The sequence below is a fragment of the Elusimicrobiota bacterium genome, from assembly GCA_026388075.1.
Taxonomy (GTDB): Bacteria; Elusimicrobiota; Endomicrobiia; order Endomicrobiales; family JAPLKN01; genus JAPLKN01.
Genome location: JAPLKN010000124.1, coordinates 1 through 50,947 on the forward strand (window position 1 = coordinate 1; position 50,947 = coordinate 50,947).

At 38.9% G+C, this 50,947-nt stretch carries 46 protein-coding genes, 1 tRNA gene and 1 pseudogene; 10 read left to right on the plus strand and 38 right to left on the minus strand.

Annotation, left to right across the window (positions count from 1 at the left end):
• From NT145_06625 to NT145_06770, 30 genes and pseudogenes are all read right to left on the minus strand, one after another.
• Nucleotides 1–876: 3-phosphoshikimate 1-carboxyvinyltransferase (locus NT145_06625; protein ID MCX5782361.1), on the minus strand; the 876-nt coding region annotated here is incomplete at its 3' end.
• 101 nt (nt 877–977) lie between these two features.
• The gene (locus tag NT145_06630; GenBank protein ID MCX5782362.1) at nt 978–1,847 is read right to left on the minus strand and encodes a prephenate dehydrogenase/arogenate dehydrogenase family protein; all 870 of its coding nucleotides are present in this window, start codon (nt 1,845–1,847) and stop codon (nt 978–980) included.
• 97 nt (nt 1,848–1,944) lie between these two features.
• Entirely contained in the window at nt 1,945–2,958 is a 1,014-nt protein-coding gene (aroF, locus tag NT145_06635) for a 3-deoxy-7-phosphoheptulonate synthase (GenBank protein ID MCX5782363.1), read from the minus strand.
• Nucleotides 2,955–4,106: a histidinol-phosphate transaminase gene (gene hisC / locus NT145_06640; protein ID MCX5782364.1), complete on the minus strand. Its 1,152-nt coding sequence runs from the start codon at nt 4,104–4,106 to the stop codon at nt 2,955–2,957. Before hisC ends, aroF begins: the two co-directional genes overlap by 4 nt.
• A gap of 799 nt (nt 4,107–4,905) precedes the next feature.
• On the minus strand, nt 4,906–5,970 hold the full coding sequence (pheA, locus tag NT145_06645) for a prephenate dehydratase (protein MCX5782365.1): 1,065 nt from the start codon (nt 5,968–5,970) through the stop codon (nt 4,906–4,908).
• Nucleotides 5,967–6,692, minus strand: a complete 726-nt coding sequence (pgeF, locus tag NT145_06650) for a peptidoglycan editing factor PgeF (protein MCX5782366.1) — start codon at nt 6,690–6,692, stop codon at nt 5,967–5,969. The genes pheA and pgeF overlap by 4 nt, the downstream gene beginning before the upstream one ends.
• 81 nt (nt 6,693–6,773) lie before the next feature.
• Nucleotides 6,774–7,880 (minus strand): PilT/PilU family type 4a pilus ATPase, encoded by a 1,107-nt coding sequence (locus NT145_06655; GenBank protein MCX5782367.1) that lies wholly within the window; start codon nt 7,878–7,880, stop codon nt 6,774–6,776.
• Nucleotides 7,881–8,265: 385 nt separating this feature from the next.
• The gene (ftsZ, locus tag NT145_06660) at nt 8,266–9,333 is read right to left on the minus strand and encodes a cell division protein FtsZ (protein ID MCX5782368.1); all 1,068 of its coding nucleotides are present in this window, start codon (nt 9,331–9,333) and stop codon (nt 8,266–8,268) included.
• Nucleotides 9,334–9,335: 2 nt separating this feature from the next.
• A complete protein-coding gene (ftsA, locus tag NT145_06665; protein MCX5782369.1) occupies nt 9,336–10,568 on the minus strand; it encodes a cell division protein FtsA in 1,233 nt (410 codons plus the stop codon).
• 141 nt (nt 10,569–10,709) lie between these two features.
• Nucleotides 10,710–11,576: an FtsQ-type POTRA domain-containing protein gene (locus NT145_06670; protein ID MCX5782370.1), complete on the minus strand. Its 867-nt coding sequence runs from the start codon at nt 11,574–11,576 to the stop codon at nt 10,710–10,712.
• 48 nt (nt 11,577–11,624) lie between these two features.
• On the minus strand, nt 11,625–12,542 hold the full coding sequence (locus NT145_06675; GenBank protein ID MCX5782371.1) for a D-alanine--D-alanine ligase: 918 nt from the start codon (nt 12,540–12,542) through the stop codon (nt 11,625–11,627).
• Between the two features lie 163 nt (nt 12,543–12,705).
• Complete coding sequence (gene murB / locus NT145_06680) at nt 12,706–13,620, minus strand: UDP-N-acetylmuramate dehydrogenase (protein ID MCX5782372.1); 915 nt, start codon at nt 13,618–13,620, stop codon at nt 12,706–12,708.
• A complete protein-coding gene (murC, locus tag NT145_06685; protein MCX5782373.1) occupies nt 13,584–14,936 on the minus strand; it encodes a UDP-N-acetylmuramate--L-alanine ligase in 1,353 nt (450 codons plus the stop codon). The genes murB and murC overlap by 37 nt, the downstream gene beginning before the upstream one ends.
• A gap of 160 nt (nt 14,937–15,096) precedes the next feature.
• Complete coding sequence (locus NT145_06690) at nt 15,097–15,666, minus strand: nucleotidyl transferase AbiEii/AbiGii toxin family protein (protein MCX5782374.1); 570 nt, start codon at nt 15,664–15,666, stop codon at nt 15,097–15,099.
• The gene (locus tag NT145_06695) at nt 15,663–15,866 is read right to left on the minus strand and encodes a hypothetical protein (protein MCX5782375.1); all 204 of its coding nucleotides are present in this window, start codon (nt 15,864–15,866) and stop codon (nt 15,663–15,665) included. Before NT145_06695 ends, NT145_06690 begins: the two co-directional genes overlap by 4 nt.
• Nucleotides 15,863–16,246, minus strand: a complete 384-nt coding sequence (gene queF, locus NT145_06700; GenBank protein MCX5782376.1) for a preQ(1) synthase — start codon at nt 16,244–16,246, stop codon at nt 15,863–15,865. The genes NT145_06695 and queF overlap by 4 nt, the downstream gene beginning before the upstream one ends.
• 376 nt (nt 16,247–16,622) lie before the next feature.
• Entirely contained in the window at nt 16,623–17,210 is a 588-nt protein-coding gene (locus NT145_06705) for a MarC family protein (GenBank protein MCX5782377.1), read from the minus strand.
• A gap of 11 nt (nt 17,211–17,221) precedes the next feature.
• Entirely contained in the window at nt 17,222–18,856 is a 1,635-nt protein-coding gene (locus NT145_06710) for a hypothetical protein (protein MCX5782378.1), read from the minus strand.
• Between the two features lie 38 nt (nt 18,857–18,894).
• The gene (locus NT145_06715; protein MCX5782379.1) at nt 18,895–19,782 is read right to left on the minus strand and encodes a hypothetical protein; all 888 of its coding nucleotides are present in this window, start codon (nt 19,780–19,782) and stop codon (nt 18,895–18,897) included.
• Between the two features lie 189 nt (nt 19,783–19,971).
• Complete coding sequence (locus tag NT145_06720; GenBank protein ID MCX5782380.1) at nt 19,972–21,678, minus strand: hypothetical protein; 1,707 nt, start codon at nt 21,676–21,678, stop codon at nt 19,972–19,974.
• A gap of 29 nt (nt 21,679–21,707) precedes the next feature.
• Nucleotides 21,708–22,526: a hypothetical protein gene (locus tag NT145_06725; GenBank protein ID MCX5782381.1), complete on the minus strand. Its 819-nt coding sequence runs from the start codon at nt 22,524–22,526 to the stop codon at nt 21,708–21,710.
• Nucleotides 22,527–22,657: 131 nt separating this feature from the next.
• Nucleotides 22,658–23,833, minus strand: coding sequence for a class I SAM-dependent rRNA methyltransferase (locus NT145_06730; GenBank protein MCX5782382.1), 1,176 nt, complete (start codon nt 23,831–23,833; stop codon nt 22,658–22,660).
• 305 nt (nt 23,834–24,138) lie between these two features.
• Nucleotides 24,139–25,371 carry a serine hydroxymethyltransferase gene (locus tag NT145_06735; GenBank protein MCX5782383.1) on the minus strand — a complete coding sequence of 411 codons (1,233 nt, stop codon included), beginning with the start codon at nt 25,369–25,371 and terminating at the stop codon, nt 24,139–24,141.
• Nucleotides 25,372–25,514: 143 nt separating this feature from the next.
• Nucleotides 25,515–25,934, minus strand: a pseudogene (locus NT145_06740) (L-threonylcarbamoyladenylate synthase).
• Between the two features lie 122 nt (nt 25,935–26,056).
• Complete coding sequence (gene argJ / locus NT145_06745) at nt 26,057–27,262, minus strand: bifunctional glutamate N-acetyltransferase/amino-acid acetyltransferase ArgJ (GenBank protein ID MCX5782384.1); 1,206 nt, start codon at nt 27,260–27,262, stop codon at nt 26,057–26,059.
• Nucleotides 27,262–28,284 (minus strand): N-acetyl-gamma-glutamyl-phosphate reductase, encoded by a 1,023-nt coding sequence (gene argC, locus NT145_06750; protein MCX5782385.1) that lies wholly within the window; start codon nt 28,282–28,284, stop codon nt 27,262–27,264. Before argC ends, argJ begins: the two co-directional genes overlap by 1 nt.
• 80 nt (nt 28,285–28,364) lie before the next feature.
• Nucleotides 28,365–29,054 carry a 16S rRNA (cytidine(1402)-2'-O)-methyltransferase gene (rsmI, locus tag NT145_06755; protein MCX5782386.1) on the minus strand — a complete coding sequence of 230 codons (690 nt, stop codon included), beginning with the start codon at nt 29,052–29,054 and terminating at the stop codon, nt 28,365–28,367.
• Nucleotides 29,055–29,148: 94 nt separating this feature from the next.
• Complete coding sequence (locus NT145_06760; GenBank protein MCX5782387.1) at nt 29,149–30,399, minus strand: HD domain-containing protein; 1,251 nt, start codon at nt 30,397–30,399, stop codon at nt 29,149–29,151.
• 20 nt (nt 30,400–30,419) lie between these two features.
• On the minus strand, nt 30,420–32,003 hold the full coding sequence (locus NT145_06765; GenBank protein MCX5782388.1) for a DUF1957 domain-containing protein: 1,584 nt from the start codon (nt 32,001–32,003) through the stop codon (nt 30,420–30,422).
• 134 nt (nt 32,004–32,137) lie between these two features.
• Nucleotides 32,138–33,001 carry a DUF4912 domain-containing protein gene (locus tag NT145_06770; GenBank protein ID MCX5782389.1) on the minus strand — a complete coding sequence of 288 codons (864 nt, stop codon included), beginning with the start codon at nt 32,999–33,001 and terminating at the stop codon, nt 32,138–32,140.
• Between the two features lie 239 nt (nt 33,002–33,240).
• Here NT145_06770 and NT145_06775 point away from each other — a divergent pair, with 239 nt between their 5' ends.
• The 7 genes from NT145_06775 (at nt 33,241) to rlmB (ending at nt 39,255) form a co-directional block, all read left to right on the plus strand.
• Nucleotides 33,241–33,738 carry a tetratricopeptide repeat protein gene (locus NT145_06775; protein ID MCX5782390.1) on the plus strand — a complete coding sequence of 166 codons (498 nt, stop codon included), beginning with the start codon at nt 33,241–33,243 and terminating at the stop codon, nt 33,736–33,738.
• On the plus strand, nt 33,735–34,571 hold the full coding sequence (gene aroE, locus NT145_06780; protein MCX5782391.1) for a shikimate dehydrogenase: 837 nt from the start codon (nt 33,735–33,737) through the stop codon (nt 34,569–34,571). The genes NT145_06775 and aroE overlap by 4 nt, the downstream gene beginning before the upstream one ends.
• Before the next feature lies 1 nt (nt 34,572).
• Nucleotides 34,573–35,589: a PIN domain nuclease gene (locus NT145_06785; protein MCX5782392.1), complete on the plus strand. Its 1,017-nt coding sequence runs from the start codon at nt 34,573–34,575 to the stop codon at nt 35,587–35,589.
• A gap of 219 nt (nt 35,590–35,808) precedes the next feature.
• Nucleotides 35,809–36,474 carry a 2-C-methyl-D-erythritol 4-phosphate cytidylyltransferase gene (ispD, locus tag NT145_06790; GenBank protein ID MCX5782393.1) on the plus strand — a complete coding sequence of 222 codons (666 nt, stop codon included), beginning with the start codon at nt 35,809–35,811 and terminating at the stop codon, nt 36,472–36,474.
• Nucleotides 36,475–36,593: 119 nt separating this feature from the next.
• Nucleotides 36,594–37,067, plus strand: coding sequence for a 2-C-methyl-D-erythritol 2,4-cyclodiphosphate synthase (gene ispF, locus NT145_06795; protein ID MCX5782394.1), 474 nt, complete (start codon nt 36,594–36,596; stop codon nt 37,065–37,067).
• A gap of 71 nt (nt 37,068–37,138) precedes the next feature.
• Nucleotides 37,139–38,530: a cysteine--tRNA ligase gene (gene cysS, locus NT145_06800; GenBank protein ID MCX5782395.1), complete on the plus strand. Its 1,392-nt coding sequence runs from the start codon at nt 37,139–37,141 to the stop codon at nt 38,528–38,530.
• Nucleotides 38,527–39,255: a 23S rRNA (guanosine(2251)-2'-O)-methyltransferase RlmB gene (gene rlmB / locus NT145_06805; GenBank protein MCX5782396.1), complete on the plus strand. Its 729-nt coding sequence runs from the start codon at nt 38,527–38,529 to the stop codon at nt 39,253–39,255. The genes cysS and rlmB overlap by 4 nt, the downstream gene beginning before the upstream one ends.
• Nucleotides 39,256–39,287: 32 nt before the next feature.
• Here rlmB and NT145_06810 read toward each other — a convergent pair whose 3' ends face one another.
• Nucleotides 39,288–39,779 carry a four helix bundle protein gene (locus tag NT145_06810; GenBank protein ID MCX5782397.1) on the minus strand — a complete coding sequence of 164 codons (492 nt, stop codon included), beginning with the start codon at nt 39,777–39,779 and terminating at the stop codon, nt 39,288–39,290.
• A gap of 58 nt (nt 39,780–39,837) precedes the next feature.
• Entirely contained in the window at nt 39,838–40,569 is a 732-nt protein-coding gene (locus NT145_06815) for an RNA methyltransferase (GenBank protein MCX5782398.1), read from the minus strand.
• Between the two features lie 122 nt (nt 40,570–40,691).
• Here NT145_06815 and NT145_06820 point away from each other — a divergent pair.
• Nucleotides 40,692–40,763: transfer RNA gene (locus tag NT145_06820), tRNA-Thr, on the plus strand.
• A 37-nt stretch (nt 40,764–40,800) separates the two neighbouring features.
• On the opposite strand, the gene NT145_06825 is transcribed toward NT145_06820, so the two are convergent.
• The gene (locus NT145_06825; GenBank protein ID MCX5782399.1) at nt 40,801–41,319 is read right to left on the minus strand and encodes a DNA-deoxyinosine glycosylase; all 519 of its coding nucleotides are present in this window, start codon (nt 41,317–41,319) and stop codon (nt 40,801–40,803) included.
• A 396-nt stretch (nt 41,320–41,715) separates the two neighbouring features.
• Between NT145_06825 and NT145_06830 the strand changes: the two genes are divergently transcribed.
• Together NT145_06830 and amrB are read left to right on the plus strand one after the other, a co-directional pair.
• The gene (locus tag NT145_06830) at nt 41,716–45,237 is read left to right on the plus strand and encodes a DNA polymerase III subunit alpha (GenBank protein ID MCX5782400.1); all 3,522 of its coding nucleotides are present in this window, start codon (nt 41,716–41,718) and stop codon (nt 45,235–45,237) included.
• Between the two features lie 109 nt (nt 45,238–45,346).
• Nucleotides 45,347–46,201 (plus strand): AmmeMemoRadiSam system protein B, encoded by an 855-nt coding sequence (gene amrB, locus NT145_06835; GenBank protein MCX5782401.1) that lies wholly within the window; start codon nt 45,347–45,349, stop codon nt 46,199–46,201.
• Between the two features lie 114 nt (nt 46,202–46,315).
• On the opposite strand, the gene NT145_06840 is transcribed toward amrB, so the two are convergent.
• From NT145_06840 to NT145_06860, 5 genes are all read right to left on the minus strand, one after another.
• Nucleotides 46,316–46,657, minus strand: a complete 342-nt coding sequence (locus NT145_06840) for a P-II family nitrogen regulator (protein MCX5782402.1) — start codon at nt 46,655–46,657, stop codon at nt 46,316–46,318.
• A 114-nt stretch (nt 46,658–46,771) separates the two neighbouring features.
• On the minus strand, nt 46,772–48,157 hold the full coding sequence (locus tag NT145_06845; protein ID MCX5782403.1) for an ammonium transporter: 1,386 nt from the start codon (nt 48,155–48,157) through the stop codon (nt 46,772–46,774).
• Nucleotides 48,158–48,280: 123 nt separating this feature from the next.
• Nucleotides 48,281–48,979, minus strand: a complete 699-nt coding sequence (locus NT145_06850; protein MCX5782404.1) for a hypothetical protein — start codon at nt 48,977–48,979, stop codon at nt 48,281–48,283.
• A 367-nt stretch (nt 48,980–49,346) separates the two neighbouring features.
• On the minus strand, nt 49,347–49,688 hold the full coding sequence (locus NT145_06855) for a P-II family nitrogen regulator (GenBank protein ID MCX5782405.1): 342 nt from the start codon (nt 49,686–49,688) through the stop codon (nt 49,347–49,349).
• A 93-nt stretch (nt 49,689–49,781) separates the two neighbouring features.
• On the minus strand, nt 49,782–50,947 hold a 1,166-nt coding region (locus NT145_06860; protein ID MCX5782406.1), incomplete at its 5' end, for an ammonium transporter.

A 50,947-nucleotide genomic window follows, 5' to 3' on the forward strand; every position in this document is an offset into this window, starting at 1 on the left:
GATATCGGCAACGGGTTCACCAGATACTTTTCTTTGGTTGCGCACTTCAATACTTGCTCTCATACTTTTTAGAACTTCTAACATTCCGTCCCGTGTAGGATTGACGCCCACATTAGGTATTTCTAAACTTGACCCAGGCATAATTGCCGCGGCTACCATAAAAAATGCTGCCGAAGAAATATCTGACGGCACAAGCATATCCATTGCCTTAATTTTTGCAGGGCCTTTAACACTTACCTTCTTTCCGCGAATCTCAATATCCACTCCTCTTGCCTTAAGCATTATTTCCGTATGATTTCTGGAATTGGACGGTTCTTCAATACTGCTTGTTCCCGAAGCTTGAAGAGCTGCAAGAATAATACAAGATTTTACCTGCGCGCTTGCAGTAGGACTTTTATAGTCTATTTTCCTTAATTTTGAACTACCTTCTATTTCAATGGGCAAAAAGTTATTTTCTCTTGCCTTAATTTTTACTCCCATCATTGATAATGGCTCAATTATTCTTTTCATCGGCCGGCGGGAAAGGCTTTCATCTCCAGATATACGCGATATAAAATCTTGGCCTGAAAGAATCCCTGTTAAAAGCCTGGCCGTCGTTCCAGAGTTTCCCGCATCTATTATTCCTTCAAACGGTTTTAATCCTTTTAAGCCGACTCCGTGAATTAAAAGAGTCTCTTCATCTTTTTCAATTTTTACACCGAGATTCTGAAATGCTTTAAGGGTTTGCATGCAGTCATCGGCAGGAAGATAGTTTTCAATTCTGGAATCGCCTTCAGCAATAGAAGAAAACATTATTGCTCTATGCGTAATAGATTTGTCGGCCGGGATTTCAATTTTTCCTTGGATTTTTGAAGCAGGTCTAATTGTCCATTCCATATTTAGAAGATTTCTTGATTACACGGATTTTTAACTTCGATTACACAGATAAAACAAAGACATATTAAAATCTGTGTAATCGCTTTTGCTAATCTGTGTAATCAAGCTCCTGTTTGCAGGAGCTTAAGGCGGGCAGATTTTGCATCAGAATAAATTTTTTCAAGCGCCTTTATATCTCCCAGTTTTTTCTTTGTTTCGTTTAAATATTTAATAAAAATATTTATCGCTTTTTTTAGTTCTTCTTTGTTCATATTGCATATCGCAGCCCAGTCGCGGGGATTTGAATCCGCGACCCTGGTGATATCCTTAAAGGATCCGGCCAAAAGGCTGGAAATATCCTTAGCTTGTTTAAGCTTCTTTACCATATTGCACAAATTAAACGCTATTAGATGGGGAAGATGGCTAATCAATGCCACCGACTTATCATGGCTTTTTACGTCAAACATTTTAATGCGCGCTCCGGTCAGCTGCCAAATATTTTTAATTTGCGCGAAAGCATCTTGATTTGTAAGTTTTTCTTTAACCAAAACAACCGTGGCATCCTTGAATAAATTTTCTGAAGCAAATCGGACCCCTGTTTTTTCTGAACCGGCCATGGGATGCGCCCCGATGAAGCAAATATTATTTCTTTTTGCGATTTTATTTTTCAAAACTGTTTTCACCTTTTCCAGCACTTTCCCCTTAACGCTTCCGACATCAGAAACAATTGCTCCCTTTTTCAAATAAGGCAATATATTTTTTATCGTTTTATCAATTATATCTACCGGCGTGCAAACTATAACCACATCTGCCGAAGAGACCCCTTTTGAAAAATCGGTTGTAAATTCATCAACGGCATTTAACTTTTTAGCTAAAATTAATTTCTCTTTATGCCGGCCCACGCCGATAACACGGTATTTCCGGCTTTTAATCAAAGCCATTCCTAATGAACCGCCTATCAGTCCTACTCCTATGATTGCGAGCTTTTTCATTTTCATAATACTTCCTTCATACGGGGACAGTCCACAGAATCGGGACAGTCCCCTTTCCGCCTATTAAACCGACACCTACTATAGCTATTTTTTTCATTTATATATCTCTTCCGACTGCCCGAGACAATGGTTTAAGTTCTTTCATCAGCTGCGAAAACTGTGCCGGAAGAAGGCTTTGCGGGCCGTCGGATAAAGCTTCTTCAGGCTTCGGATGAACTTCAATTATAAGGCCGTCCGCCCCGGCCGCGATTGATGCTTTGGCCATCACCGGCACATGTTCGCGTATTCCTATTCCGTGGGAAGGGTCAACAATAACCGGCAGATGCGAAAATTTTTTTATTACCGGAACCGCATTTAAATCCAGCGTAAAGCGCGTTGCATCTTCAAATGTCCTTATTCCTCTTTCGCAAAGAATAACATTGTAGTTTCCTTGAGCCATAACATATTCCGCCGAAAGCAGAAGCTCTTTTATAGTTGAAGCCATCCCTCTTTTTAAAAGAACCGGCTTCTTTTGTTTGCCGGCAGCTTTAAGCAGATCGTAATTTTGAATGTTTCGCGCTCCGATCTGTATTATGTCGCAATATTTGGCAACTAAAGATATCTGGTCAACAGTCATAGCTTCGCTAACTATCGGAAGCCCGACAGATTTTCTCACCGCCAAAAGGTATTCTAGCCCCTGCTTGCCCAGCCCCTGAAACGAATAAGGCGAACTTCTCGGCTTGAATGCTCCACCCCTAAAAATCACCGCGCCCGCTTTTTTTACAAGTCTTGCGGTTTCCAAAGCTCTTGACTTACTTTCAACCGCGCAGGGCCCTGCCATAACGACAATTTTTTTGCCACCGATTCTTATACCGTCAACATTTATTATGGTATTATCTTTTTTGAATTCACGGCTGGCAAGCTTATACGGTTTTTCTATTTCGCTTATATGGTCTACCATATCCATGGATTCAAAGGTTTCGCGATAGCGTTCCGCTCTTTCCCCAATCATTCCGATAATGGTAACATCAACACCACGCGACACGTGAGGAATATATTTAAGCGCCTTTATCTTTTTGATTACAAGATTAATATCTTTAGTCGGCGTTCCTTTTTTAAGAGTGATTATCATACATATTTTCCTCCGACAGTTTTTTGCATTTTTTTGAAAGCTTCAATGAATTTTTCATTTTCTTCTTTTAGGCCAATGCTTACCCTTATATGGTTCGGAAATTTATATTCATCCATTGCCCTGATTATTATCCCTTCTTTAAGAAGAAAATTAAAAACTTCAACTCCCTTTAAAGGGCTGGCATCAACCAAAATAAAATTAGCTGCGGAAGGAATAAACTTAATATTCATTTTTTTGAATTGGTCATACAAATATTTTTTTCCTTTTTTCACAAGTGAAATACTTTTTGTGACTTGAGTGCTATCTTCCAGGCTTTTTATTGCCGCAACTTGAGCAAGCGAATTAATATTGAACGGCGGCCGCACCCGTTCCATATAGGATACGATCCCTTTTGAAGCAAAAGCATATCCTATCCTTAAACCGGCAAGTCCGTATATTTTTGAAAAAGTTCTTAAGATTATTAAATTAGGCCAGTCTGCCAGGTATCCGAACGTTTCGGGATAGTCTTTCTCAAGCCTTGCATATTCGTAATATGCCTCATCCATTATAGTGATAGGCAGATTAAATATTGCTTTTTGTTTTACAATATTTAAAAATTCATTAAATTCATCCTTTGTATTATAAGTTCCCGTGGGATTGTTCGGATTTGCTATGAATATAGCCTTAGTATTCGGCCCTACTGCGTTAGCCATTGAAATAATATCATGTCTTAATTCTTTCATAGGGACAGAAATAACCTTTGAATCCATAAGCCTTCCTGCCCTTTTGTACTGAATAAACGCATGTTCGGAAACGATGACTTCATCGGTAGGTTTAAAAAAAACTTCCGATATAATTTCAATCAGTTCATCTGAACCGGCGCCTAAAGTAATGTTTTCCGTTTTTATTTTGAATTTTTTGGAAATTGCCGATTTGAGATTCCATGCATTGGAATCAGGATAAAAATACAGTTCGTTGACAGCCTTTTTTACGGCATCCTTAGCTTTCTTTGAAGGCCCGAGAGGATTTTCATTAGATGCCAGTTTTATTACTTTCTTAAGCCCCAGCTCGCGTTTGATAGTTTCAACGGGCTTACCTGCGATGTAGGGTTCAAAATCTTCGCAGCAGGGGCGTATCATGTCTTTGATATTAAATTTTATTTTTTCCATATATTTTACCCGCCTTCGCAGAATGCCGCCAACTCCTGTTGGCGGATGTCATGCCCAAGGCAGATCCGCCTTTTGGGCGGAAATGCGAAAAGGGTATCCACCAAAGCTGTGTCAGCAATGCGGCGGAGAGCCGCGGTTATTGATGACAGGATTAGCGCAGGTGGATGCTTCGGCGCCTGCCTCGCCGGCGGGCGGGGATTCCGCCGAAGGTGGAGCAGGTCCGGCCGACTACTGTCGGCGGGGCTCCACTTCTCCACTTTTAGCGAAATTATTTAGGGTCTGCTGAAAAACATATCAGACCCTTGATTATCAGCCCAAGGCTGATCCCTGCCCGCCGGCAGGCGCGGCGACTAGGGCGGACACTGATTACAGAATTGATTACACAGATTATGATTGACGGTGAATCGGTGTGATCTTGCCGTTATCTGTGTAATCCTTCGATAAACTCAGGATGGTGAGCGAAGCCGAACCATCAAGGGCTTAATGAAAAATATTTTCGTAACAAAAAGTGCAAGTTTTTTGATGAAATGCGCGTTAAAACCGTTCACTTCTAAGTTCTTTTTTTTCGTATAACTTATTAATAATTCAATCATTAGTTTTATTTTTCAGTAAGCCCTATTTAACTCTGCTCAAAAAAAGACAGACCTAAAGGTCAAGTTTGAGAAAAAACGCTTTCATTTAATTACTTAACCTTAACCTGTCTGCCCCTGCGCCTTGTTTTGCGCTAGTCCCCACGCTTAGTTTTTGTAAAAAACTGTGGGGACGCAAAACAGCGGGGGGCTCACTCTCAACCTGTCGTTTATTCCGCCTTTGGGTAGGACCCCAAAATTTTCATAAACACACAGTGTTTAGAAAGTTCTTCTAAAGCTTTCTCAACTTTTTTTTCTGAAGTGTGCCCTAGAAAATCAATAAAAAAGATATATTCCCATGCCCGCTTTTTGGTAGGACGGGACTCTATTTTGGTAAGGTTTATCTTATTTTTCTTAAACGGAGCCAGCATATCGTGCAATACTCCCACCTTGTCTTTAACCGAAAATAATATGGATGTCTTATCATGCCCGGAATGCTGGGCAGGTTTTTTTCCTATAACCAAAAATCTTGTGTAGTTTTCTTTTATATCTTCAATACCTCTTTCAATAATTTCAAGATTATAAAGCGTTACCGCTGCTTTTGAAGCTATGGCTGCGCTTCCTTTTTCTTTTGAAGCCCGTTTAGCGGCCTCTGAAGTAGATGCAACTTCTATAACAGGGACATTCGGCATATTTGCTTCAAGCCAGTTCCTGCATTGAGCCACTGCCTGGGGAAAAGAATATATTTTTTTAATGTCCTTTTTCTTTCCTGAAACGGATAGAAGGCACTGCTCTATCTGCATGCTTATTTCAGCGCAGATAACAAGATCCGATTCTATGAACATATCCAAAGTATGATTAACCACTCCTTCGGTAGAATTTTCAATCGGAACCACGCCGTAGTTAACCCTGTCTTTTTCAACTTCATTGAAAACATCCGCAATTGATTTTACCGGTATATATTTTGAGGTTGAACCGAAATTTTTTAATGCTGCCTGGTGGGTAAAAGTTCCTTCAGGGCCAAAAAAAGCAATTTTCAGGCGCGATTCCAAAGAGCGGCATACATTAAATATTTCCTGGTATATTGACTCAATCGCGGAAGAAGAAAGCAAACCCCTATTTTTTCTTGCAAGCCCAAGGATAATCTTTTTTTCCCTGTGAGGAACATAAAAATCCATTCCGGCTTCGGATTTCAGCTTTCCGATATTTTTTGCCAAAAAAGCCCTTTTATTAAGCATGTCCAAAATATCTTTGTCTACTTTGTCAATTTCGTTACGAATTTTTTCTAAGTTCATTTTTTCGCCTCATTTATTTTTTCAATTACAGCCAAAGACATCATACGGCTTGCGGTTTTTTCCCTTCTATATGAAAAAAACATATCCGGCTCGTGGCAAGTGCAATGTTTATTCAATGATATTTTTTTAACACCCGCTTCTTTTAACTGCTTAACTGCTACTGAAGATAGATTTAATTTATTTTCCTTTTCATTCAATCCAAAAATACTTTTAAGCTCTTTTGAAACTTCATAGCAGCATTTCTGTATATGCGGGCCTAATGTTGCAAAAATATCTTTCGGGTGAACTTTGAAATCTTCAATAAATATCTTTATTGCCTCTTCAATGATCTTTTTTTCTAATCCCCGCCATCCCGCATGTATTATCCCGATCACCGGAACGCTTTTTGAACTTAAAAAAATCGGGATGCAGTCGGCGGTAAAAATCGCCAAAGGCAAGTTCAGGCAATTTGTTATCAATCCGTCACAAAGAGCTATTTTCTGTCCTTTGTTATTTTCATTTACTACAGCGACTTTGTTATCATGAACCTGCTCGGCTGTTGTTAAAGAACCAAAATCTATAGAATATTGCGAACAAAATATTTTTCTTAAATTATCGTCTTTTAGGTTCCCGAGCTTCTTTGTCGTTACGAGATTTCTGTAAAAAAACTTATCATCCGAGAAAATATCATTTTTTATTTGCCACATTTTTTCAGTTACCCGCAACCAGTAACCAGCAATCATTTTTTAACTGCCTTTATGTTACTAAAGCATGGAGTCAGCAAAAGAGCTAAAGAACAAAAGAGCATAAGAACGCTTTTATTACTAAATCTTCGGCTGGCGTTCAATAAAATTCATCGCATCTTCCGAGCTTGACTGAATTCCCCTTATCGCAAGCTTTATCTCTTCGGGATTGGCAGAAGCCAGCAAAGCGTCTTCAAGTTTTATCTCGTTTGCTCTTAAAAGCCCGACCAGAGCCTGGTTAAATGTCTGCATTCCGTAGTACTGGCCCTGCTTCATCTGCGATAACACCTCGCTCAGCTTGCTGTCTTCAATAAGTTTTTTTATTATCCCGTTAACAACAAGAACTTCAACTGCGGGAACCCGTCCGACTCCCGATGCATGAGGGAGCAGTCTTTGTGATATTACCGCCTTAAGTGTATCGGCCAATATCAGCCTTGCCTGGTTCTGCTGGTGAGGCGGAAACAAATCTATTATTCTAGTAACTGTCTGAATAGCGTCAATCGTATGAATTGTTGATAACACCAGATGCCCTGTTTGCGCGGCAGTTATGGCAGTTGAAACGGTTTCAAGGTCGCGCATTTCTCCGACTAAAATAACGTCAGGATCCTGTCTTACAACATTTCTCAAAGCGTCAAAATAAGTAAGAGTGTCAGTGCCAAGTTCCCTCTGGCTGAATATTGCTTTTTTGTCCGCATGCACAAACTCTATCGGGTCTTCAATAGTTATTATGTTTGCCGAATGAGTAGAATTGATATGGTCAATCATTGAAGCAAGCGTTGTTGATTTTCCGCAGCCGGTTGTTCCTGTAACTAGCACAAGGCCCCGTCTATTTTCCGAAATTTTTTCAATGGCCTGCGGCAATTTAAGATCTTTCAAGTTCGGTATATTTGAAGGAATATAGCGGAAAGCCATATTCACCATTCCTCTTTGTGTAAAAGCATTAATTCTGAACCGTCCCAGATCATTGAAGTTTAAAGCCATGTCAACTTCGTGCCGTACCCTGAATATGCTTTTTCTCTCTTCGTTCATAAGGCTTTGCGCAATTGCGCTGGTTTCATCTGCCGAAAAAGTTTTATTAAGAGATATCAGCTCGCCGTCTATTCGCAGATAAGACGGGCCGTTAGCCCTTATGTGTAAATCTGAAGCCTTTTTGTTTCTCAACTCTTGAAGCAGAGGCAGTATTTCCATTTTTTTCCCCTTTACCCCGTTAGAAATAGCCTAACGTTTGTTTATTTAAAAACTGCGAAAAAGCAGAATTTTACTAATCTATACAGTTGTTACTTCTTCTTATGTCTCTCTATTTCTAACGGGGTGAACCCCATCACAAATAGCCTAACGTTTGTTTATTTAAAAAAACTACGAAAAAGCGAACTTTACTAATCTGTACAGTTGTTACTTCTTCTTACGTCTCTCTATTTCTAACGGGGTGAACCCCATCACAATAGCCTAACGTTTGTTTGTTGAAAAAATTGCGAAAAAGACGCAATTTGCCAATCTAAGTAGTTTTATCACTTCTTCTTATCGTTTTACTGTTTCTAACGGGGTGAACCCCGTAGATTATCTTTATGTAAACTTATTTTAATTTCTGTATATTCCAGTTTAGATATGCCGGCTTATTTACGTCTATGGGATTTTCTCCCTTAGTTACCTGCGGCTTAGTTGTGTGAGCCCTGATTCCTCTGCGCGCAGGAAATCCCGTGGCAATTACCGTAATTTTGATTTTATCTCCGTAATTGGGATCTATAACCTGCCCGTAAAATACGTGGGCCCTGGGAGAACCGGCATCTTTAATAAGATTTATTGCGTCTTGAACCTCAAAAAGCGAAATATTGTTTGATCCTGTGATATTTATCAGTATTCCTTTCGCCCCGTCAATAGAAACATCGTCCAGCAAAGGGCTGTTTATAGCTTTTTGAGCCGCGTCCATCGCTCTTGTAGGGCCGGAACTTTCCCCAATACCCATCAGGGCTTCACCGGCTCCCTGCATAATAGTCCGCACATCGGCAAAATCAACATTAATCTCACCGGTCTGGTTTATAACATCAGTAATGGATTGAACCGCCTGCCTTAAAACATCGTCAACTGTCCTGAATGCATCAGTAACAGGGGTCTTGTCATCAATTATTTTAAATATTTTCTGATTGGGAATGACGACAAGCGTATCGGTAAAATTCCTTATGTTTCTTATTCCTTCCTCTGCCTGCTGCAACCTTATTATTCCTTCAAAATCAAAAGGTTTTGTCACCACGCCTACCGTCAATATTCCTAAAGAACGCGCGATAGAAGCTACAACGGGTGCCGCTCCTGTTCCCGTTCCGCCTCCCATACCCGCGGTAACAAAAACCATCTGAGTTCCTTCAAGCATTCCTTTTATGCGTTCCCTGCTTTCCTCAGCAGATTTTTGCCCTAAGGAAGGATTTCCCCCTACTCCCAATCCTTGAGAAATCATCTCCCCTATTTGAACGCGCACCGGCGCCTTAGATATTCTAAGCGCCTGCACGTCGGTATTCATTGCAATAAACTCAACACCGTTTAAGCCCGCTTCTATCATTCTATTCACTGCGTTTGAGCCTCCGCCGCCCACGCCTAACACTTTTATGCTTGCCGGCCCTGAGTATTTTGGATGAGTGATTTTAGCCATAATTAAAATGTCCTCTCAAACCATTCTTTTATGCCTTCAATGAATGTAGACCCTTTAACGAAATTCGGCACGTATCCTCCGTTTAAGTTTATTTCTTCGTTCAAAAGGCCGATTGCTGTGGCATACGTTGTGTCACCCAGTATTTTATCATTTCCTCTTAAATCCTGCGGCAAACCGACTCTAGCGGAACAGTTTAACGCTTGTTCCGCAGCGGGTATAATCCCTTCAAGTTTTGCCCCGCCGCCGGTAATAATCACTTCGCCGGGAATAATCGCATCGGCATAGTTGGATTTTCTTATTTCATCATCAATCATAACAAAAATCTGGTCAAGCCTCGGCTGTATCATTTCAATCAGCTGTCGTCTTGAAGTTTCGCGCACTGTTCTTCCGTCAACGCCTTTATAATCAAATTTTATATCCGTATCCAAAAGGTTTGCCATCGCAATGCCGTATTTTTCTTTAATATCCTGCGCTGAAGTCATTGAGGTTCTGAGCCCGTGAGAAATATCACGCGTAATAAAATCCGAGCCGACCTGAAGCTCTTTTGAAAAGCGTATACTGCCTTCCGAATATATCGCTATTCCGGTTGTAAGTCCGCCGAAATCAATCAAAAGGCAACCCAGTTCTTTTTCTTCCTGAGTTATTACACTGTTTCCGACCGCAACAAGGCCATACATCTGGTTTAATATGTCTTTGAATCCCGCCCCGGATGTAGCCTTATAGATGTTATTAATGTGGCTTGAGGAAGCTGTTATTATATGAATATCAACTTCAAGAAAATTCCCTTCCATCCCGACGGGATTTGGAACTCCTCTTTGATGGTTCAGCGAATACTCCTGAGGAATACTGCTTAAGATTTCTCTGTCCTGAGAAAGGCGGACCGCTTTAGCAGTTTCAATTGCGCTAAAAACATCTTCTTGAGTGATTTCTTTATCTGTACGCGAAATATTTATTGCGCCGTGTGCGTTCATGGATTCTATGTGGCTTCCCCTTAAACCCAGGCAAATGTTCTGCACTGTTTCATTCGCCTGCTCTTCGGCCATTTCTATGGCTTTCCCGATCGCATAAGAAGTTTCCTGAATGCTTATTACTACCCCGCCTTTTATTCCTTTTGAAGGGACTTTCGCACCGCTTACAATTTCAATCTCGCCGGTGCCGTCATTGACTTTCCCCAGCACACAGCACACCTGGCTTGATCCTATATCAATTCCCGCTAATACTTGCCCTTTAGACATTTTAACCACCTCGTTGAACTGTCCTTTTAAATTTTATCTGGTTGTTCTGAAAACATTTTTGCCAAAAGCCATTCTTTCGGCCATATTCTGCCTGCCCCGTAAAGAAAATTTTTTACTTAAATTATATTTTAGCTAATAAACTCATTTCCCTAACTTTGACATTACCGGAAATGTATAGCTTGAAGCATAATTTCCACGGGGTTTGCTAAAAATTCCTTTAGGTTTTACAAGCACTCTGCCCGAATCAAGATAATTTAAATTGACATAATCAATTTTATTAAATCGTTTTAAGGCGTCATCAAGGACTTCTTTCATTTTTTTTAGTTTAATATCAAACTTGTCTTTTTCAACTTTTCCCCAGATAATCCTTGTCCCGTCACTCAGCTTCACCGCGGCATCATCAACAGATTCAAAGTAGAACAAAACGCTTTTCGCAAAATATTCCTCGGCTTTTTCGGAAAATATTTCAATAAACTCTAGGATTTCTTCTCTGTCAAAATCATTCCATGCGGAAATTTCGGGAAGAGTTGCCTTGGCAAACTCACCCCTTAACGGAAACGGCACATTGCCGCTATCAATTCCTGAGCGTTTGCCGTTTATATTGACAAAACCCACAGGAATCCTTTCCTGTATTTTGATAATTATCTTTTTAAATCCCCGTCTGATATTTATTTTTTTCAGTTCAGGCCTTAATTTAAGCACATCTTTTTCTGCCTTTACTAGATCCTGAGAGAAAATATTATCGCCGATATCAAACGGTAAAAGAGCAAGAATTTCGCCTTTTAAAACATTTTTTGAGCCGGAGAGTTCAATGCTTTCAATTTTAAGTATATCTGCTTTGGAAATATATTCCTGTAACGCTCCCCATCCTCTTGCGATACCGTATATCAAAGTGCACAACAATATTATAAAAGCGCTTAATTTAACCAGTTTTTTTGTCGCATTGCCGCTTCTTGAGTTTGATCTAAATACATAAGTGCGTGATCGTCTGATTCTACGCCCGGACATTCGGCGAAAACGGCTCTTTTTCATAATTTTGTATTTTATTAAAATTTTTCAAACTGCGACAGAAAGCTCTATAATTTTTAAAACCAGTTGTTTGAAATCAAGGCCCACCGCTTTAGCAGCATCCGGAAGAAGAGACGTCTTAGTCATTCCGGGAATAGTGTTGATTTCAAGAATCCAAGGCTTAAATTTTTTGTCAACTATGATGTCAACCCTGGCAACCGCTTTACATCCGAGAATTTTAAAAACTTTTAAAGCTACTTTTTGCACGTCATTTATTACTTTTTCCGGCAGCCGAGGCGGAATTATATGCTTGGATTTCCCTTTCGCATACTTGGATTCAAAATCATAAAATTTGTTTGCCGGCACAATTTCAATAACAGGCAATGCCTTTTCGCCCAAAATTCCCACAGTAACTTCGGTTCCGTCTATATAGTATTCCAACAAAATTTTGGAATCATGCTTAAACGCTTCTTTTACTGCCCGGCTCAAATCTTTTTTCTTATCTACAATTGAAACGCCGATTGCCGAGCCTTGTGTCGCAGGTTTTACAACAACCGGAAATTTTGAAAAATGCTGATATGAGCCCCCTTTTTCAATAACTTTCCACTTAGGCGTCGGAATGTTTGCGGCATCAAAAATCATTTTGCTGTAAACCTTATCCATAGATACCGCGCTTGCAAAAACGCCGCAGCCTGAATAGGGTATTCCCATTACTTCCAGCAAACCCTGAACAGTTCCGTCTTCACCCAAAGGTCCATGCAACGCTATATAAGCAAAATCAATCTTATTTTTTTTTAATTTGAAAGGGAGATTTGAATCTGCATCTATTCCTACTGCATTAATTTTCAGCTCTTTTAACGCTTTTATTACTGCTTTTCCCGAAAGAATTGAAATCTCTCTTTCCGCCGAACTTCCTCCGTAGAGAACTCCGATTCTTTTATTTCTAAGCCAATTTTTTATATTCATTCTTTTAGTCATAAGGGATAAGCAGTAAGGATTAAGTGCCCCAAAGGGGCATCCCCAAAGGCAGTAATTGGGGATCCAATTACTAGACCATAGATTCCCGATAGAATCATTCGGGAATGACTCGTATAACGAGTCACTTACCCCTTACCGCTTACAACTGACGTTAACCAATTATTTTTATTTCAAGTTCTAAATCTATTCCGAATTTTTCTTTTACTTTATGTCGAACTACTTTTATAAGTTCTAGAACATCTGACGACTTTGCGTCACCTGAATTTATAATGAAATTTGCGTGTTTTTCAGAAATTTTTGCACCGCCGAACTTCAATCCCTTAAGGCCTGCCTGTTCTATCAGTCTTCCGGCATAATCGCCTTGAGGATTTTTAAAAATACTGCCTGCATTCCAGCTTTCAATCGGCTGGCTTTCAAGCCGACGATCAGTATTTTCTTTTATTTTTTTAACAATATCATTTTTTGTGCTCTTTTTCAAGTTTAAAGTCGACTCAAGAAGGACCTTTTTTTCTAAATTTGTTACTCGATAACGAAATAATATGTCCTTTTTCAAAATTTCCGCAATTTGGCCGTTTTCATTTATGGCTTTAACGGAATTTATTATATCTTCGATCCATGCATCACTTGAACCGGCATTTCCCACAATTGCGCCGCCTAGAGTGCCGGGAATTCCCGCAAGATATTCAATCCCAGAAAGGCCCCGCTGAACACATTCGTTTACTATCTTTGCTAAACTCACTCCGCAGCCGGCAACTAATTTTTCTGCTTGGAAAACAAAATCTTTAAATTCGCCCGTCAAACGAACCACCACACCGTCAAATCCGCGGTCGCTCACTAAGATGTTAGAACCTCCTCCTAAAACAAATAAAGGAAGCCGTTCTTTATGCGTAAAATTCCATAAATTTTGGATTTCTTTTTTATTGGCTGCTTCAACAAAATATCTTGCGGGTCCCCCGATCTTGAAGGTAGTGTGCTTTTTGAGAGGCTCATCAAGTTTCAGGCTTGAAACTATTGACGAGATTTGGGAGGCTAAATCTTTTCTAATATTTCTTCTCCTATTTTCCATACATCGCCGGCGCCAAGCGTAAGTATAATATCGCCGGACCTAATTTCTTTTATCAATGAATCAGAGTCTTTGAAATACTGCGCATTTTTCCCGTTGCTTTTCATTGAATTGTAAATCAAACTGCTTGAAACACCTTCAATGGGCTTTTCGCCTGCGGGATAAATCTGAAGAAGCCTTATTTCTTCAGAACTTTTTAAAGCTTCAGCAAAATCTTCATACAAATTTGCCGTACGGGTATATCTATGCGGTTGAAAAAGCGTTATCAAACGCCGATCGGGCCAGTTGCTTTTTATAGCAGCAATTGTTGCTTTTATTTCGGTTGGATGGTGGCCATAGTCGTCAATAATCAGAACTCCATTTTTGTCACCCTTTATTTCAAGCCTTCTTCCGACACCCGCGAATTCTTCCAGCGCTAAAGATATTTTGCTAAAAGGAATCCCGAGCTCACATCCTACGGCAATTGCGGCAAGAGAATTTAATACATTATGAAGCCCGGGAATATTTAGTTTAATAGCCCCCAGTTTCTTGCCGTCTTTAAAGACTTCAAATGAATAGCCCCAGCCTTTAGTTCTAATATCTTTTGCGGTAAAATTCGGATTATCTTTTAAACCGTAAGTAATATAACGCCGCTTTATCTTGGGAGCGATTTCTCTTATATTAGGGTCGTCCCAGCAAACAATATCGCAACCGTAAAATGGAACGCTATTGATATGCTCTACAAAAGCCTTCTTGATATTTTCTAATGTTTTGTAGTAATCTAAATGGTCGTTATCAATATTAGTTATAACGGCAATAGTCGGAGAAAGTTTTAAAAATGATCCGTCGGACTCATCGGCTTCCGCCACTAGATACTCGCCTTTGCCCAGCTTTGCCCCGCTTTTTATATTTTTAAATCTCCCTCCGATAACCATAGTAGGGTCAAGCCCGCCCTTGGCCAAAACTAAGGAAGTTAAAGAAGTTGTTGTTGTTTTCCCGTGAGTCCCGGCAATTGTTATAGCGTATTTAAGCCTTGCCAGTTCTGCAAGCATCTCTATCCTTGGTATAACGGGAATTTTTTCTTTTTCTGCCGCTATAACTTCAGGGTTCGTTACATCAACGGCCGTTGATGTAACAACGACATTTGATCCTAGGATATTTTCCGCCTTATGGCCGATGTTTATTTTCGCGCCCAGTTTTTTCAAGTGATCTGTCACGTCTGTTTTTTTAAGGTCAGAACCTGAAACTTTATAGCCAAGATTAACAAGCACCTCGGCTATACCTGACATCCCCGATCCGCCTATACCGACAAAATGAATGTGCTGAATTTTTTTAAACACGCTAACTCCTTTAACTTCGTTCTCTTGTTCTTCTGCTCTATAGTTCTTTTGCTAAAAAGGCCTTATAAAAACTTAAGAGCAGTAGAGCTGAAGAGCAAAAGAGCGCTTTTTATTTCTTATATTCCGCTTTAACTGTTGTCATGATTTTACAAAAAAACGATTATTTATTGTTCCCTATTTCTTTTCTCAAGTTATTGAATTTTCTAACTAAATTTTCCCCTTTCGATATTGTCTCAAATTCTTTAAGCCATTTAATAATATAGTCAAAATCTATGGTGGCCGAATACCTTATCAAAATGCCTTTTACATCTTCCGCGTCTATGGGTCTTCCGGCAAACATTTTATGCACAATGACATCCTCTTTTGACGCAAATCTAACATTATACTTATCTATTTTAACACGAATTGCCCTTTTTATAGCCTGACTTTCGTATGGCGTAAAGGAAAAAATAAAATCCACCCTGATATGTATTTCGGTATCTTCACATGGAAGAACACGGGTTTTAGATACAAAACTTTCCTCATCTTTAACCAATACCCTTAACTTAAGTTTTGTAATTATATCTAATATTTTAGAGTGTTCCTCTGAATCTATGCCAAGCGTTATATCTATATCCCTGGTAAGTCTGGGATTTCCATAAAGCAAAACTGCCTGCCCTCCGATAATCATATAAGGCACTTTTTTTTTGTCCAGTTCGCGCGCAAGACTGTTTAAAAGCTGATTTATCATTTTTTAGCTCCATTGAGCATTTTCGCTATCTTCTTATCAACTTCTATTCCTTCTAAAATTGTTTTGCTACTAATAGCCCCAAAAAAAACTGCTTCTTTATGCAAATTTTCATAAATTTTTAGTGCCTGCCCGTAAGAATATTTCTTAGTTTTTAATAATTGCCTTTGAAATTTTTCAAAAAGTTCAATATTTTTAATCATTTTTTATATTCCGCTTTTACTGTCGTGGTTATTCCGCCGCGCGGATTGAAAACAAGCTCTACAGTCATTGATTTGGGTTTAACAGTTTTAACTAAATCTTCTAAAATCTTGTTTACCGCGCTTTCGTGGACTATTCCAACCATGCGATAGGACTGCAGATAATATTTCAAAGATTTAAGCTCAACAACAACCGTATCCGGAACATAATTTATGTTCAAGTAAGCAAAATCGGGCAGGCCTGACCACGGGCAAAGGCAGGTAAACTCCTCGCTTTCAATATTGATATCTATCCTTTTGCCTTTGTATTGGTACGGCATTACTTCAAGCAGTTCCGGGGATACTTTATTAAATACGGGTTTATCAGATATCTGCTTTTTCATTTTTCCTCTTTTTCGTCTATTTCCATTCCCTTATGCCGATTTCCGAGACAGTGTCTCGGAAATTATTTTCTGTTTTTTCAGCTTTAAATAATACAAGTAGCGCTAAATCTGCCTCTTTCAAATAGGCTAGACACCGTATAGCCTTTTCTATTGACTATTCAGATGTTCCCCTCTTTTACAAAGAGGGGTGAGGGGAGATTTATTACTGTCAAATACCTCTCAATCCGGCACTCCCCCCTATCTTTTTCAAAGGGAGAAGTTATACAGGCTGCGGGGAATTATCAAGTCAACATAGCGTACCGCTGTAGCGCGCCCCTGTTCAATAACTGAAGAAATTTCATTAATTAGCAGAGAATATTTCTGCAATTTCATTTTTCTAAAATCCTTTAGCTATAAACAGCTCTATTCCTTTCCGGACCACCATTACGCCGATTGATGCCAAGATTAAACAGGCGAGCTTGGACACCGTTTTTGCACCGGGCTTGCCAAGCAACTTATTAATAGTGTTGGATAAGTAAAAAAGAACTCCAGCGATAATTACATTGAGTATGACCACGATCATCGTCAAAATGTATCCGTACTGGCTCACTAAAAGCAGGCTGGTAGTTAAAACCGCCGGACCAACTATTAACGGCACACCTATAGGTACCGCACCGACGCTTTCCGGATCAACATTCTGGACCTTCTTTTCCACCGCAATCATATCGTTTAGCGAAATAACAAAAAGGAGCACTCCGCCTGCGATCATGAAATCGGATACGGTAATTCTTAGAAGAGCTAATATCCATTGACCGAGTAAAAGAAAAGTGATGCCTACAACCATTGCAGTGATTGTAGATTGAATAATTGTTTTTCTTATCGCAGGCCTTTTCATTCCTTCGGTTAAATTCATAAAAACAGGGAATGTTCCGAGAGCATCTACTGCAACAAATATGGGCACAAAACAAAGCCAGAATTCTAACATTTTTTCTCCCTTTAGTTAAAACTTTTATTTTTTGCTTCGTTTTTCAATCCAGTTATCTGGTACAGCAAATCCTGTTTTTCATCTTTCACAACTACAAATAAATCATATCTTTCAACAAATGAAGCAATTTCTTTTGCCTCTAGGCCGGGATGCCGGATATTCAGATCTTTTATGTTTGCCGCTGACGGTTGAAGCATTTTAGAATCAACATAAATCTTATACCCTTTTTTGATATTTAAATCCACTAATTTTTTTAAGTTTATAAAATATTCGGCGTAATTATTGTTTGCTTTTTTAAGCTCCTCCGATAAATATATTGCATCAACCTTATAAGGAACAAAATAATTATAGTGCGCCATTTCACGATAAGAAGATATGCCTAAATTAAGAATCAACTGATTCTCTTTTGGCCGGTTTTTAAGGAAATCAGTAATTAGCAACATGCCGTTTGAAGAAGCCTTTGTTTCAGACATAATGAATCCGAAGAAATTAAAGACAAATAAAAATGAAACAAAAATACCCAAAAATATTCTTTTGACAATTTCCTTGGCGCTTATTTTTTCAATTAAAAAACCCATTATTAAAATCAAAGGGAATAACAAAAACAAGGCAAACTCTGAATTACCCGGGTCCCACCAAGTATTAAAAGCTCCGAACATCAAAATCCACAATGTCATTGCCGCTATTTTCCAATTTAAAGAATCGCATATTATTCGAAAGTTTTTAATTGCAAAATAGAAAAACACTATGCCTGAAACTGCCATTCCGGCAAAGAGAGCCGTAAGATAAATATTGCCAAAAGATATATTTCCTTTTAGCAAACTTTTCAAGAACATCTCTTCGCCGCCACCCCCATAAAAAACATGGAACAAAGCTTTTAAAGATGCTTTGATATTCGACATGCCATGCCATATCCCCCATTCTCCTTGATGAGCATACCTGGTTAACCAATAATTAAAATCTCTTGCTGTTCTTATGCCTTCAACAAAATACCCCACAAACATATATACGCCAGCCGTTAAAACAAAAGAAATTGTGGAATAAATAACTATCGTTTTAATTTTATTTTTGAGGTCAAGCTTTGATAGCAATATGTAAAAAATCGCAAAGAAAAAGAAAAATATGCTGATTTGGTGATACAGCATTGATAAAGAAGTGCTTATTGCCGAGCATGTAATCAACAGAAGTGTCGGATTATTCACCATTTTATCTGTGAGCAGAAGTGAAAGAGCAATAAAAAATAAGGTTGATATATATACTTCGGGATTGGATACATTAAGCCAAAAACCGTATGAGAAAACTATAACAAAAGATAACAAAACCGCAATGGTTTTATCTTTTAGAAAGGATTTAGCATACAGATAAAAGAAATAAACAGTTAGGCTTCCGAAAATCGCATTCATAATCTGCATCGGATAAAGAGCTCCGCCGGAATATCCCAAAAGTCGAAAACATTTATGGAATAAAAATCCTGTAAGATTAAATAGCAGATGATGCGGATGGAAAGATTTCCATCCTGACCCGACCGCGCATACATATAACAATGCGTCACCGGTATAGCTCTTAATTATAAAAATTGAAAATAGTAAAAATATACTCAAAACTAATGAAAAATCAAATAATTTATTTTTATTTTCTAATTGCATTTATTCTTCCTTTTTCCTTAAAAATGAAACATCAGATTTTACATTTTCATAATAAATGCCAACTTGTAATAGGCTGGACGAATATCAATAGTGTTTCCGCTGCCCGTTGAATCTGTAGTTCCGGAATGGGAGTGATCTCCTGAAGAATTAGTTAAAGCTGTTCTACTTTGCGATGCACCATCGCCATAAGCAAATGTACTTGCCCCACCAGTATTTCCATATAAATTGGCTGTATGAGAATGTCCGCCTGGTGAATTTGTTGTAAAAGGATGGGAGTGGGCTGGTAATTGTCCAATTGCCAAAGTAATCGAATGAGATCCACCAGTTCCACCAGGATTCTCGCTTGAGTTAGCCACAGATAATATAAACCTATCTGTTAAATCAGGAGTTCCTCCTGTTCCATCACAAAGATGCCATCCTGACGGGATATCAGTAATTAGCCCCGACCACATTCCTATAAATCCTTTCGGGACCATATAATAGGTCGTGCCGGCGCTGAATGTTTTAAACTCTCCCACACTACTCAGATTTCCAACTGCCGACCCGCCTATCGTCATTGTGATGTCATGACCAGCATCTTCAGAAAAACCTTCGGAGGTTTGGGAATGCAAAGAATACATTTGTGCTGTTATTTTTTCCCTGGGCGACAATATTTTTGAATTCACCGTAAGTTGGATCCAATAATCTTTACCGCGCCAATCTACATTTGGCGTTAAAATATAACTAAAAATCCCTGAAGACACGCTTACACTCTGAGTCCCTGACGACCACGAGGCTATACCACCTGATGCTGCCGGGTATATTTCAAAAACCATACTTCTTGACCCATTAGCCGGCTGGCCATATTCTTTGAGCCGTCCTTGATAAACAATCTCATTGGGAACATCTGCAAATAGTATGCCCCCCCCCCATAACCAAAGCGCCAAACAAGATTAACACTGCCGTAATTTTTTTCATTGAAACCTCCGAATTAAAATATTAAGAGACATGGATTCCTCCGCCGTGGCGGACGAGAATGACAAAGATCCTCGGTGCCAGGCATTAACTTGTTGACTTATTAATACCCTTACTCCGATTACTTGTTCCCTATTTTTGAATAAATATATCAGTCAATCCTATTTTAGCAAAACAATTGTTGGATTAGTTAAAGGACCCTCATCGACAATATCATATGTCGGCTCCGAATTACCAAATATTTTTACTATTTTATACTTTTTCTGAATTTTTTCTAACATAATTTTATAGATTTCTAATTTTTCCAATCCTGGAACATTAGAAATATCTTTATTAGTAGGAGAATAAAGGATCAAACCAATATATTCATCTTTTTTTAATTGTTCAGGAATTTGACTTAAGTTGCTAAACGGCAATAAACTGTAATCCAAAGTATTAGGCAGTGAAAAATTATGATAATCGTAAAAAAATACTTTAACTTTGTTTTTTAATACATAATCAGCGAAATAGTCCCTGGATTCTTTTGGCCATTCGTTTGAAAATTTTCCTTTAAATAACGAGTTAATTCCGCTTAATACAGCGGCATAAGGATATGTTCTCAAAGTTCCCAATAAAAGCACAGCGGAGAGCAATATTTTTATATTTTTGGGTGACCGCTGGTATAAAAATATTAAAGGAAAAATAATAAATAAGGCGGCCGGTAACAACAGAAAAGCCAGATGTCTCTGAAACATTTGCTCACTCATGTTTACGATTTTATAAAATGAATAAAGATAAAATACCGCGAATCCACAAAATGCATAAACATTAGTTTTTATCATAAGATATATTGATGATATCACCAAAATGATAAGCGAAATTGCCGATAAACTTGTTAGCAAATTGACATCCCTCAGAAATTCTAAAATATAATTTAATCTGCCTATCCAAGCGCCATCAACTGTACTCGCGTTATTTAACATTTCCAATAGCCATTTTCTATAATCAGGAGAAGACAGCCAAGACGCTGGATTGATAATCAAATAAGGCAAAACAATTGCCAAAATTAATACGATCCATTGTTTTTTGTTCTTTATGCATCCAGAAATTATTTGTTCTAATGCCAAAGAAAGAGGCAAAAACATTATATAAGCTGCATTTAATTGAATGGCAACAGTTGATGAAGCAAAAACTGCACAGGCAATCAGCCAATAAAATTTAGATTTGTTTTCTTTTGCCAAAATCGTTTTAAGAAATAGAATGGTTGTTATTCCCGCAAAGATAACTTGATGAGAAGTAGGAAGCATCTGATTTGAATAATAACCCAATATTCCTGACCTATCAAACCACAAATTGAACGCTAAACTAGTAGGCCAAAATGCTAATGGCAAAAGAAATAAAGTGCTTAGCATGACAAAAATCATGCTCCCGAAAATAAACAAAATAATCGCTAACACTTTTGTAATATATATTGGCTTGACGGGAACAATCTTTCTAGTAATTGGCCAATGCGTCCTACCCTGTGCCTTATCCAACATATAATACATCGGTTCTTGCCTGGTTATTTTTTTGTATATCGAAAAAACCAAAGTATATGGATATACGGCAGTTCCGCCGTATTTAAAAAAAACTGGATTTAATTTGTATTTAAGCGCATTTATTCCAGCATTTATCGCGAAAGGTTCATCATATTCACCAACATAATAAGGCTTATCCATCGGAATATCATAAATTAAATGTACCCTTGAAAAATAGAAAAGACCAATTAGAATTAAAAATATTGCCAATATTGCTTTGGATATTATTGGAGTACCTTTTGATTCATAAGCAATGAATTTATGGTAAAAGTTAATAAGAGATTTGCCAAAGGTTTTAATAATATTAAACATAATTTATCCTCGCGCTCTATTTTAAGAATCTATTGCTTCATAATATACGCCAAGGAATAAAATGGCGGTCGATTTTCATGAGATCCTCCTCCCCCAGTAGCATCTGTACTTAAAGCATATGATGGCCCTGAAAGCCTAAAACCATTAGTGGAACCTCCTTCAGTATAACTCATAGTCCACATTGTAAAACCATGCGAATGGGAAGGCATTTGAGCTGCTGTTAATGTTACGCTTTCTGCACCACCAGTATCTGAAACATTATAGCTGCTACCCGCCCCGACAATGAATCTATCTCTTAAATCCGGTGTTCCATTTGTTCCGTCGCACAATGCCCAACCTGAAGGAATATTGGCTATTGTCCCCGACCAAATACCTATAAAGCCCTTTGGAACCATATAGTAGGTTGTATTTCCAAGAAACGCCTTAAACTCGCCATCGCTTTTTAGAACTGCCTTTGTCTGCGAACCGATACTCATGGATATGTCTGCTCCTGAATCTTCAGAAAGATTTTCCGCGGTTTTTGAATGCAATGCAAACACCTGGGCAGTTATTTTTTCTCTCGGAGATAATTCTTTGGAATTCACTGTAATTTGGATCCAGAAGTCTTTCCCTCTCCAGTCTACATTTGGGGTTAAAACATAACTAAAAATTCCTGAAGATACATTTACACTTTGCGCCCCGGATGTCCACGACGCTATTCCGCCTGATGCTGCCGGATAAATTTCAAAGACCATACTTCTGCTTCCGGAAACCGGCTGACCGTATTCTTTAAGCCGGCCCTGATAGACTATCTCATTGGGAACATCTGCAAATAGTATGCCCCCCCCCCCCCATAACCAAAGCGCCAAACAAGATTAACACTGCCGTAATTTTTTTCATTGAAACCTCCGAATTAAAATATTAAGAGACATGGATTCGTCCGCCGTGGCGGACGAGAATGACAAATAATGCAGGCAACAAAAAACACTAATAAATCTACTCAAATAACTTCCAGCACTGCAAATTTTAAATATTCCGTTTCGGGCATTGAAATTAATATGGGGTGGTCTTTTGCCTGTAATCCCATCTCCAAGATACGAACCTGCTTGTCAGATTTTGCGCAAGCGTCTTTCAACATTTCCCTAAAATCAGACTGAGAAAGATTATGTGAACATGAACTAGTTGCAAGGATCCCGCCCCCGCTAAGCAGTTTTAAAGCGCTGGTATTCAATTTCACATACGCTTTAAATCCCGCATTAAAATCTTTTTTACTTTTTATCAGTGCCGGCGGGTCGAGGTTTATTATATCAAATTTTTCTTTCTCTGCCTGAATATCGGAAAGATAATCTGATGTGTTACCCAATATTCCGTTAAATTTTTCTTTAAAAGCGTTTAAATCCGCATTTTCTTCCGCTTTCTCTAAAGCTGATTTTGAAGAATCAAGCCATATTACTTCTTTCGCTCCGGCTTTTAACGCGTAAATCCCGAAAGCCCCTGTATGACAAAAACAATCCAAAACCTTTTTTCCCTTGCAATATTTTGAAAAAAGATGCCTGTTGTCTCTTTGATCAAAGTAAAAACCGGTTTTTTGCCCTGATGAAATATCTACCCAAAACGAAATTCCGTTTTCTTCTATTTTTATTTTATCAGGTATATCTCCGTAAAGAATTTCCGTTTTTTCTTCCAAACCTTCTAATTTTCTTAAAAAAGAATCGTTACGCGCAATTATTCCGGCGGGGTTAAATACTTGTTTCAAGGATTCTATTATTTCGTTTTGATTTTTTTCGATTCCTGCGGAAAGAAACTGCAGCGAAAGGTAACGGGCATACTTGTCTACGATAAGGCCGGGAATTCCGTCTGATTCTCCGAAAAAAGCCCTGAAAGATTCCAAATCAGGATAGATAGTTTTTCTGTATTCAAGCGCTTTTGAAATCTTGCGGGTCCAAAAAGCTGTATCAATATTTTCTTGAGATTTTGTGATCAGCCGAACCGCAATAAGAGAACTCGGATTAAAAAAACCTTTGCCCAAAAATCTCTGCAGGTTGTCGTAGGTGTCTACAATATCGCCTTTGGAAGGGCCCCCCTGTATTTCCCTTATTTCATTAGAAAAAACCCACGGATGCCCGCTGTTTATTCTTTTTTCTTCGTTTCGTTTCAAAAATACTTTTTTTGACATCCCTTTTACCGCCTACAAAGTAGGGACAGCGCCCATTTATTTTTCCTCTTTTCTCGCAAATCTTTTTTATGATCTGAATCAATTGAAAAATCTATCAAAACAAGTCGTCTTTGCGAATCCGAAGGATGAAGCAATCTCGCTTTTCCAACTAAAACACCAAGATTGCTTCGTCGTCTCGCAAGACAGGACTCCTCGCAAAGACATCCCAGAGGGGGTTTTTCAATTGGCTCAATCTGACGAATTTTAATTTTTTATTATATTTTTATGCTAAATAAATGGGCGCTGTCCCTACTTTCAAATATCCCTCAATAAAGAGGGAATTTTTTGCAAAGTTTTATTACTTCGGATTTGATATTTTTAAGAATGTTTTCGTCCGATCTGTTTTTAAGAGTTTGTATAATCCAGCCGGCTATTTTATCCATTTCCTGTTCTTTCATACCGCGCGTAGTAATCGCGGGCGTGCCTATCCTGATACCGGATGCAACCATAGGCTTTTCGGGATCATAAGGTATGGCGTTTTTGTTAACGGTAATTCCTACGCTTTCTAATACTGTTTGAGCTTCATTGCCTTTCACGCCCAAAGGCCTTAAATCAACTAAAAACATATGACAGTCGGTTCCGCCGGAAACTATTCTTAAACCGCCTTGAACCAAACTTTGGGCAAAGACTTTAGCATTTTTCAAAACTTGTTCCTGATATTTTTTAAATTCAGGTTTTAAAGCTTCTCCAAACGCCACCGCTTTTGCGGCTATTACATGCATAAGCGGGCCCCCTTGAGTTCCGGGAAAAACCATCTTGTCTACTGCTTGAGCATATTTTGTCTTGCACATTATCATGCCGCCTCTGGGGCCACGCAAAGTTTTATGCGTTGTAGTAGTAACAATGTCAGCGTATTCAATAGGCGAAGGATATATACCGGCTGCGATCAATCCTGCGTAATGGGCGATGTCTGCAACTATAAATGCACCTATGGAATCGGCTATTTCCCTAATTTTTTTCCATTCCCATACCCTTGAGTAGGCGCTTGCCCCGGTAATTATTAATTTAGGCTTATTTTCTTTGGCAAGTCTTTCCATCTCATCATAATCAATTAGTTCGGTGTCCTGCCTGACGACATATGGAATGACTTTATAATATTTCCCTGAAAAATTTACTGGGCTTCCGTGAGTAAGATGCCCTCCGTGAGCCAAACTCATACCCATCATAGTATCGCCGATATTAATAAGTGAAAGATATGCCGCAATATTTGCCTGCGTCCCTGAATGGGGCTGCACATTTACGTGTTCCGCGCCAAAAAGTTTTTTAGCTCGTTCTATGGCCAGGCTTTCCGCCATGTCCACAAACTCACATCCGCCGTAATACCTTTTTCCCGGGTAACCTTCGGCATATTTATTGGTCAATACCGACCCTTGAGCTTCCAAGACCGCTTGCGAAGCATGATTTTCCGAAGCTATCAACTCAAGAGTAAATCTTTGCCGTTCAAGTTCTTTTTCTAATACATTATAAACTTCAGGATCTTGTTTTGATATTGAACTCATCTTAGCTCCTTTTTAATGCAGGTTGAGATAACTACTGGTTAAGACTTAGAAAAACATATATTTCAATCAACCTAAACCTTTCGTATTCTTAACCTGCTGTTTATTAGCCTTAACCTGTTTTTCTCTAAACATGGGTTCTCAACCTAAGTTTGTCCCGCTTTCAACCTGTCTTTTTTTTGCAGGCACTCAAGTAACTCGTGCCCTGGCACGCAGCCTTTCCGGACAATAACATAAGGAAATTTTTGCATATCTATAACTGACGATTCCTTACCAACTTTACATTCTCCGCCGTCAAGTATAAGATCAACTTTACCTTTAAAATATTTTAAGGCTTCCGAAACCTTTCTTGAGCTCGGCTTACCTGAAATATTTGCACTGGTAGTTGCAATGGGAAATCCGAAAGATTTAACCAACATTGAAACGATATTATCTTTTGGTATCCTGATACCCGCGTCTTTTCTTCCGCCCATGGCAATTTTCCCAAGATGTGTTGTAGGAAGAACAATTGTCAGCGGCCCCGGCCAAAACTTTTCAATAAGTTTTTTTGCATCTTCATTTATTTCTACAAAATTTAAAAGACTTCTGTCTTCATTTTATTTAACAACGTATAAAAGTTTAATCTTATTGAATAATTTATTAAAGCTTTTTCTTTTTAACTTTAAACTTTATAACTTTCATAACTTTTCTAACTTCGATAGCTGGCATTAATTTTTACATAGTCAAAAGAAAAATCGCAAGTATAATATTTCGCGCTTTCTTTTCCCGAATTTAAATTTACAGTGATTTTTATTTCCTTGTTATGTAATATCCTTTTAGTTTTTTCTTCAGAGAAATTTGCGCCTATGCCTTTTTTTGCAACGCAAACATTACCGATCCATACATCAACTTTTTCAGGTTTAAATGATACTCCCGACCTGCCGGCAGCCGCCATTATTCTTCCCCAGTTTGCATCATTACCGAATATAGCGGTTTTAAAAAGAGGTGAAGTCGCTATGGTTGACGCTATTTTTTTTGCGCCATTTTTATCTCTTGCGCCATTAACTTCTATTTCAATGAGTTTGGTCGCTCCCTCTCCGTCTCTAGCAAGTTTTTTTGCAAGATCAAGACAAACTTTTAAAAGGTTTTTAGAAAAAATATCAAAGGCTTTGCCTGATTCGGCAATAAGAGAATTTCCGGCTGCCCCGTTAGCAAGCAAAAAGACAGAATCATTTGTTGAAGTATCTCCGTCCACGGAGACGCAGTTAAATGATTTTTCTATAGAGTTAGACAGGGCTTTTTCAACCGCTTTATTTGATATATTTGCATCCGTCAGTATAAAAGAAAGCATGGTCGCATGAGGTTTTTTAAGATCAGGATGAATCATGCCGGCGCCTTTAACGCATCCCCAGATATTTATTTTTTTGTTCCCTATTTTAAAAGATCCGCTGGAAATTTTAGTAAAAGTATCAGTGGTCATAATAGCTTGCACGCAGGATAGCTCGTCTTTTTTAGAAAAGCCGATTTTGCCGGATAGTATTTTTATCCCTTTAGATATTTTTTCTATCGGCAAATGTTTTCCTATTACGCCGGTTGAAGCTACCAGGAAATTTTCTTTTTTCACTCCCAAAGATTTCCCGGCAAGGCCGCACATTTCTTCGGCATTTTTAAATCCTTTGAGCCCGGTACAAGCATTGGCACAGCCGGAGTTTGCAATAATTCCGCGAACATTTGTCTTATTCATCTTTAAATGTTTTTGGCTTACTAAAACCGGAGCAGCCTTGCAAAGATTAGACGTAAACATACCATAAGCTTTGGCTGGTTTTTTGGAATATAAAAGGGCAAGGTCCTTTTTTTGAAACTTTTTTGCTATCCCGCAATGAATACCGCCCAAAAGAAAATCTTTAGGAATCATTATTTTAAGCCTTCCTCTTCGCCAAGGTTAAACATAATATTCATATTTTGCACAGCTTGCCCCGAAGCGCCTTTGATAAGATTGTCTATAGCAGAAATTACTATGAGCCTGTTAATCCTGTCATCAACTTTAAGCCCGATTTCACAAAAATTCGTGTTTACTACATTTTTTGTTGACGGGAGTTCCCCTTCTTTTAATACTCTAACAAAAGGCTCATTTTTATAAAATTCCGAGTATAAAGAAATTATATCCGCAGTAGATATCTTCTTTTTTAAATCCAAATATATTGTAGACAGCATCCCTCTTTCAATAGGGATTATATGCGGGGTGAAAGTCAATACAACTTTCTCACCTACAACTTTAGAAAGCTCCTGTTCTATTTCCGGTATGTGCCTGTGAATACCGCCAATATTGTAAGCCCTGAAATTTGGATGCTCTTTTTGAAAATATTCTTCAGCGGCTTTTCTTCCGGCACCTGAAATACCGCTTTTAGAATCGACTATTAAGGAAGAACTTTCAACAATATTTTTCTTCATGGCCGGCGCGCAGGCCAAAATTACGCTTGTCGGATAACATCCCGGATTTGCTATCAGCTTGGCTTTTTTTATTTTTTCCCTGTAAATTTCCGGCAAACCATAAACCGCTTCCGTTAAAAGATGCGTGGCAGTATGTTTTGAACCATACCATTTTTCATAAATCTGCCCGTCATTAAGCCTGAAGTCTGCCGACAAATCTATGACTTTTTTACCCGCTTTTATTATCTCGGGAACAATTTCAAATGAAATTCTGTGAGGCAAAGCAAGAAAAACCACATCGCACTTATCGCTTAATCCCTTGATGTCTAAAGGCTCGCAATTAATATCAATTTGGGATAAATTCGGATATATTTGTTTTAACGGTTTTACTTCAGAAGAAGTCCTTCCCTGCAATACGGAAATTTTAACATTCTTATGCTTTAAAAGAATTTTCAGCAGTTCTTCCCCTGTAAAACCTGTTATCCCGATAATTCCGATTTTGATCATATCTGCTCCCTGATGCTATTTAAAACAATGTTTGAAGTTTAAAAATATTTAAAAGTTATTTTTCTAATCTTTTTAACTTTCTAAACGCCTTTGTCTTTTACTGCAGAAATTATTACTACAAACTCCCCTTTAAGTTTTCTGCTGCCGACAGTTTCTATTACTTCCTTTAAAGTGCCCCTTATAAATTCTTCAAATGTTTTTGTCAGTTCCCGCGCGAGCGCCACTTTCGTGTCTTCGGAAAATATTTCAAGACAAAGTTCCAGTGTTTTCTTTATTCTATACGGCGATTCATAAAAAACGATTGTTTTATTAAGTTCAGACGCTTTTTTAAGTTCTTTTTTAAGTTTCCCGGCTTTTCTTTTTAAAAAACCTAAAAAAATAAATCCGTCGGTAGGAAGGCCCGAACCTACCAGTGCGGTAACAACAGCGCTTGGACCCGGCAATGAAATAACCGGAATTTTTTCTTCAACAGCTTTAGAAATAAGAAAATAACCGGGATCCGAAATTCCCGGTGTTCCGGAATCAGAAACCAGAGCAATAGTTTTACCTGATTTTAATCCTTCAATTAGTTCCGGAATTCTTTTATTCTGATTAAATGTGTAAAAGCTGACCAATTTTTTTTGTATGTTAAAGTGATTTAACAATTTTACGGTCTGCCTGGTATCTTCGCAGGCTATAAAATCTACCTTCTTTAAAATATCCAGAGCGCGAAGAGTTATATCGGCCAGATTACCGATCGGTGTTGGAACCAGATATAGTGTTCCTGCCATTTTTTGAGCCCTAAGCTTTCAGGAATAAATTTTTTTACTGCTCTTTTGTTCTGTTTCTAGCTGAAAGCTGATCGCTTATTGCCGACAGCAATTATCATTTCTTTTCTTCATTCAAAGCCTGCAAAAAAGCATCTACCACTTTGGGGTCAAACTGTTTTCCCCTGTTGTTTATAAGCTCTTTGATAGCATCTTCTTTTGGATATGCTTTATGATAAGGCCGGTCAGTCGTCATGGCATCATAAGCGTCAATCACCGAGACAATTCGTGAGCCTAAAGGAATTTCTTCCCCTGCAAGACCGTCAGGGTACCCTTCCCCATTATACCACTCATGATGATGGTGAACCATCGGGGCAACCGGAGATAAAAAAGCTACCGGTTCTATTATGCGGTTTCCTATTACCGGGTGCTTCCTTAAGGCCTCTTCTTCTTCAGGCTCAAGTTTTCCGGCTTTATTTAAAATCTCTTCTTTTATCCCGATTTTTCCTATATCGTGCACCAGGGCCGCATATTCAATATGCCGGATAAGAGGTTCGGGCAGATTCAATTTTTTGCAAATCAGACGGGCATATTTTCGCGCTCGGTCGGCATGCTCGTGGGTATACGAATCCTTTGCATCTATCGTTCGGGCAAGAGCCTGTATTATTTCTAAGTAAAAGTTCTGTATGTTGTCATAGAGATCAATATTTTCAAATAAAAGCGCGGACTGGTCCGCAAGAACCGACAACAGAAGCATATCTTTTTCTTCAAACTTTTTGCCATCATCCGGGCTATTAACATTTAATACGCCTAATACCTTGTCACGTACCCGAAGCGGCATTGTAATGAAAGAACTTGAAGTATAGCGTAAATTATCATTAGGCTTTAAGAATCTTTCGTCTTTTTCTACATCTTCAACAAAAATTGCTTTGCCGGTCTGAGCTGCCCTGCCGGAAATGCTTTCTCCCAATTTTACTTTTATAGCGTTCACGATTTGATCATTTATCCCTCTTGAAGCAATTATGTTAAGTTCGCTTTTAGACGGGTCTATCAGCATAACAGAACCTGCGGCCGCATGTGTTATTTTACAGCCCAAATCAACTATTGCTTTGCCAAGAACTTCTTTAGTTCCGATTTCTATCGCTGACATTGTGAACTCATGAATTTCCGTCAGCCTGGAAGAAAGCCCGTCAATATCAATTACTAAGTTTTGTAAGTTACCTTGAGATTTTTTAAGTTTTTCTAATGCCTTATTTACTTCTATTTTGACCCTTTTGCGTTCGTAAATTATCGCTAACCACATTAACGCAAAAGCGCCCAAAAAAATAAGCAGCTCGCGGTCAGCAAAATTCAGATTAGTTATAGCCATAATATTTTAATTAAACAAAATTACAGATATACCCTGTAATCTATTTCGGGGAAGATATTATTTTTATATTCAAGATGCCCCAAAAAACCCTCGTCTATTGAGTTTGAATTAATCTGCTCATAAAGTCTTGTAAAATTTGATATATGGTCACGAGTCCTTTTTTCAGCGTATGCAACCATTGTTCCTGCTGTCATTATAAACGCCCAGTCTGATGACTGTGCTAAAAGAAGCTCTCTTGCGGCCTGGTTTAGCGCTCTTCTTTTCATTCCCGAAGCATCAGGATTGGATGAGGCTAGTTCCACCATTCTGTCTGCAGCTTTATGCAGATGGCGGTAAATCCAGTCATTCGTGCCGTTAAGCCAGACTTCATAATATCCCTTGTCGCCCCAGCTTGAAGCAGCCGGTGTTAATACCTGATTTTTGGGATACTTTTGAAGATATTCAGAAGGCGTTATCATTGTGAAAACATTCTGGTCGTAATGAATTTTTCTGAACAAAAAGTTCAAAAACTGGGGCCCTTCAAACCACCAGTGGCCGAAAAGCTCGGCGTCGTACATTGAAACAATCAGGGGCTCTCTTCCCAAAACACCGCTGAGATATTCTATCTGCTTTTCGCGGTTGAACATAAAATTTGCCGCATGCTGAGCAGCTTTGTTTGATGCCCATTCAGGATTGTAGGGATGTTTCTGACCCAACGGGACTTTGCCTGTAATCCTGTGATATTTCAAACCGATGTTTCTTCTGACCCCGTCGGAATGAAGATAAGGCCTGATGTAATCATACTCTAAATCATACCCTAAATCCCTGTAAAATTCCCGGTAGTCAGGGTCTCCCGGATAGCCGGTTTCAGCGCTCCATACTTGGTGGGCCGTTTCAAGATCCCTTCCGAACGCCGCAACCCCGGTAGGGCAATATACGGGAGCGAAAACGCCGAACCTTGGGCGCGGAGTGCCGTAAAGAATCCCGTGCGCTTCAAGAAAGAAAAATCTCAAGCCCTCTTTTTTAAGTTCCCTGTCTATCCCCGGATCATAAGCGCATTCGGAAAGCCAGATACCATTAGGTTTTTTCCCAAAATGTTTTTCATAATCCTGGACAGCCACTTTAATCTGAGCCCTCATAGCTCTTTCGTTTATTTTTAAGGGCATAAATCCGTGCGTTGCGCAGCAGGTAATAATTTCCAGTTTTCCCGCATCCTGAAAGTCCTTGAAACCGAACAGTATATTCCCGTGATATTTTTCCCATATCCTGCGCCCCTCTTTAAGCATTCTTTCATACATCAGCGCGGTAGAGTGGTATTCAGGAATTGTATTGGTACGCCAGACTTCCTTTTCAGAAAGTTCAATGAGTTTGTTAAGACGCTCATAGTACCTGCTTTGAAGCAAAGAGTCGGAAAGCATTCCTACAAGAGGCGGGGTTAAAGTCATAGTAACTCTAAAATCAACGCCGTCTCTCATTAACGATTCAAACACTGACAATAGAGGCAGATAGGTTTCAGTTATCCCTTCATAAAGCCAGTCTTCTTCTAGAAAATCAGGGAACTCCGGGTGACGGACAAACGGAAGGTGAGCATGAAGCTGAAGACACAAGTAACCCTTAGGTTTCATAAAATCATTCTCCGATCGATTTCCAGAAATTGTTTTCTAGAAGTAAAATAATTTCTTCAAATTAGCACTGAAAAAAACAGATCTCTGCCGAGATCTGTCCTGAACAATTAATTCTAAAATTTTAAATAAAACGCCTATTTGGCTTTTCGTTCAACGTGGAAAGTTATTTGCCTTTTCATTTTTCCATCTGCCGAAGTGGCTTCAATGGGATATTCCTGTTTGCCGTCAGGCAAATAAAATCGGAGTGAAAAAGAACCGTCAGGATTCAGCCTAACATCTTTTCCCTGAACGGTCAGCTTTGCATTTGATTCTGTTGCTCCGTACACAATCAGTTCGGTATCAGCCCTAAGCCAGAACCCTTTTGCTTTTTCTTCCGGAACATTGATTTTTCTCCAAGAACTTGCGCCCATCGGAGAGCCGGGCAAAGATATTGATACTATTTCCTCCCAGCGTTCGCGCATAAGCTTTGCTACATCAAAAGAACTTTTTCCTATCTTATCCACGCCTGAAAGCCTCAAGAGCCTTTCAAATTCCTGTTGAAGCATAGCCCACTGTTCATCCGTAATAGGGGAAATTCCCTGGCGCGGCATGATGATTACATTTGATCTTACAACTGTTACGAATTTTCCGTCCGGGGTTATAATGCCAAGATCAACACACCAAGCCCTGTTTGCTTCTCTGACATTTATATACCAGTTTTCAGCCCAGTAGTCTATTGAAATATCAAAATATTTGTGGTGGTTTGACCCATTAAATGTTACCCCGGTCACATCGTAAATCCGCAGCGTCCATTTGCTTGAATTATAATTTTGCTCGCCGAGTTTTTTGCTAAGGTCAGAAAATACTTTGGGAGGAACTTCCCAATATGCATACATCCACATCGGATCTCTTGGGAGAATAATGATTTTTGTATCACCATAATTTCTGGGCAATCCGGTTTTATCCACAAAAGGATAGGATTGTTCACCTTTTATTTTTGAACTAGAGTCTTCATACATAATAGCCTCCCTTGGCCAAAATCTTTTATGGCCAAAGCTAATAATTATTTATTATTATATTATTATCTATTTTTGGAAAAGACAACAATAATCCCAAGATAATTTAATTTGATTTTAACTTTTTATATTTGAATTGTCAAATAATTTTTCGATTTCAAAAATCCGTAACAATATAACAATATTTTATAAATAAAAATTGACACTTTGCTCACTTTTTTGATAAGATTCTCATACCTAATATGATATTTTTAAAGATTTTTGCAGGCATTGTTTTTTTCTTTTTAGGCTTAATTTATTTGTATAAATCGGACCTAGTTTTAAGCCTGAACCGCATCGCACGCGAAATAATATTTAATGACCGGATTATACTTCTTAAGCGCAAAAAGCTTGCAATCTTATTCTTTTGCTTATCTTTTATAGCACTTTATATGGGCTTTACTTCGCTAGCCAATATGCTGGAAGATGAAAATGAAAAAAGATTGACCAGCATGAGTGTTGATCACTTGATGTATACGGCGATGCAGGATTACTGCACCGGAAAGTTTGATAAAGCTTTAGAAAAATATAAGACAGTTCTCAAATCCTATCCGGGCAACACTGAGGCTTTAAAAAGAATAGCATATACATACCTTGCGGCGGGCGATAAAAACAAAGCAAATCAGACATGGCAGCGCCTTTCAAGAATTGTCCCGAACGATAAAGAAATAAAAGGAAACTTAAAAGAATTCTCCAAATGAATATTACAGGCCAAACTAAAATTTTCGGTATTTTCGGCTATCCCATAAAACATACCCTTTCTCCGTCAATGCATAATGCTGCATTCAAATCTTCTAATCTTAACTGCATGTATATCCCTTTTGAGGTTGATCCCAAAGATTTAAAAAATGCGGTCCTGTCCTTAAAATCGCTTAATATTTCGGGCATTAACGTTACTGTTCCCCTCAAAGAAAGGATAATTCAATATTTGGATAAAATTGATCCTTTGGCAAAAAAGATCGGCAGTGTCAATACTGTAAAAAATGTAAACGGTAAATTAGTCGGATATAATACCGATGGAAAAGGATTTCTTAAAGATCTGATGAACTGCGGATTTAATCCTAAAAGAAAAACCGCTTTAATCATTGGTGCCGGCGGCGCCGGAAAAGCGGTAGCGTCTGCATTATCCTGGGCCGGGGCAAAAAAAATATATATATCCGACAAAAGAGAAACTCTTGCTGAAAAACTTGCAAGAAAAACAAAAAAAGCAGTATATGTACCCTTCAAAATATGGAAAACTAAAATTCAAAACACTGATATTTTAGTTAATGCGACTCCCGTAGGGATGCATAAAAAAGACCCCGGCCTTATTGATCCGAAATTTCTGAAAAAAAATCTTTTCGTCTATGATCTCGTTTACAACCGGGAAACAAAGTTGCTAAAGGATGCTAAAAAATTAAAGTTGAAAGCTTTTAGCGGACTCGGCATGCTTTTATCGCAAGGTGCGATATCATTTGAAATATGGACCGGAAAAAAAGCGCCGGTTAATGTTATGAAAAAAACCTTGCTCAATTCTTTAAAAAGGAGTGATTAAATTGATTATCTGGCTTGCAAGAATACTTATTCTTTTAGCAGGGCCTACAATAGCCTATTTCCAGGTTTCTAAAACACTTAACGCCGCTTTGATTGGTTTTACCCTTTCATTGATAATTATTATAGTTGAACTGGTTATACAATCAATCCCTCTGGATACACTGATTATCGGAATCCTAGGCATCGTGCTTGGCTTAATTATAGCCAAACTTCTTGATTACACAATTTATCTTACTGAAAACCAGAAACTCTATGAAATTGTAAGAGATTTTAACCTTGTAATTAAAATCATTTTTGCTTACTTAGGCCTAGTGATAGCAGTTCACAAAAAAAGCGAACTAGACCTCTTAGACAGAGATATTTTCAAAAAAGGCGCGCGAAAAAGATCCACCGACGTAATTATTCTTGACACAAGCGCTGTTATTGACGGTAGAATAGCCGATATTGCTGAAACAAAATTTATATCCGCAGTCTTAGTTCTTCCCCGTTTTGTTTTGGAAGAACTTCAGAAACTTGCCGATTCATCGGATAACCATAAAAGGATGCGCGCAAGAAGAGGCCTTGATATTATTGCACAGCTTCAAAAAATGGAAGAAGTGACCGTAAAAATATTTGACAAAGACTATCCTGAGATAAAAGAAGTTGATAAAAAATTATTGCTTTTAGGCAAGGACCTCCAGGCAAAAATAGTTACCACTGATTTTAACCTTAATAAAATTGCAACTCTTCAGGGTGTTACCGTTTTAAACATTAATGATCTTTCTAATTCGTTAAAACCTGTATATCTTCCCGGCGAAACCATGATGATTTTTCCGGTTAAGGAAGGAAAAGAGCAGAAACAGGCTGTAGGGTATTTGGATGACGGGACAATGGTCGTCATAGAAGACGGAAGAAGATATATAGGAAAACGAATTGAAGTAACCGTATCATCAATTCTGCAGACTTCGTCAGGCCGCATGGTGTTTACCCATCCTGCAAGCGAATCCAACAAAGACTATTCAAACGGTTCACCCCGTTAGAAATAGTTAGATTATTAAAAGAGTCATCAACGAAAGATATTGTAAATAATATTTTTTAATAAATTCATAAATTAGTAAAAGTTAAGCTATTTCTGGGGTACACCCCGTTAGAAATAGTTAGACTATAAGTAGAATTATCAACTAAAGATATTGTAAATAAATTTTTCATAATTTCATAAATTAACTAAAGTTAGGCTATTTCTAACGGGGTAAAGCACAATGAGCGCAGCTGCCATAATTGTTGCCGCAGGATTAGGCAAAAGATTCAGCCCCGATATTCCTAAACAGTTTGTAAAACTTAACGGAATCCCCGTATTTTTATGGAGTGTTTTCGCTTTTAAAAAATCAAAAATATTCTCGCAGATAATTGTAGTGGTCCCAAAAAATTATCTGCTACAGCTTGGGCCCTATGCTAATAAATATGATATTGAGCTGATAGCCGGAGGAAAAGAAAGATTTGACTCTGTAAAATCAGGGCTTAGGAAACTAAAGAAAAATATAGAATACGTTGCGATACATGACGGGGCAAGGCCTCTTATAAAAATTAAAGAGATTATTGAATGTTTTAATGCGGCAAAAAGATACGGTGCAGCGATAGTTGCCGTGCCGGCAAAAGATACCGTAAAAAAGGTAAACGCTTCATCATTTATTGAAAAAACTATTCCGCGCAATTCCGTGCGGCTTGCCCAGACTCCGCAGATTTTCAAGAAAACTTTAATTCAAAAGGTTTACTCAAGAAAGATCTCCCCTAAAACTACCGATGACGCCCAGCTTATTGAAATAGTCGGTGGAAAAGTAAAAATTGTTAACGGGGATTACAACAATTTAAAGATAACCGAGCCAAGGGATTTAAAAATAGCTGAGTTGCTTTTGAAATCAGAATAAACCCCGCAGAAATTTTGTTTCAAACGATTATGTCACAATTACACAAGGCCGATAAAAATAAATGAAGTATTAAAAGCCAGCAGATTTTAAAATTTTATTTACAGGGTAAAGAGGAAAAAATGCTTGTTGGAATAGGATACGATGCACATCGTTTTAAAAAAGGAAGAAAACTGATTTTGGGCGGAATAGAAATTAAATATTCTTTGGGCCTTTTTGGCCATAGTGACGCCGATGTTTTAGTTCATTCTATAATGGATTCCCTTTTAGGCGCTGCGGGAATGGATGATATCGGGCATTTGTTCCCAAACGATGACCTGCGCTACAAAAATATTTCAAGCATAATACTTCTTAAAAAAGTGATTGAAAAACTTAAATCAAAAAAATTTAAAATAAAAAACATTGATTCCGTAATAATTGCTGAAAAACCTAAAATTTCTCCTTTTATTTTACAAATGAAAAAAGTGTTGTCCAAAGCGCTTTCCCTGCCAAAGGAAAGAATAGGAATAAAAGCAACCACTAATGAAGGAATGGATTTTATAGGCCGCGGGGAAGGTATTGCCTCAATATCTATTGCCCTGATCGGAAAGAAATGAAGTTCCATTTTCTGAGACGATCAAAACAGGCACTGAAATAATTCAAAAATCTCGATAAGGATAAAATGTCAATAAAAATATTTAATACGATTTCTAAGAAAAAAGAAGAGTTTAAACCGCTTAAGAAAAATAAGGTAACAATGTATGTCTGCGGCATTACGCCCTATGATGAAGTTCATCTGGGCCATGCCCGCGCATATGTTACATTTGACGTTATCAGACGGCATTTTATAAACTCCGGTTATAAGGTAACTTATATCCAAAATTTTACGGACATTGATGACAAAATAATTAAACGGGCTAACGAGCTGAAAGTCAGCCCTAAAAAGCTGGCTGAAAAAAACATAGAAAACTACTTCCTTCAAATCGGTAAACTTAATGTTTTATCCGCCGATAAATACCCGAAAGTAACCGAATATATCCCGCAAATAATTAAGTTCATAAAAAAGCTCATAAAAAAAGGGGCTGCCTACATTTTAGACGGCGATGTGTATTTTTCGGTGCGCAATTTTCCGGATTACGGCAAACTTTCAAAAAGAAATATTGAGGATTTGAAAAGCGGCGCAAGAGTAGAAATAGATGAAAATAAAAAAGACCCTTTAGATTTTGCGCTCTGGAAAAAATCAAAGCCGGAAGAACCGGCCGAAGTATCGTTTGACAGCCCCTGGGGCAAAGGCCGCCCCGGCTGGCACATAGAATGCTCGGTGATGTCAACTACTATTCTCGGGGACACAATTGATATACACGGCGGCGGACAGGACCTGATTTTTCCCCACCATGAAAACGAGATCGCACAGACCGAAACCGCGACTGGTAAACCCTTCGTCAGATACTGGATTCACAACGGTTTTGTGACAATAAATAAAGAAAAGATGTCTAAATCCCTCGGCAACTTTTTTACCCTGAAAGATATATTTGAAAAATACGAGCCGCGCGTGGTAAGATATTTTCTCCTGTCCCAACACTACCGGAGCCCGATTGATTTTTCCGAAGAGAAGCTGCTGGCAGCAAAAAACGCGCTCGCAGGGCTCGACAATACCAGCATAAAGTTGAAGACCATGTTTACGAACATCGGAGACCTTCCCTCAAAAGAAGAATTGAGTGACGAGAAATCAAAAGCAAAAAGCAGTTTCCTTGAAGCTCTAGACAACGATTTCAATACAGAAAATGCACTTTCTGAACTGCACAAACTTAAATACGAAATGCACGGAAATCCTGACCGGGCATTCTATAACAAAGCATATAACACTCTGAAAATGTTAATGGAAAAATATATCGGTATTCCTTTGAGAGAATCTGAAGCAATCCCCGAAAAAGTGATTACTCTTCTTTCCCAACGAGAGGAATTCAGGAAACAAAAAGATTGGAAGAAATCAGATCAAGTGCGTAAACAGATCGAACAGTTGGGATATGGAATAGAAGATAATCCGAATGCAAAATCAACTGCGTACAAGAAAATATGAGTGAATATATCTCCGGGCGAAACCCAGTTAAAGAACTTCTTAGAGCCGGCCAAAAAACTGTAAATAAAATACTTCTTTCAAATCAGGCCCGGGGTTCGGTGATTGAAGAAATAGTAAAGTTAGCAAAAGAAAGAAAAATTCCTATCCATAACGTTCCGCCGATAAAGCTGGACAAACTTTCAAAAGAAAATAACCAAGGCGTAGTTGCAGAAATAACATCGGCCTCTTATCTGGACATTGATGAGCTGTTAAAAAAAGTTCAAAGTGACGCAAAACCTTTTATCGTGATTTTGGACAATATAGAAGATCCTCACAATCTGGGCGCGATAATACGTAGCGCGGTTACTTTCGGAGCAAACGGTATTGTGATAGGTAAATGGCGTTCAGCGGGGCTTACGGATACTGTAAGCCGGACTTCGGCGGGCGCAAGCGAACATATTCCAATTGCGCGAGTAACCAATATCGCGGAATGCGTCAGTCAGCTCAAAGAAAAGGGATTTTGGGTGGCAGGCGCTGAAGGAAACAACAAACCTATTGAAGAAGAAAGATTTTCATTTCCTCTGGCTCTTGTTATCGGAGGTGAAGGAAAAGGCATATCAAGATTAGTCAAAGAAAGATGCGATATTTTAGTATCAATAGCTCAAACCTCAAAAATATCTTCTCTTAACGCTTCTTGCGCGGCAGCCGTTATTCTTTACGAAATTTACAAACAGAAAGCAAGATGAATGTTTTGAATATTATATATCAAGCATGGATTTCAATTTTGAGAATTTTCTTCCGGGCGTATATACTTTTTTAATGACCTTTCAAACTCCTTGCGGCCTTTTTCCCTTTCAAACGATTGTTTTGATTTCTCATTTAAATATCTCTGCCCCTGAATTGCTGTGTTCTGCATAGAATTAGCCCACCCGCGGATCTGGCGGGAAATTGCTTCAACTGATGATTTCAAATTTGAAATTTGAGATTTCAGATCATCAAAAACCGGCATCTGCTCCAAAACAGCTAATATTGACCTGACCTCTCCGGCAGAACCCCGTGAATAATATAAAAACGTTATTAATTCTTGAGTTGTCCCGCGTTCAAAACCTTCGGCGATATTGTTGGAAACAGAAAGAGCTGCCCGCTGAAGCTGATTTGCTATATCTCCTTTAAAACGGAATCTTTTATCTTCAGTTAACCTAAAAACTTCAACAACCAGTCTGATTCCATCTTTCCACACCGGTACGTCCTCAAATCTTTCGTATTTCATAAATTACCTCTTTTCAAATCTCAAATCTGATATTTAAAATTTGATAGGTTAACATTATCTAACGGATAGACGCACAATATAGCAAAATCCCCGCCGAAACCGCAGCATTTAAAGATTCAACATTTCCTGACATAGGTATTGAAATTCGTTTTTTTGCAAAAGGCAGAAGCCCATCAGCTAAGCCTCCCCCTTCGTTACCTATAACTAGAATAAAACTTTCAGGCCATTTAAAAGAATTAAGGCTTTCACCGCGAATGTCTGCCGCAATTACCGTAAAAGGTTTAAGCTGTGAATATTCATTAATTTTTATAATTTCAAGTTTTTCCAAGCTTCCGGCTGAAGCTCTTACAACTTTTGAAGAAAACGGATCAACTGTTCCGCTCAAAAAAATTATCCCTTTTAATCCAAAAGCTGCCGCCGTTCGTATAATAGTCCCCATATTTCCCGGATCCTGAAGACGGTCAAGAAAAACATATCTTGAAGAGGAATCTATTTTTGAAGAATCAAAAAGAATAAGCTCCGCCACACCCAGCAAACCCTGGCTATTTTGGGTTGCGCTTACGCTTTCAAATACTTTCTTTTCAACTAAAAACATGCGGTCAAACTTTATTTCTGGAATTTCAACTCCTTCGCAAACAAAAAGGTCTTTAACTTTTTTCAAATCGCCCAAAGCAAGCCGGCCTTCCACGACATACGCTGATTGTTCGTGCCTGAATTCCTTGTCGTTAAGAAGCTTTCTGAGCCTTACTATATTAGAGTTAGCTTTTGAAGTGATCTTTTCCTGCCTCATATTCCACCTGGCTATGTTCCAAAATCTATAAACGGCATATTACAAAAGTTTCGCCTAAAAATCAATTTGACACTATTCTAAATATTTAGTATTTTTTAAGCGTTGCTTTAGTTTAACAAAGAGCCGACGTAGCTCAGTGGTAGAGCAGCGGTTTTGTAAACCGCTGGTCGGAGGTTCAAGTCCTCTCGTCGGCTTTTTTTATTAGCCGTACAACCTACGAGGTTGAATGGCTTATTTTTTGGGAAAATGTTTCTCATAAGCAAGTATTTTTGATTTCAAAGACATCCTTGCAAAACGAGGTGAGGGAGAAGGCAAAATGATAAAATTAACATTTTTAATTTTATCTTTAAAATTCTGGTTATAAAGTTTTTGAACAAAAGAACTTGTAAAAAAAACTGTTTTTATTGTGGGGTGACTATATAACATTTTAGGAATATCATTGAATAATATCGGAACTAAATTAGAATCGGAAGCATTATGATCAATCCTTTGACAAACTTTTATAATATCAGTTAATCCTACTTCTAGTTCAGTAAAAAGTTTCCTTTTCTTCGCTAAAGAAGACATATCCCGGTATGACCCGTACAAACATTCCATTATTTTCCAAAACTGGCTGTATTTACTTCCGTAAAACCATGGAGTTTTCCATATCCTGCGCGGCCCCGGAAAGCTTCCGACAATTAAATATTTTATATTTTTTGGAAAAAAATCCTTAAAAGGATGGCTTTCAGCTGTCTTTTTGTCTTTCATAAGGGTACATGATCCTTCGATTCGCCCTTTGACTAGGATCAGGGCTCACTCAGGATACTTCGATAGTTATCTCGAAAAAACCTTCGTTCTTAAGAGTCGATCCACGAAGTACTGAGCGAATCCTGAGCTTATGAAGGATGAGTCGAAGTACATTATATAAAATCAAATTTAAAACAGCGAAAATATTTTTGAAAACAAAAAATTATTATGTACAATAAGCAAAGTTAATTAACCCCGTTAGAGAAATAAAAGCTAATTAAAAAAGAAAAAAGTTTTCTTCTTTTAGAAATATTAATATAAATTTTAAATCCTAATCGGCAGCATTCTCTAACGGGGTAAATCCCCAGGGGGATCCTAATTACTGCCACACACCAATAACATTTCTTTTGGAGAATTATGACCCATTCGGAATTTGTTCATCTTCATAACCATACTGAATATTCATTATTGGACGGAGCTTGTGCCTTAACTGATGATAAAGGCAAGCCTTCCCCTCTTATACAAACGATCGCTAAAGAATTTAAAATGCCCGCCCTTGCAATTACGGATCACGGCAATATGTATGGCGCGGTAGAATTTTATACCGTGTGCCGTGAAGCAGGAATAAAACCAATAATCGGGTGTGAAGTCTATGTTGCGCCCGGTTCTCGTTTTGACAAAAAAGTAGAAAGATCTGATGATTGGGAAAATTATCACCATTTAACACTCCTTGCAAAAGATTTTGAAGGCTATCAAAACCTTATGCAAATTGTCAGCGTTGGTTTTACGGAAGGATTTTACTATAAGCCTCGCGTAGATAAAGAAATTTTAAATAAATTTTCAAAAGGAATTATCGCTTTGTCGGGCTGTCTTGCCGGCGAAGTTGCTTCAAATTTATTAAAAGAAAAATTTGACGCAGCCCAAAAAGTTGCCGTTGACTACAACAGTATTTTCGGCAATGGCAACTTTTATCTTGAGATAATGGATAATGGGCTTGAAGAACAAAGGAGAATAATTCCCCACCTGATAGATCTTTCAAAAAAACTTAATATCGGACTCGTTGCAACAAACGACTGCCATTATCTTAAAAAGGAAGACGCCTACGATCATGATGTGCTATTGTGCATAGGAACAGCCAGCACTCTTGATGATCCTAGCCGGCTTAGGTTTTCTTCCGATCAGTTCTATTACCGCCCCCCTGAAGAGATGATAAAACTATTTTCTTATTTGCCTGAATCAATTAAAAACACACTTTTAATTTCCGAGAAAACTGCCCTTGAAATAGATTTTAACCAGCTTTACATGCCTCATTATCCTGTTGTTGAAGGCGAAACTCCGGAAAAATTTCTTGAAAAACTCTGCCGGAAAGGGCTTAAAACACGCTATAGTGAACCGGCCGAGATACCTGAAAAAAGACTTAATTATGAGCTTTCAATAATAAACAAAATGGGATTTGCCTCATATTTTTTGATAGTTTGGGATTTTATACAATTTGCCAAATCTCAAAACATATCCGTAGGGCCGGGACGCGGTTCAGGAGCCGGCTCAATAGTCGCTTACTCGCTCGGTATTACTGATATCTGCCCTTTGCGTTACGGATTACTTTTTGAAAGGTTTTTAAATCCCGAAAGAAGATCAATGCCTGATTTAGACATAGATTTTGCGGATAACGGGCGAGACAAGGTAATTGAATATGTAATAAACAAATACGGTAATAAAAATTGCGCCCAGATAATCACTTTTGGCGCTATGAAAGCGCGCCTTGTTGTAAGGGATGTCGGAAGAGTAATGGGATTTACGCCTTCTGAAACGGACCGCATAGCCAAGATGATCCCTCCGATGGGGTCAACTATTTATACCGCGCTTCAAACGATCCCTGAATTAAAAAATCTCGCAAAATCTGATGATAAAATTGAAAAGCTTCTTAAAACTGCGCAGAAGCTTGAAGGGCTTAAACGCCATACCGGAGTTCATGCCGCCGGGATGGTTATCGCTAAAGAAGAAATTACAAAATTTTCCCCTCTGTCGCGCGGCGCAAAAGATATAATCACTACCCAATATGACGGAACGATACTGCCGAAACTAGGCCTTTTAAAAATTGATTTCCTCGGCCTTAAAACCCTTACTGTGATTGATGAAACGGTAGAAATAATAAATAAAACCGATCCGAAATTCTCAATAGAAAAAATAGATCTTGAAGATAAAAACACTTACCAGCTTTTCCTAGAAGCGCGCACTCTCGGTATTTTTCAGGTTGAATCCAAAGGAATGCGGGATTTAATCAGAAAACTTCAGCCGACAAATATTGAAGATATTATCGCTTTAGTAGCATTATATAGGCCCGGGCCGATGGGGTCAGGAATGCTGGATGATTTTGTCTCCAGAAAGCACGGGCGCACTAAAGTAAAGTATGACCATCCTCTGCTTGAACCGATTTTGAAAGACACCTACGGAGTAATCCTTTATCAGGAACAAGTAATGCGCATAGCAACAGATCTTGCCGCTTTTTCTGCGGGTCAAGCCGACGGGCTTAGAAAGGCTATGGGCAAGAAAATTCCCGAAGAGATAGAAAAACAAAGAGAAAATTTTATTAACGGCGCAAAAAATAAAGGGATTGAAAAAAGGCTTGCCGAAAAAATATTTGAACAAATAGTTCACTTCGGCGGTTACGGATTCAATAAATCACACGCCGCGGCATACGGAATTATTTCTTATAGAACCGCTTATTTAAAATCCCGCTATCCTTTAGAATTTATGGCAGCTTTATTAAATTCAGAGATAGGGCACTCTGCTATAGGCAAAGACGAAGAAGAAAGCAAACTTGCCACATACCTTACAGATTCGGAAAAAATGAAAATAAAAATTCTTCCTCCTGACATACAGTTCTCGGAGCCGCGATTTTCAATAGAAAACGGAAATATTAGATATGGCCTTACCGCAATTAAAAATGTAGGCGAAGGCGTGGCTGAATCAATAACTAATTCAAGAAAAGAAAAAGGCCCTTTTAAAAACTGGCAAGATTTTATAATGAGAGCCTATCTCCATGCTGCAAATAGAAAAGTTCTGGAATCATTAATAAAAGCCGGAGCCTTTGACAGTTTTGGCGAAAGTTACTTGTTCACAAGAGCCGATCTTATGACTAAATTGGACAAGTCCTTAGAACTTGCCGGCAGTAAGAATCAGGACGCTTCTATCGGGCAAGGCCTTTTGTTTGAAATGACTGAAATATCAGATACCAAAATAAACGGCATTAAAGTTGATGCGTGGTCAGAACACGACGCTCTTTCTAATGAAAAGGAAGTTCTTGGTTTTTATCTTTCAGGACACCCCTTAACTAAGCATCAGCAGGACCTCCTCTGCTATTCTCAGTACCGCCTTGACCGTCTTCCGCAGGGAGGCGCTGATCCGAGATCTTCTCCTTTAATCAGAGTTGCCGGAATTATTACAAATGCTAAAAAACTTGTCTCTAAAGCGAAAAATGAGTCTTATGCAAGATTTCGGTTAGAAGATTTAAACGGACAAATTGATGTCGTAGTATTTCCCAGCAGTTACAAAAACGGCCTTTCAAAATATATAGTCCCTAACAATTTTGTTGTAGTCAAAGGAAGGCTTTCCGGCCGAGATTCGGGCAATGAGCTTCTGGCAGAAGAAATAATGTCTATTGACGAGGCAAAACAAAAATTTGCGCCGTATGTCGGCACTATCCGGCTAAAAATATCGTCTGCGGGGCTTGAAACAGAAACCCTTGAAAATATTAAAACGATAATTAAAAAATATCCGGGAAAATCGCCAGTGGTTTTGGATGTTTTAGTTGCTGCCAACGAAGAATACTCTATTGAAACCGATTTGAAGGTAAAATATACTGACGAGTTTTTAAAAGATATTGAAAAAATCATCGGCCCTGATTCATGGGAAATGGAAACACAACAGCAGTTATAAGGGATAAGGGGTAAGTGATAAGTTTCAAAAATAACCTTAAAACAATTTTCCAATTCAATCTTAACACTTAAAGCGAAGCGTCTTACCCCTTACCACTGGGGAGGTAACAATGAATATCAGGAAACCGGCAGTAGCGGGGCAATTTTATCCATCTAATCCTGACGAACTTTCTTTGACGGTTGACGAATTTTTGGGCAATGTTCCCAATTTAAGCATTAAAGGTACCCCGGTTGCTTTCCTAGTGCCTCATGCCGGATACATATTTTCAGCTCAGACAGCCGCTTATTCATATAAACTCCTTTCAAAAACTGCGGCAAAAAATGTTATTTTAATAGGTAACTGCCACAACTTTCCTTTATACTGCGGCGCAATTTTTCCTGAAGGCCAATTTAAAACACCGCTTGGAAATATTGAAACGGATGAAAAAATTGCTAAGCAAATTATTAAGAATTCTAAACTCTTGGCGCTTGATGCCGCCCCCCATATCTCTGAACATTCCCTTGAAGTTCAGCTGCCTTTTCTTCAAAGGGTTTTAAAGAATTTCAAAATCGTTCCTATTCTTTTGGGAAATTTTTCTATGCAACAATGCAAAGAGATTGGCGAAGCAATCGCAAAAGCTATTATTGAGCTAAAAATTTCTGAGAGCACGGTAATTATTGCATCTTCTGATATGTCTCATTATCCCAGCGAATCCGAGGCAAAAGAAACAGACAAATCCGCTTTGGAAGCTTTAGAAAAATTTGATCCTGAGCTATTAAAAAAGACTATTGACAATTTAATGTCCCAAGGGATAACCGAACTTCACTGTGTTTTCTGTGGAGAAGAATCAATATATACGACAATGTTTGCTTCTAAATATCTGGGAGCAAAAGAAATAAAGGTGTTAAATTATTCCAATTCAGCTAAAACGTCCGGCGATAAATCACGGGTCGTGGGATACGGCGCAGCTGTCTTTTTGAAATAAAAAGAAGCCGGGCTTTAAATCAATTAAAACCCAGCTCCTTTTTTACCTAGCTCCTACCTACCCTCGGGTCCATAGGACCCTATGGGTCCGAGGACTATCTACTACCTACTGTTTCTACCCTATTGCCTGCCCGCCTTTTTCACCTGTCCTAATTCTAATACATTCAGGCAAGTCAAGGATGAATATTTTGCCGTCCCCTACTTCTCCGGTCCTTGCCCCTTTTATGATAGCTTTAACCGTCGGTTCAACAAAATTATCATTGACAGCTATTTCAAGCCGTATTTTTTTTAGGAGGTTTCCTGTTTCCTTAACTCCTCTGTAAACCTCAGTAACTCCTTTTTGCCTTCCGTGGCCTAATACTTCTGAAACAGTTATCAGATTAACATCAGCCTTATAAAGCTCTTGTTTTACTTCGTCAAGTTTGTAAGGCTGAATTACAGCAATAATTAGTTTCATGTTTTCCTCCATTTTCTAGCGTACAGCGTATAGCGTTTAGCGGATAGGAACTGCCTTTGGTGTTTGCTTTTCGTGTTTTGCTTTTTCTATACGCTATTTGCTACCCGCTATCCGCTATTCCAATACTGTATAAGCGCCTTCATGATGCTGTGACAAGTCCAAACCCATCGATTCATCTTTGTCCGTAACGCGAAGACCCATAAAAATATCTATGAGCTTAAGTAAAACTACTGTCACAACCAGCGAGTAAATAACCGTAATTCCGACCGCTATTAGCTGAATCTTAAGCTGAGCAAATTTTCCAAAAATAAGGCCGTCCGCTCCGGCAGGATTTACCAATTTAGTTGCAAAAATCCCGGTCGCGATCGCACCCCACATACCGCCAATGCCGTGAACACCAAACGCATCCAAAGAATCATCGTATCCAAATCTTGGTTTTATCAGTGCTACAGCGATGAAACAAACAATGCTTACTCCCGTGCCTATGGCTAAAGCACCAGAAATGTCCACAAAACCAGCTGCGGGAGTAATAGCAACAAGCCCAGCGACAGCACCAGTTGCAATACCAAGAGTTGTAGGTTTTCCGCTCATAAGCCATTCAATAAGCGCCCATACGAGACCGGCCGTTGCCGCACAAGTGTTAGTTACAACAAACGCATTTACCGCAAGACCGTTGGCACCGAGCGCACTTCCAGCATTAAAACCGAACCAACCAAACCATAAAAGTCCAGCCCCGAGAACGGTAAACGGTATATTATGCGGAGGGATGGGTTTATTATCGTATCCTCTACGCCTGCCCAAAACTAATGCGGTTACAATCGCTGCGATTCCGGCATTGATATGTACAACCGTACCTCCGGCAAAATCCAATGCTCCCAATTTCTTAAGCCATCCACCCATACCCCAGACCCAGTGCGCAACGGGATCATACACGAATGTTGCCCACAATACTATAAACACCAGAAATGAAGAAAACTTCATCCTTTCGGCAAACGCACCGATGATAAGAGCAGGAGTGATTACCGCAAACATAGCCTGAAATATCATAAAAAGTTGATGAGGTATCGTGGCGGAATAATCAGCATACGGCTCAAGCCCCACTCCTTTTAAAAAAGCCCACCCTAAACCGCCAGTAAAACCGTCACTGGGATGAAAAGCAAGGCTGTACCCGAAAATAACCCATTGAAGACTCATAACGCACAATACAATCATGCACTGCATTAAAATACCCAGCACATTCTTTTTCCTGACAAGGCCTCCGTAGAAAAACCCGAGCGCCGGAGTCATCACCATTACAAGCGCGGTCGCAACTATTACCCAGGCAGTGTCGCCAGTGTCAATCTTTGCGGGCGCCGGCGCTGGAACGGCAGTTTGCGACTGAACCGCAACCTGTTGAGTTGTGCCGGAAGCCGGCAGACTGCTGTCCTTTGCTTCGGCACAGAGTAAAACCCCGCTTAAAAGCATAAATCCTAACAATCCTAACCTAAATAAGTATTTCATTTTTTCCTCCTGAAGTCCTGCTTTGCAGGACTTCACCCCCATGCCTAGGTTTCGACTTGCCCCTGTGTATTGATTTCGAAGAAATCATCAGGGATAGAAAACTAAACAGGGGGGCTGACTGCGTCAGAAATTTATATCCAACTGCGTTGTAAACTGATTGTTCCTATTGATTATCGGATTAGTGTTGTTATACATTACATAACCAAAAATTATGCTTGTATTTGGCGCAAAAGAATACGATACCCCAGTACTTAAGGAACCGTAAACACTTTTTCCTGAAGCATAATCAATTGCAAACCAAACCTTTTCACTTAAATACCGATCAAAACTAACAATTACTCCTGTATTTGCTTTTTCACCCTTTTCATCAAGGAGTAATTTACCGTTTCCGCTATAATACCCCAGCGAAAACCGCCCGACAGGCTTAAATGTTTTAGCGGTAATGGCATACAAAATGTTCATATCAGAAACATCTTTTTTCCCGCCGAAATTGAAACCACCTACAGCCAACGCAGGGATTTTTTCAGCCTCATGAATACCATATTTCAGGTTAAAAAACAACGGATCCGCTGATGGCTCGGCCACATCAAAACCAATTTCAAGGTTTTTGAACGCCCCGTAGGTTAACCCGACATAAGTCGGTGAAGCATAGGCTTTTGTATCGTTTGATGTTACCGAGTAATAATTGTCTATGCCCAGGTGAAAGGTCCCTTTTGCCTGTATATCCGTAGACGGATTCCAGATTTGCGTGGAAGGCGTCCCAAAAACCGAACTGACTGCACCTACCGTTAAACCTAACAAAACAAACATTAATATTTTCATTTTTTCCCTCCTAAAAAGAAAAAAGCCATCAATCCCTCCCTTAGGACCGAAGACCGCAATGTCTTTTTCTCCTGCGTCATGCAGGAATTTATAACATTCTGCACAAATAAGAAGTCCTCAAAATCTTCTATGATTTTGAGGACTTCTTTGTCCTTCATTAATATATTTTACATTTAAAAATAGTTATTCTTTGAAACAAAATACAAAATATTTGTGAATTTAGTACCAAAATAGGGTAATTATCCCTGATTTTCGCTTTTTTTTATTTACCACCGCTGTCGTTTTCTAACTCCACTTGGTTTCAGTGTTATTTTTTTTAAGGTATTTTTTCCTAATACCTGCCTACTAAAACCTACCTACTGTCTTTTTACCCTATCGCAACGCCTCCCGTTTCACCGGTTCTTATCCTGATACATTCAGGCAAGTCAAGGATGAATATTTTGCCGTCCCCTACTTCTCCGGTCCTTGCCCCTTTTATGATAGCTTTAACCGTCGGTTCAACAAAATTATCATTGACAGCTATTTCAAGCCGTATTTTCTTTAAGAGGTTCCCTGTTTCTTTAACTCCTCTGTAAACCTCAGTAATTCCTTTTTGCCTTCCGTGCCCTAATACTTCTGAAACAGTTATAAGATTTACCTCAGCTTTATAAAGCTCTTGTTTTACTTCGTCAAGTTTGTAAGACTGAATTACAGCAATAATTAGTTTCATAAAACCTCCCGACTTCAATAAGTTTTTACTAAATCGGAGCTGCCTTTGGGCACCCCCCTGTTTAGTTTTCGAAGAAAACTAGGGGGGTATTTTCTATTCAAGTACCGTATAAGCGCCTTCATGATGCTGTGACAAGTCCAAACCCATTGATTCATCTTTGTCTTCGACTCTTACTCCCATCACCGCATCTATTATTTTAAGTATTATGAAAGTTATAATTGATGAGTATAAAATCGTAACGGTGGCAGCAATCAGCTGGATTTTAAGCTGGCTGAAATTCCCGAAAATCAGGCCGTTAGCCCCGGCAGGATTGACTATTTTTGTTGCAAAAATACCTGTGGCTATTACTCCCCATATTCCGCCGATTCCGTGCACGCCGAACGCATCCAGGGAATCGTCATAGCCCAGTTTGGCCTTTAAAAATGCTACAGCAAAAAAGCATAAGGCGCTTGATACTAAACCTATCGCCATGGCCCCTGACACATCAACAAACCCTGAGGCAGGAGTGACGGCGGCCAAACCCGCTATCACACCTGTTGCAATACCGAGCGTTGTCGGCTTGCCGCTGATTACCCATTCAAGTATAGACCACACAAGCCCAGCAGTTGCGCCCGCGGTATTCGTTACTACAAAAGCACTTACGGCAAGGCCGTTTGCGCCGAGAGCGCTTCCCGCATTGAAACCGAACCATCCAAACCACAGAAGCCCCGCGCCAAGAACGGTAAAAGGTATATTATGAGGAGGTATAGGTTTTCCTTGATACCCCCTGCGGTTTCCTATTACCAAAGCCGAAACTATAGCCGCAATACCCGCATTAATATGCACCACCGCTCCGCCGGCAAAATCCAAAGTTCCCAGTTTTTTCAGCCATCCGTCCGCTCCCCATATCCAGTGCGCTATCGGATCATATACAAATGTTGCCCATAAAACCATAAAAACTAGAAATGAGGAAAATTTCATTCTTTCGGCAAAAGCGCCGATTATCAAAGCGGGGGTAATGACCGCAAACATTGCCTGAAAAATCATAAACAACTGGTGGGGTATCGTTGCCGAATAGCTGTTATAAGGTTCAAGCCCCACTCCTTTTAAAAAAGACCACTCAAGCCCACCGATAAAACCGTTTCCCGGATGAAAAGCCAGGCTATAGCCGAACATTATCCATTGCAGGCTCAAAATACATAAAACAACCATACACTGCATTAATATTCCCAATACATTTTTTCTTCTCACTAATCCGCCGTAGAAAAAACCCAGCGCCG

Bases quoted from the DNA above. Each gene is read 5' to 3' on its own strand.
- NT145_06630 (MCX5782362.1), bottom strand. From the start codon at position 1,847: ATGAAAAAGCTCGCAATCATAGGAGTAGGACTGATAGGCGGTTCATTA.
- aroF (MCX5782363.1), bottom strand. From the start codon at position 2,958: ATGATAATCACTCTTAAAAAAGGAACGCCGACTAAAGATATTAATCTT.
- hisC (MCX5782364.1), bottom strand. From the start codon at position 4,106: ATGGAAAAAATAAAATTTAATATCAAAGACATGATACGCCCCTGCTGC.
- pheA (MCX5782365.1), bottom strand. From the start codon at position 5,970: ATGAACTTAGAAAAAATTCGTAACGAAATTGACAAAGTAGACAAAGAT.
- pgeF (MCX5782366.1), bottom strand. From the start codon at position 6,692: ATGATTGCTGGTTACTGGTTGCGGGTAACTGAAAAAATGTGGCAAATA.
- NT145_06655 (MCX5782367.1), bottom strand. From the start codon at position 7,880: ATGGAAATACTGCCTCTGCTTCAAGAGTTGAGAAACAAAAAGGCTTCA.
- ftsZ (MCX5782368.1), bottom strand. From the start codon at position 9,333: ATGGCTAAAATCACTCATCCAAAATACTCAGGGCCGGCAAGCATAAAA.
- ftsA (MCX5782369.1), bottom strand. From the start codon at position 10,568: ATGTCTAAAGGGCAAGTATTAGCGGGAATTGATATAGGATCAAGCCAG.
- NT145_06670 (MCX5782370.1), bottom strand. From the start codon at position 11,576: ATGTCCGGGCGTAGAATCAGACGATCACGCACTTATGTATTTAGATCA.
- NT145_06675 (MCX5782371.1), bottom strand. From the start codon at position 12,542: ATGAATATAAAAAATTGGCTTAGAAATAAAAGAATCGGAGTTCTCTAC.
- murB (MCX5782372.1), bottom strand. From the start codon at position 13,620: ATGGAAAATAGGAGAAGAAATATTAGAAAAGATTTAGCCTCCCAAATC.
- NT145_06690 (MCX5782374.1), bottom strand. From the start codon at position 15,666: ATGATAAATCAGCTTTTAAACAGTCTTGCGCGCGAACTGGACAAAAAA.
- NT145_06695 (MCX5782375.1), bottom strand. From the start codon at position 15,866: ATGATTAAAAATATTGAACTTTTTGAAAAATTTCAAAGGCAATTATTA.
- queF (MCX5782376.1), bottom strand. From the start codon at position 16,246: ATGAAAAAGCAGATATCTGATAAACCCGTATTTAATAAAGTATCCCCG.
- NT145_06705 (MCX5782377.1), bottom strand. From the start codon at position 17,210: ATGTTAGAATTCTGGCTTTGTTTTGTGCCCATATTTGTTGCAGTAGAT.
- NT145_06710 (MCX5782378.1), bottom strand. From the start codon at position 18,856: ATGCAATTAGAAAATAAAAATAAATTATTTGATTTTTCATTAGTTTTG.
- NT145_06720 (MCX5782380.1), bottom strand. From the start codon at position 21,678: ATGTTTAATATTATTAAAACCTTTGGCAAATCTCTTATTAACTTTTAC.
- NT145_06730 (MCX5782382.1), bottom strand. From the start codon at position 23,833: ATGTCAAAAAAAGTATTTTTGAAACGAAACGAAGAAAAAAGAATAAAC.
- NT145_06735 (MCX5782383.1), bottom strand. From the start codon at position 25,371: ATGAGTTCAATATCAAAACAAGATCCTGAAGTTTATAATGTATTAGAA.
- argJ (MCX5782384.1), bottom strand. From the start codon at position 27,262: ATGATTCCTAAAGATTTTCTTTTGGGCGGTATTCATTGCGGGATAGCA.
- argC (MCX5782385.1), bottom strand. From the start codon at position 28,284: ATGATCAAAATCGGAATTATCGGGATAACAGGTTTTACAGGGGAAGAA.
- rsmI (MCX5782386.1), bottom strand. From the start codon at position 29,054: ATGGCAGGAACACTATATCTGGTTCCAACACCGATCGGTAATCTGGCC.
- NT145_06760 (MCX5782387.1), bottom strand. From the start codon at position 30,399: ATGGCTATAACTAATCTGAATTTTGCTGACCGCGAGCTGCTTATTTTT.
- NT145_06765 (MCX5782388.1), bottom strand. From the start codon at position 32,003: ATGAAACCTAAGGGTTACTTGTGTCTTCAGCTTCATGCTCACCTTCCG.
- NT145_06770 (MCX5782389.1), bottom strand. From the start codon at position 33,001: ATGTATGAAGACTCTAGTTCAAAAATAAAAGGTGAACAATCCTATCCT.
- NT145_06775 (MCX5782390.1), top strand. From the start codon at position 33,241: ATGATATTTTTAAAGATTTTTGCAGGCATTGTTTTTTTCTTTTTAGGC.
- aroE (MCX5782391.1), top strand. From the start codon at position 33,735: ATGAATATTACAGGCCAAACTAAAATTTTCGGTATTTTCGGCTATCCC.
- ispD (MCX5782393.1), top strand. From the start codon at position 35,809: ATGAGCGCAGCTGCCATAATTGTTGCCGCAGGATTAGGCAAAAGATTC.
- ispF (MCX5782394.1), top strand. From the start codon at position 36,594: ATGCTTGTTGGAATAGGATACGATGCACATCGTTTTAAAAAAGGAAGA.
- rlmB (MCX5782396.1), top strand. From the start codon at position 38,527: ATGAGTGAATATATCTCCGGGCGAAACCCAGTTAAAGAACTTCTTAGA.
- NT145_06810 (MCX5782397.1), bottom strand. From the start codon at position 39,779: ATGAAATACGAAAGATTTGAGGACGTACCGGTGTGGAAAGATGGAATC.
- NT145_06815 (MCX5782398.1), bottom strand. From the start codon at position 40,569: ATGAGGCAGGAAAAGATCACTTCAAAAGCTAACTCTAATATAGTAAGG.
- NT145_06825 (MCX5782399.1), bottom strand. From the start codon at position 41,319: ATGAAAGACAAAAAGACAGCTGAAAGCCATCCTTTTAAGGATTTTTTT.
- NT145_06830 (MCX5782400.1), top strand. From the start codon at position 41,716: ATGACCCATTCGGAATTTGTTCATCTTCATAACCATACTGAATATTCA.
- amrB (MCX5782401.1), top strand. From the start codon at position 45,347: ATGAATATCAGGAAACCGGCAGTAGCGGGGCAATTTTATCCATCTAAT.
- NT145_06840 (MCX5782402.1), bottom strand. From the start codon at position 46,657: ATGAAACTAATTATTGCTGTAATTCAGCCTTACAAACTTGACGAAGTA.
- NT145_06845 (MCX5782403.1), bottom strand. From the start codon at position 48,157: ATGAAATACTTATTTAGGTTAGGATTGTTAGGATTTATGCTTTTAAGC.
- NT145_06850 (MCX5782404.1), bottom strand. From the start codon at position 48,979: ATGAAAATATTAATGTTTGTTTTGTTAGGTTTAACGGTAGGTGCAGTC.
- NT145_06855 (MCX5782405.1), bottom strand. From the start codon at position 49,688: ATGAAACTAATTATTGCTGTAATTCAGTCTTACAAACTTGACGAAGTA.